This is a genomic window from Clostridium sp. DFI.1.208, assembly GCF_024463855.1.
In the GTDB taxonomy this organism is placed as follows: Bacteria; Bacillota_I; Bacilli_A; order Erysipelotrichales; family Erysipelotrichaceae; genus Clostridium_AQ.
Genome location: NZ_JANGCA010000038.1, coordinates 1 through 47493, shown reverse-complemented (window position 1 = coordinate 47493; position 47493 = coordinate 1). Strand labels below are relative to the sequence as shown.

Annotated in this window: 42 protein-coding genes; 36 read left to right on the top strand and 6 right to left on the bottom strand. The window is 44.5% G+C overall.

Going from position 1 to position 47493, the window contains the following annotated elements; translation table 11 throughout:
• The first annotated feature begins 379 nt into the window (after positions 1 to 379).
• From NE665_RS17095 to nagA, 3 genes are all read left to right on the top strand, one after another.
• The gene (locus NE665_RS17095) at positions 380 to 1051 is read left to right on the top strand and encodes an ankyrin repeat domain-containing protein (protein WP_117442969.1); all 672 of its coding nucleotides are present in this window, start codon (positions 380 to 382) and stop codon (positions 1049 to 1051) included.
• 12 nt (positions 1052 to 1063) lie between these two features.
• A complete protein-coding gene (fusA, locus tag NE665_RS17090; RefSeq protein ID WP_117442970.1) occupies positions 1064 to 3148 on the top strand; it encodes an elongation factor G in 2085 nt (694 codons plus the stop codon).
• 61 nt (positions 3149 to 3209) lie between these two features.
• The gene (gene nagA, locus NE665_RS17085) at positions 3210 to 4334 is read left to right on the top strand and encodes an N-acetylglucosamine-6-phosphate deacetylase (protein WP_117442971.1); all 1125 of its coding nucleotides are present in this window, start codon (positions 3210 to 3212) and stop codon (positions 4332 to 4334) included.
• 297 nt (positions 4335 to 4631) lie between these two features.
• Here nagA and NE665_RS17080 read toward each other — a convergent pair whose 3' ends face one another.
• Positions 4632 to 5600 carry a BadF/BadG/BcrA/BcrD ATPase family protein gene (locus tag NE665_RS17080; RefSeq protein ID WP_117442972.1) on the bottom strand — a complete coding sequence of 323 codons (969 nt, stop codon included), beginning with the start codon at positions 5598 to 5600 and terminating at the stop codon, positions 4632 to 4634.
• On the bottom strand, positions 5597 to 6607 hold the full coding sequence (locus NE665_RS17075; RefSeq protein ID WP_117442973.1) for a LacI family DNA-binding transcriptional regulator: 1011 nt from the start codon (positions 6605 to 6607) through the stop codon (positions 5597 to 5599). Before NE665_RS17075 ends, NE665_RS17080 begins: the two co-directional genes overlap by 4 nt.
• 176 nt (positions 6608 to 6783) lie before the next feature.
• Between NE665_RS17075 and melA the strand changes: the two genes are divergently transcribed.
• The 7 genes from melA (at position 6784) to NE665_RS17040 (ending at position 16057) form a co-directional block, all read left to right on the top strand.
• The gene (melA, locus tag NE665_RS17070) at positions 6784 to 8118 is read left to right on the top strand and encodes an alpha-galactosidase (protein ID WP_117442974.1); all 1335 of its coding nucleotides are present in this window, start codon (positions 6784 to 6786) and stop codon (positions 8116 to 8118) included.
• Between the two features lie 45 nt (positions 8119 to 8163).
• Positions 8164 to 9444: an ABC transporter substrate-binding protein gene (locus NE665_RS17065; protein WP_117442975.1), complete on the top strand. Its 1281-nt coding sequence runs from the start codon at positions 8164 to 8166 to the stop codon at positions 9442 to 9444.
• A 56-nt stretch (positions 9445 to 9500) separates the two neighbouring features.
• Entirely contained in the window at positions 9501 to 10376 is an 876-nt protein-coding gene (locus NE665_RS17060; RefSeq protein ID WP_117442976.1) for a sugar ABC transporter permease, read from the top strand.
• A gap of 1 nt (position 10377) precedes the next feature.
• Positions 10378 to 11214, top strand: coding sequence for a carbohydrate ABC transporter permease (locus tag NE665_RS17055; protein WP_117442977.1), 837 nt, complete (start codon positions 10378 to 10380; stop codon positions 11212 to 11214).
• Positions 11215 to 11226: 12 nt separating this feature from the next.
• Positions 11227 to 12321 carry a sn-glycerol-3-phosphate ABC transporter ATP-binding protein UgpC gene (gene ugpC / locus NE665_RS17050; RefSeq protein WP_117442978.1) on the top strand — a complete coding sequence of 365 codons (1095 nt, stop codon included), beginning with the start codon at positions 11227 to 11229 and terminating at the stop codon, positions 12319 to 12321.
• Positions 12318 to 13388, top strand: coding sequence for an amidohydrolase family protein (locus NE665_RS17045; protein ID WP_117442979.1), 1071 nt, complete (start codon positions 12318 to 12320; stop codon positions 13386 to 13388). Before ugpC ends, NE665_RS17045 begins: the two co-directional genes overlap by 4 nt.
• A gap of 449 nt (positions 13389 to 13837) precedes the next feature.
• Positions 13838 to 16057 (top strand): Ig-like domain-containing protein, encoded by a 2220-nt coding sequence (locus NE665_RS17040; protein WP_233104736.1) that lies wholly within the window; start codon positions 13838 to 13840, stop codon positions 16055 to 16057.
• A gap of 39 nt (positions 16058 to 16096) precedes the next feature.
• Here the strand turns inward: NE665_RS17040 and NE665_RS17035 are convergent, their stop codons facing one another.
• Together NE665_RS17035 and NE665_RS17030 are read right to left on the bottom strand one after the other, a co-directional pair.
• On the bottom strand, positions 16097 to 16546 hold the full coding sequence (locus tag NE665_RS17035; RefSeq protein WP_117442981.1) for a hypothetical protein: 450 nt from the start codon (positions 16544 to 16546) through the stop codon (positions 16097 to 16099).
• Positions 16547 to 16988: 442 nt separating this feature from the next.
• A complete protein-coding gene (locus NE665_RS17030) occupies positions 16989 to 17522 on the bottom strand; it encodes a hypothetical protein (protein ID WP_256302582.1) in 534 nt (177 codons plus the stop codon).
• Between the two features lie 377 nt (positions 17523 to 17899).
• Between NE665_RS17030 and NE665_RS17025 the strand changes: the two genes are divergently transcribed.
• Positions 17900 to 18868, top strand: coding sequence for a P1 family peptidase (locus NE665_RS17025; protein WP_117442983.1), 969 nt, complete (start codon positions 17900 to 17902; stop codon positions 18866 to 18868).
• Positions 18859 to 19608, top strand: coding sequence for a hypothetical protein (locus tag NE665_RS17020; RefSeq protein WP_117442984.1), 750 nt, complete (start codon positions 18859 to 18861; stop codon positions 19606 to 19608). The genes NE665_RS17025 and NE665_RS17020 overlap by 10 nt, the downstream gene beginning before the upstream one ends.
• A 313-nt stretch (positions 19609 to 19921) precedes the next feature.
• On the opposite strand, the gene NE665_RS17015 is transcribed toward NE665_RS17020, so the two are convergent.
• On the bottom strand, positions 19922 to 20389 hold the full coding sequence (locus NE665_RS17015) for a GNAT family N-acetyltransferase (RefSeq protein WP_117442985.1): 468 nt from the start codon (positions 20387 to 20389) through the stop codon (positions 19922 to 19924).
• A 249-nt stretch (positions 20390 to 20638) separates the two neighbouring features.
• Between NE665_RS17015 and NE665_RS17010 the strand changes: the two genes are divergently transcribed.
• From NE665_RS17010 to NE665_RS16935, 16 genes are all read left to right on the top strand, one after another.
• The gene (locus tag NE665_RS17010; protein ID WP_117442986.1) at positions 20639 to 21259 is read left to right on the top strand and encodes an ECF transporter S component; all 621 of its coding nucleotides are present in this window, start codon (positions 20639 to 20641) and stop codon (positions 21257 to 21259) included.
• A gap of 437 nt (positions 21260 to 21696) precedes the next feature.
• Positions 21697 to 23646 carry a sensor domain-containing diguanylate cyclase gene (locus NE665_RS17005; protein ID WP_117442987.1) on the top strand — a complete coding sequence of 650 codons (1950 nt, stop codon included), beginning with the start codon at positions 21697 to 21699 and terminating at the stop codon, positions 23644 to 23646.
• 525 nt (positions 23647 to 24171) lie between these two features.
• On the top strand, positions 24172 to 25104 hold the full coding sequence (locus tag NE665_RS17000; RefSeq protein ID WP_117442988.1) for a beta-propeller fold lactonase family protein: 933 nt from the start codon (positions 24172 to 24174) through the stop codon (positions 25102 to 25104).
• Between the two features lie 12 nt (positions 25105 to 25116).
• Entirely contained in the window at positions 25117 to 26529 is a 1413-nt protein-coding gene (gndA, locus tag NE665_RS16995) for an NADP-dependent phosphogluconate dehydrogenase (protein ID WP_117442989.1), read from the top strand.
• The gene (gene zwf, locus NE665_RS16990; RefSeq protein ID WP_117442990.1) at positions 26526 to 27929 is read left to right on the top strand and encodes a glucose-6-phosphate dehydrogenase; all 1404 of its coding nucleotides are present in this window, start codon (positions 26526 to 26528) and stop codon (positions 27927 to 27929) included. The genes gndA and zwf overlap by 4 nt, the downstream gene beginning before the upstream one ends.
• Entirely contained in the window at positions 27916 to 28587 is a 672-nt protein-coding gene (gene rpiA, locus NE665_RS16985) for a ribose-5-phosphate isomerase RpiA (RefSeq protein WP_233104735.1), read from the top strand. Before zwf ends, rpiA begins: the two co-directional genes overlap by 14 nt.
• A gap of 333 nt (positions 28588 to 28920) precedes the next feature.
• Positions 28921 to 29295: a GntR family transcriptional regulator gene (locus NE665_RS16980; RefSeq protein WP_117442992.1), complete on the top strand. Its 375-nt coding sequence runs from the start codon at positions 28921 to 28923 to the stop codon at positions 29293 to 29295.
• Positions 29296 to 29352: 57 nt separating this feature from the next.
• Positions 29353 to 30102 carry an ABC transporter ATP-binding protein gene (locus tag NE665_RS16975; protein WP_117442993.1) on the top strand — a complete coding sequence of 250 codons (750 nt, stop codon included), beginning with the start codon at positions 29353 to 29355 and terminating at the stop codon, positions 30100 to 30102.
• Positions 30080 to 30895: a sugar ABC transporter permease gene (locus NE665_RS16970; protein ID WP_117442994.1), complete on the top strand. Its 816-nt coding sequence runs from the start codon at positions 30080 to 30082 to the stop codon at positions 30893 to 30895. Before NE665_RS16975 ends, NE665_RS16970 begins: the two co-directional genes overlap by 23 nt.
• A 13-nt stretch (positions 30896 to 30908) precedes the next feature.
• Positions 30909 to 32330: a hypothetical protein gene (locus NE665_RS16965; protein ID WP_233104734.1), complete on the top strand. Its 1422-nt coding sequence runs from the start codon at positions 30909 to 30911 to the stop codon at positions 32328 to 32330.
• Entirely contained in the window at positions 32327 to 33760 is a 1434-nt protein-coding gene (locus tag NE665_RS16960; RefSeq protein ID WP_117442995.1) for a hypothetical protein, read from the top strand. Before NE665_RS16965 ends, NE665_RS16960 begins: the two co-directional genes overlap by 4 nt.
• Entirely contained in the window at positions 33757 to 34839 is a 1083-nt protein-coding gene (locus tag NE665_RS16955) for a hypothetical protein (protein WP_233104733.1), read from the top strand. Before NE665_RS16960 ends, NE665_RS16955 begins: the two co-directional genes overlap by 4 nt.
• Positions 34840 to 34854: 15 nt before the next feature.
• Positions 34855 to 35064 (top strand): hypothetical protein, encoded by a 210-nt coding sequence (locus tag NE665_RS16950; protein ID WP_233104732.1) that lies wholly within the window; start codon positions 34855 to 34857, stop codon positions 35062 to 35064.
• 9 nt (positions 35065 to 35073) lie between these two features.
• Positions 35074 to 35820, top strand: coding sequence for an alpha-mannosyltransferase (locus NE665_RS16945; RefSeq protein ID WP_117442997.1), 747 nt, complete (start codon positions 35074 to 35076; stop codon positions 35818 to 35820).
• Between the two features lies 1 nt (position 35821).
• Positions 35822 to 37102, top strand: coding sequence for a hypothetical protein (locus tag NE665_RS16940; protein WP_117442998.1), 1281 nt, complete (start codon positions 35822 to 35824; stop codon positions 37100 to 37102).
• A 121-nt stretch (positions 37103 to 37223) separates the two neighbouring features.
• Positions 37224 to 37772 carry a DUF1836 domain-containing protein gene (locus NE665_RS16935; protein WP_178760072.1) on the top strand — a complete coding sequence of 183 codons (549 nt, stop codon included), beginning with the start codon at positions 37224 to 37226 and terminating at the stop codon, positions 37770 to 37772.
• A 165-nt stretch (positions 37773 to 37937) separates the two neighbouring features.
• On the opposite strand, the gene NE665_RS16930 is transcribed toward NE665_RS16935, so the two are convergent.
• On the bottom strand, positions 37938 to 38216 hold the full coding sequence (locus tag NE665_RS16930; RefSeq protein ID WP_117443000.1) for a ParB N-terminal domain-containing protein: 279 nt from the start codon (positions 38214 to 38216) through the stop codon (positions 37938 to 37940).
• Positions 38217 to 38321: 105 nt separating this feature from the next.
• On the opposite strand from NE665_RS16930, the gene NE665_RS16925 reads away from it, so the two are divergent.
• The 8 genes from NE665_RS16925 to NE665_RS16890 form a co-directional block, all read left to right on the top strand.
• Positions 38322 to 39083: a YwaF family protein gene (locus NE665_RS16925; RefSeq protein WP_117443001.1), complete on the top strand. Its 762-nt coding sequence runs from the start codon at positions 38322 to 38324 to the stop codon at positions 39081 to 39083.
• Between the two features lie 89 nt (positions 39084 to 39172).
• On the top strand, positions 39173 to 39715 hold the full coding sequence (locus NE665_RS16920; RefSeq protein ID WP_008817908.1) for an NADH peroxidase: 543 nt from the start codon (positions 39173 to 39175) through the stop codon (positions 39713 to 39715).
• Between the two features lie 231 nt (positions 39716 to 39946).
• Positions 39947 to 42388 (top strand): hypothetical protein, encoded by a 2442-nt coding sequence (locus NE665_RS16915; RefSeq protein ID WP_233104731.1) that lies wholly within the window; start codon positions 39947 to 39949, stop codon positions 42386 to 42388.
• 30 nt (positions 42389 to 42418) lie between these two features.
• Positions 42419 to 43747 carry an RsmF rRNA methyltransferase first C-terminal domain-containing protein gene (locus tag NE665_RS16910; RefSeq protein ID WP_117443003.1) on the top strand — a complete coding sequence of 443 codons (1329 nt, stop codon included), beginning with the start codon at positions 42419 to 42421 and terminating at the stop codon, positions 43745 to 43747.
• Positions 43748 to 44196: 449 nt separating this feature from the next.
• Positions 44197 to 45273, top strand: a complete 1077-nt coding sequence (locus tag NE665_RS16905; RefSeq protein WP_256302581.1) for a site-specific integrase — start codon at positions 44197 to 44199, stop codon at positions 45271 to 45273.
• A gap of 155 nt (positions 45274 to 45428) precedes the next feature.
• Positions 45429 to 46289: a thioredoxin family protein gene (locus tag NE665_RS16900; protein WP_256302580.1), complete on the top strand. Its 861-nt coding sequence runs from the start codon at positions 45429 to 45431 to the stop codon at positions 46287 to 46289.
• Positions 46259 to 46555, top strand: coding sequence for a hypothetical protein (locus NE665_RS16895; protein ID WP_238135345.1), 297 nt, complete (start codon positions 46259 to 46261; stop codon positions 46553 to 46555). Before NE665_RS16900 ends, NE665_RS16895 begins: the two co-directional genes overlap by 31 nt.
• 4 nt (positions 46556 to 46559) lie before the next feature.
• Positions 46560 to 47493 (top strand): ZmpA/ZmpB/ZmpC family metallo-endopeptidase-related protein (locus NE665_RS16890; protein ID WP_256302579.1); only part of this gene is annotated, 934 nt, incomplete at its 3' end.

The following is a 47493-nucleotide window of genomic DNA, read 5'->3' as shown; positions in this document are numbered from 1 at the left end:
ATGTGATTTACATATTTTACAACTGCACGTCTCTGCTGTCAATGGGCTTTGCTTTTCGACAGGCGGGAATGGAAAAATCTATGAAAATTTTTCATTTTTCACGAAACGAAAAAAACGGTAAAATATACATGAAATCGCTTGCAAAAATCATAAAATAAGATACAATATAACTATACTAGAAGTGATGAAAGAAAGGGGCGTGTGTTTTGTGACAGCAAACAGAATCATGAAAAAACCTGACACAGACAGAGCATTCCCTGACGTACCTGATGAAGATGTACGTAGTTTCTTCGCGGCCTTAGAATGGATGTAAAGTGCGATTGCTTTGCGTCCGTTTTTTTATTCAGATGATTCAGTATAAACTAAAGGAGGAATTAAAATGGATCAGAAATTCAACAAAGCATTCTGGGATGCATGTGCAAACGGTGATTTTGCAACGGTATGTGCGGAAATCAAGAAGGGTGCTGACATCAACTATCAGAACGGTGATGGAAGAACGGGTCTGATGCGTGCTGCCAAGCGTGATTACAAGGATATCGTACGAGTGCTGCTGGATAATGGTGCAGAGGTAAATCTGGAAGATAATAAAGGAAAGACTGCCATTATGGGGGCAGCGAAAAAAGGAAATAAAACCATCTGCAAGAAGCTGATTGAAGCCGGTGCGGATGTGAATAGGTCAGATGATCGCGGCAGAACAGCGCTGATGCGTGCAGCTTTTCTGGGACATGATCGCTGTGTTGAGGTGCTGCTGGATGCCGGTGCTGAAATCAATGCGCAGGATGAGGTTGGCAGAAGTGCGCTAATGGAGGCCTGTGTAGCATTTAAAAAGGATGTTATCCGTATGCTGATAGAACGCAATGCGGATGTGAATCTCTGTGATAACAATGGCTGTACGGCATTGATGCGTGCAGCGTATGGTGGATATGTGGGACTTGTGGAGGATTTGCTGGCAAACGGTGCAGATAAGGATCTGATCGACAAGGAAGGTCACAAAGCAATCCACTATGTGCGGGAAGACTGTCTGGCTCAGCTGAAGCCGATTCTGAAGTAGGAGGTAGCCTGTATGAGAGACTATCTGAGCCATGAGGTACGAAATGTTGTCGTACTGGGACACAGCGGTGTCGGTAAAACCGCAGTTATGGAAAGCATGCTGTATTTTACCAAAGCGAGTGATCGTTTTGGTGTTACCAGTGAGGGAAGCTCACTGATCGATTATGATCCGGAGGAAATACGACGCGGTATATCCGTGTATGCATCGCTGGTGCCGATCGAGTGGAAAGACTGCAAAATCAACTTTATCGATACACCGGGCTATGCGGATTTTATTCGCGGTGCGGAAGCGGGAATCGCGGTTGGAGACAGTGCCCTGATTGTTGTAGATGCTAAGGATGCTGTTCAGCCGGGGACAATCAAGGCATGGGAGGCAGCACAGAAGCGCGCCATTCCGACAATCTTTTTTGTGAATAAGCTGGATGAAGAAAATGCATCCTTTGATCAGGCATATTCTGTTCTGCGGGAAACCTTCGGTAAGAGCGTTATCCCGTTTGAAGTACCAATCATGGAAAATGGAAAGACCATCGGCTCCGTAAACATTCTGCGTGACAAGGCATGGTATTTTGAAGGACCGCTGGCGGATCCAAACAAGGCGCAGCCGGTTCCGGAGGATATGACGGATATCGTTGCCGAATATAAGAATCAGATTGCAGAGGCCATCGCCATGAGTGATGATGAGCTGATGGAAAAATATTTCAGCGGAGAAGAATTCAGTGAGGCAGAGCTGACAAGAGGCGTACGTCTGGGTGTACGGAATGGAGAAATTCGTCCGGTATACAGCGGAAGTGCTACGCACAGTGTCGGAACAGAGCGTTTGATGGATCTGATTGTGAAATACTTCCCGACATATGGAGAAGCAGGCAGTATCATGGTCAGTGATTCCGAAACCAAGGAACCGGTCATGCTGGAAACAAATGAGAAGGAAACGCTGTGTGCACAGGTTTTCAAGACGGTTGTCGATCCGTTTGTCGGACGTATCTCCTATATCAAGGTGTTGACCGGCGTCATGAGCAGTGATTCCGTTGTATATAATGCGACCAAGGATCAGGTGGAAAAAATTTCAACCATCTTTATCGTTAAGGGAAAACACCAGACGGCAGTTGGAAAGCTGTTCACCGGTGACATTGGTGCTGTTGTCAAGCTGCAGGCTACACAGACCAATGATACCCTGTGTGAAAAGGGGAAGCATTATCTGGTAGATCCTATCCAATTCTCAGAGCCGATGCTCGGTATGGCTGTCTTCCCGAATTCCAAAAATGACGAGGATAAGATGAGTAGTGCCCTTGCACGAATGGTTGAAGAGGATCCTACGCTGCGTTTGGAAAACAACAAGGAAACCAAGCAGACGATTCTATATGGAATCGGTGATCAGCATATTGATGTTGTATTGAATAAGCTGAAGAACAAGTATAAAGTAGAGGTACGTCTGGAGACACCGAAGGTACCATATCACGAGACGATTCGGAAAACGGCGGTAGGTGAAGGTAGACATAAAAAACAGTCCGGTGGTCATGGACAGTTCGGTCATGTATTCGTGGAGTTTGCACCGAATCCGGATGAAGAAGAAATGGTATTTGAGGAAAAGGTGTTCGGAGGCGCAGTGCCGCGTCAGTATTTCCCGGCAGTGGAAACAGGACTTCGTGAATGTATGCAGCATGGTTTATTGGCAGGCTACAAGGTAGTCAATATCAAGGCAACCCTGCTGGATGGAAAATATCATGATGTCGATTCCAGTGAGATGGCATTTAAGCTGGCTGCCCGTCTTTCCTACAAGGCAGGTATTCCGGAAGCGAAGCCGATTCTGCTGGAACCGATCGTAAATGTTACCGTTAAGGTGCCGGATGAATTCACCGGAACGATTATCGGGGATTTCAATAAGCGCCGTGGAGCAATCATGGGCATGGATATGGTTGACGGCTATCAGGAAATCACAGCACAGGTACCGCTGGCTGAGGTTCAGAAATATCCAATCGAGCTTCGTGCAATGACACAGGGACGTGGAGTATATACACAGAGCTTTGATCGTTATGAGCCGGTACCATCCAATATTGCGGACGGCATCATTGCCCAGCATAAAAAGGAAGCGGAAGAATAAACAGAGACGGGGATCTGCATGGCAGATTCCCGTGTTCTTTATGAAAGAAGGTAAAGCATAAATGAAGACAATGATAAGAAATGCCCGGGTGCTTGTGCATGCACAGCGGTGTGTGAAGGAGGAAGCCGTTCTGATCGAAGATGGCACGATTTTGGATATCGCTTCGGAATGTGAGCTTCCGCATGCCGAGCAGGTTATCGATGCAGAGGGATTGTATCTGGCACCGGGGCTGCTGGATACACATACGCATGGAATCGGCGGCTTCGATTTTAATACGTGTCCTGCACAGGCAATGGAGGAAATCATCGCTTTGGAGCATGCGGAGGGAGTTACCGGATTTCTGGCCAGTCTGGTTGTGGAGAATCATGCAACAACGATGGAACGGCTGCGGCTGCTGGATCCATTGGTAAAGGATTCCTTTCTCGGTATTCATCTGGAGGGGCCGTATCTGAATCCGAAACAGAAGGCTGTTATGAAGGAAGAATTCCTGCGATTGCCGGATTGTGAAGAATTCCGACAGTTTCTGAGTGCCTCTGGACATATTTCCTCAATGACAATCGCACCGGAGCTGCCTGATGCGCAAAGAATGATCAAGGAGGGGACAAGGCAGGGCATTGTCATGAATATCGGGCACAGTATGGCGAATGCACAGCAGGTGAAACAGGCCCAAAGTAATGGTGCTAAGGGCATTACGCATCTGTATAATGCGATGAGTCAGCATGAGCACCGTAATCCTGGTGTGGTGACAGGTGCATTGCTTTCCAATTTGATGTGCGAGCTGATTGTGGATGGGTTTCATGTACATCCGGATGTCGTAGAGGCAACCTATCATGCGCTTGGGGATGATCGTATCATACTCATCAGTGATGCCAATCCATATAAGGCGGTAGCGGATGGAGAATATCCGTTTAGCGGCAAGAACATTGTCATTCAGGATGGAAAAGCTACGGTAAAAGAAACCGGTCGAATTGCTGGAAGCACGCTGGCAATGAATACTGCCCTGCGCAATATTTGCAGATATACCGGTTGCAGTGTGGAAAGTGCGGTGCGTATGGCGGCATACAATCCTGCAAAGCTGTATGGCTGGAAAAAAGGATCCATCGAGCCTGGCTATGATGCGGATTTGATATTGCTGGATGATGCATTTCAAATACACAGGGTCTGGCAAAGGACATATTTTATGTAGAAAAAAGCAGGAGAATTTATTTCTTCATCAGCAAAACAGCTTATTTGAGCATATATGCAGACTGCACACTTTCTTAGGATAATGCGTTTTTTATGAATGGTGGCTGCAGGTATACGTCTATTTCCAATAAGTGACACATGAGTATCTTCTATGATAACTGAACAAAAACGCTGATACCGGACTTTAACAGGGGAGGTATCAGCGTTTCTGTATGTGAATATCGCAGCTTGTATACATGTATTGAAGCATAAGGCTTCCAATGTACGTTCTTTTATACGAAGAAACGATGCAAAACAGCTATAAGGTGCGTAAATTTTGAATGATTTTCTCATCAATCAAGTGGTTGTCATGCTGCATTGCGAGTATGATACTGCCTGCATCGGGAGAAAGGATGGGCGCAGTCAGTGTTAATGACGGTTCTATGGACAAATATTCCTTTAACGGCTCCAGAATATAGCTTCCGCTTTTGAAGACACCGCCGCTATAGGAAACAGGGATGCTTTTGGAAGTGAAGGGCAGCTGTCGGTAAATTGCCAGATAAATATCAGCAAGCTCTCTTGCGGCTTCCTGAAAAATTTTCATTGCGACAGGATCATTTTGCTTTGCAAGTGTATACACCGTCTGTGACATCGCGGCAACTCTGGTTCTGTCAAAGTTCCAATTCACAACACAAGTAGTAAGGATATCACTGTCCTCTTGTAGATGATATTGCGTTTTCACAGCTTCATATAATGCAGTTTTTGGTTCTCTGCCATCGCTTTGTTTAGTGAAATGCTGAATCAGCCGACAGGCAATCCAGTAGGCACTGCCTTCATCACCGCCGAAGATATGGTGCCATCCTGCGCTTCTGCACAGCTGCCCCTGTTCATTTTTTCCAAGTCCTATGGAACCGGTACCTGCGATTACATTGATTCCTGCAGCTCCAGCCAGGGATCCTGCCAGCGCGTTTTCCATATCGTTGCCTAGCATATGCGGTATTTGTGGATAAGCTTTTTTGACAGCCTTTTCAATGGCGGGGCTGTCCTTTTCTATATCCCGATATCCTGCACAGGCGATAAACGCAGCGGCGATTTGTTCCACCTTAATCGTACTGCTGCTCAGGCAGTCACACAGGCCGTCCTGCATAACTTTGGTGACACCATCCAATCCACATTGCAGATAATGACAGGTGGGCTGTATGCTTTGCGCCTGTACTCTGCCAAATGCATCACAGATGATGAATTTTGTCTTGGTTCCTCCCCCGTCTATTCCCAGATAATAGTTCATTCTTTCATATCCTTTCGTGCTGTAGAGTTTCGTTCGATGAATTTTGTTGGTAACAGGATATTGAGTATCGTCTCATCATGCTCGTGAATCAGCTGATACAGCCGCTGAACCGAACGTTTTCCGATTTCGTGTGTTGGTACATCCACTGTGGATAACGGTGGAATCATATGTGCAGTGGTGGAAAGATTGTTGAAACCGATGATGGAAATATCTCTTGGACAGCGAATATCCATTTCATACAGCTTTCCAAGGATGACGGATGCGAGTGTATCGCTTCCCGCAAAAATAGCGTCTGGGCGATTCACCTGCAGCATCAGCTGTTCGGTTTCCTGCACACATTTTTCAATATCCCAATCGCAATCAATTACGATTGAGGGATCATAGGGAATTCCTGCTTTACGCAGAGATTCACGATATGCGATCATCCGCTTGCTATCTAAAAAGCTGGTATTTGGCGCTCCGCCACCGATATAGGCAATTCTGCGACATCCGCAGGCTAGAAAATGATCCATCACCTGGAAGGTTGCCTCAATATGATCAAATCCGACGTTGTTATAGTCGCAGCAATATGGATCGATTCCTACGATGTAAGGAATGGATGTTGTTAAAGCTGCGAAGGTATCCTTTGGCAAATCCTCCATTAAAAGCAGTCCATCCAGATTCTGTCTGCACATTTCCGATAAAATAGCGGGATCTTTTAATTCATTGTAATTTTTTATGGAAGAAATTGCCATCCCATATTTCGTGCTTTCCTCCTCCGCGGATGCTAAAATAGAATTGAAAAAGGGATCACCGTATTTCTCTGAAGTAACTGCCATGATACAGCCGATATTGTATTTACTGGTCTTGGCTTTGCTTTTGAAGGTGTAGTTCAGTTCACGGACAGCATCTTCAATTTTTTTTCGTGTAGCCTCTGTCGCTTTGAAGGATTCATCGTTGGATAGGATACGGGATGCAGTGGCAAGGGATACACCAGCCAACTTAGCGACATCGCGAAGTGTTGACATATAACCATCTCCTCTCTGTTTACTAAACATTATAGAACAAATTTAGAAAAAAAGCAAACAATTTAGTAAAAATATAACCTGTAAGCCTTTACAAATAGAAAATGTTGCGGTATACTGGGGTTGTGATCAACTAAACAATAAACAAATGTTTAGTAAACAAAGAAAGGAAACTGATTATGAAAAGGAAATTTGCATTTATTGGAGCCGGTTCTCTTGACTTTACCAGAGGACTGGTAAGGGATATCCTGACATTTGATGCTTTCAGAGACTGTGAAATCATGCTGATGGATATCAACGAAACACGTCTGAAATATGCCAAGGATGGTGTTATGCGCATTGTGGAGGCAGGAAGGTATCCTGCAGTCGTTCATGCGACAACTGATCGCAAAGAGGCTTTAAAGGATGCTGACGGTGTATTAATTACTATTTTGCAGGGAGGTGTTGAAGTCTGGCGGCATGATATCGAAATTCCAAAGAAATATGGAGTCGATATCTGTGTTGGAGATACACGCGGGCCATCTGGCATCTTTCGGTTTTTGCGTACGGCACCGGTTCTGCTGGATATCATTCATGATGTGGAGGTGCTTTGTCCGAATGCCATTGTATTGAATTATACAAACCCTATGGCAATGCTGGTCAGCTATCTGCAAACGCAGACAGATGTTAATGTCACTGGCTTGTGCCACAGTGTACAGGGAACAGCAGAAATGCTGGCAAACTGGATTGGAGCCGATCCAAAGGAGATTTCCTATACCTGTGCCGGTATCAATCATCAGGCCTTCTATCTAAATTACGAATGGAAGGGGAAAGATGCCTATCCGCTGATTCAGAATGCTATTCAGCGAGAAGAGGTTGCCAATGAGGAAATGGTTCGAATCGAAATGTACCGGCATCTGGGGTATTTTCCAACCGAATCCAGTGGGCACAATTCCGAATATAATCCTTGGTTCCGCAAACGCAAGGATCTGATTGAAACCTACTGTATGCATGGAACCGGATGGAATCCGGGAGCATATGCCTATATTTTGGATGAATATCTGGAACGTGAGGATACCTGGGAACAGGAGTACCGTGATTGGGTGAATCAAGGAGACATTGATTTGAAACGGGGAGAGGAATATGCATCCAATATCTTCAATGCCATCTTCGGAGATCATACACCGTATTTCTTCAACGGCAATTTGCGAAACAAAGGCTATATTCGAAACGTTATGGAAAATGCCTGTGTGGAGGTTCCGGTTGTTGCGACCAGCAAGGGGATTCATTCCATTCAGCAGATTACGCTGCCGGATCATCTGGCTCTGATGGTGGATCATTCTGCTCGCATCGAGGAGCTTGCTGTACAAGGAGCGCTAAACGGCGATCCACAGCTGATCTTTGAGGCGATACTCTTTGATCCATTGACGGCAAGTGTACTGAGTATGCAGGAAATTCACGATATGGTACAGGAAATGCTGCATAAAAACAAAGACTATCTGACGTATTTCAAAACACTGGATTTAAAGGATTAAGACGGGAGTAAATCAAAACATTAAAGCAAAGCGAGGAGAAAATCGATGAAAAAATTAGTTTGCTGTGGATTATCAGCGCTGTTAAGTGCAACGATGTTCGGCTGTAGTTCATCTTCCGGGGGATCTGATGGGGATAAGGTGGAATTGACCTTCTGGGGACACCAGAATGAACCATGGGCAGCTTCTTATCAGGAAATTGCCAGAGAATTTGAGGAAAAGAATCCGGATATTCATATCAATTTCGAATTCTTCCCATATGACCAATTTGAATCCAAGGTCCAAACATCCTTGATTTCCAAGGAAGGCGGAGCGGATATCTACGAGCTATGGGGCGGCTGGGGTCTGGATTTCGCCAGTACCGGAGCGCTTGCTGAGATACCGGAAAATCTGTCAAAGACCATTCATGACGATGTGTACCCATCTACGATTGGCGCTTTGGAATATGAAGGCAAGCTGTATGGTCTGCCAATGGAATTCAATATTGAAAATGGTGCTATGCTTGTCAATAAGAAGCTGATGAGTGAAAATAATTTAAAGACTCCTACCACCTGGAAGGAATTAAGAGAAACAGCGAAAAAAGCTACGAAAAAGGATGGGGACACCATTACAATCAAGGGCTTTGATTTTGTGAATTGGGATTCTGTTCCATATATGTTCCTGTCCATGATTCTGTCCACCGGAGGCACCTATCAAAACGAGGACGGTAGTTTCAATTTGCAGACACCACAGGCAAAGGCAGCACTGCAGGAGTTGTATGATATGGTGAAGGTCGATGGTGTAACAACGATGGAAGGTCTTGATGGCGGCGGTGATATGGAAGGATATCAGCAGCTGTATGCAGGAAATGTTGTTATGGTTCCGCGCGGTCCGTGGACAATTGCGGAGGGCATCACCTCCTTCGGCCTGGAATATGGAAAAGATTTTGATTATGTATCTATGCCATGGTTTGGTGATAAGCCGGCATTTGCCGCAGAAACTGGATGGTCTATGGCGGTTAATGGAAACAGCAAGCAACAGGAAGCAGCATTCAAATTTCTTGAATATTTCTTCCAGGATGATGTGCTGATGAAACATAATATCGCATGCTCTCAAATTCCTCCGAAAAAATCTGTCGCATCCAATCCGGAATTTATCAAACAGATGCCGTATGCCGAACCACTTGTAAAAATTCTTGACAAGTCGCAATTCATTGGTCATTTCAATACAGATCAGTTTAAGGAAAAGGTGAATGCAACCTTCCAAAAGCTGGTACGCGGTGATATTAAAAATGTTGATCAGGCACTAATTACTATGGAGAAGGAATTAAACGGTATTATAAAAAAATAATGCCAGTATAGGGAAGAGGACATCGCTCTTCCCTAATCTAAAAGAAGGTGAACCCATTGAAAAACAAAAAATTCGTTCTCATCGTCCTGATTCCAATCTTTCTCCATCTTATGATTTTTATGATTGGTCCCATTATCGGAGGTCTTGCGATATCATTCTTTGATTATAATCCTTTACGATCCAATAACCATTTCGTAGGTTTAGATAACTTTGTCCGTCTTGTACAGGATCCAGTATTCTGGAAAGCAACGAAAAACACATTGTTCTTCGTTGTGATTACCGTTGCACTGAATATCGTGATATCCTTGGGGATCGCACAGCTGATCAGTATGTTTAAATCTAACAAGACCCGAAGTCTCTTCCGTATGATTTTCTTCCTGCCATGTGTTGCCCCCCTGGTCGCCTCCAGTGTAGTTTGGGCAAAGAGTATTTTACCTACCACAAACGGACTGGCCAATATGGCATTGCGTACCCTTGGTTTAGCAGAGGTGAATTGGCTTGGAAACCCTGATGTGCTTATGTGGTCCATCATTGTATTCTCTATATGGGCAGATATCGGCTACAACATCATCCTCTTTACGGCAGGTATCGATGGAATTCCCGGTGAATTCTATGAAGCAGCCGATTTGGATGGTGCCAGCGGCTGGCAGAAATTCCGTCATATCACATTGCCGCTGCTGAAACGAACCTTTACATTTGTGACCATCATGACACTGATTTCTCACTTTCAGGCATTTGCGCAGTTTGCTGTCATGGCAGTACGTAACGGCCCGCAGAATTCAGGACTGGTTTTGACCAGCTATATTTATAAGACAGCCTTTGAAACTAAGGACATGGGATATGCTTCGGCAATTTCTCTGGCGTTGTTCATGATTATTATGGTTGTTTCCCTCATCCAGCAGCGTGCTAATAAGGTAGAATGGGAGTATTGATATGAAAAAACATAAAATGACGAAACAAAAGGCTGTCCGCTATGGTATCTTTATCGGCCTTGCAATCCTTGCAATTTTCTTCATCATGCCGTATTTCTGGATGCTGTCCAATTCTTTCAAAAGCACACAGGAGATTCTGGTTAATCCAAGACATCTTCTGCCGCTGGAGCCAACACTCAGCGGATATGAAAAGGTATTGACACAATCCCCGTTCTTCACCTGGTTTAAAAACAGTGCATTTATTACGGTGACAAATACCGTCATTATTCTGTTCACCAGCGCCCTGGTAGGCTATGTGTTCTCAAAATTTCAATTCAAACGCAAAAAGCTATTGTTTGCCATCCTGCTTGCCAGTATGATGGTTCCCGCACAGACAACTATGATTCCTTCATTCCTTTTGATCAATTCACTTGGATTGTATAACAGTGCAGGCGCTTTGATTCTACCCTCCTTCGTAAACGCCTTCGGTATATATCTATGCAAGCAGTTTTGTGATGAGATTCCAAGAGAGCTTATCGAAAGTGCTAAGCTGGACGGGGCAGGAGACTTCACGATTTTCTGGAAAATCATTATTCCTCAGATACGACCAGCACTTGGTGCATTGGCTATCTTCACCTTCCTGAATTACTGGAATGATTATCTGAATCCACTGATTATGCTGAATGAGGTTAAGAAAATGACGTTACCATTGGCTTTGTCCTTCTTCGCATCGCAGCATATGGCTGACCTTTCCGCAACAATGGCTGCTTCTGCATTGATTATGGTGCCGGTTACCGTCGTTTTCATGATTTTCCAGAAGCATTTCATCAAGGGTATCGCGATGACAGGTATGAAATAAAGGAGAGCAGATATGGCAAATTTAAGGTTAGAGAATATAAATAAGATATATGATAATAAGGTACAGGCTGTTTTTGATTTCAATCTGGAAATCAAGGATAAGGAATTCATTGTTTTTGTAGGTCCGTCTGGCTGCGGCAAATCCACGACGCTTCGCATGATTGCCGGTCTCGAGGAAATATCCAGCGGCAGTCTGTTTATTGATGATGTACTGGAAAATGATGTGCCAAGTAAGGATCGTGATATCGCCATGGTATTTCAATCCTATGCGTTATATCCGCACATGAGTGTCTATGATAATATGGCATTCGGTATGAAAATCAAAAAGGTGCCAAAGGATGAAATAGATAAGCGTATTCACGAAGCAGCGCGAATTTTGGAAATCGAACCATATCTGAAACGCAAGCCAAAAGCACTATCCGGCGGACAGCGGCAAAGGGTTGCTCTGGGGAGGGCAATTGTCCGCAATGCCAAGGTGTTTTTAATGGATGAGCCGTTATCTAATCTGGATGCCAAGCTGCGCGTGCAGATGCGTTCTGAAATCATAAAGCTGCATGAACGCATCGGAGCGACGACAATTTATGTTACTCATGATCAGACAGAAGCTATGACGATGGCGAGCCGCATTGTTGTTATGAAGGATGGATATATCCAGCAAATCGGAGCACCGAAGGAAATTTACGAGCATCCGGCTAATATGTTTGTGGCAGGCTTTTTAGGAAGTCCAGCTATGAATTTCATCGAGGGAACGTATAAGGAAGGTATGTTCTGCTTTGATGCACATTCAATTGAAGTAAATGATCTTGCGAAGGAGAGCCTGAAGACCTATGAGAATAAAAGAATTATCATGGGAATCCGTCCGGAAAACATCTACATGGAGGAAATCGTAGCACAGACCTATCCAAAATCTGTCATAGACTATCAGTTGGATGTAAAGGAACTGCTGGGAAATGAATATATACTGCATGGGACGATTGGTAATACGTCGATGGTTGCCAAAGTAAATGCGCGTATGGAGCTGCAGCCGCATCAGATGCTGAAACTGACAATAGATGCGAACCGTATGAATTTCTTTGATCCGGAAACAGAAGAGGCAATTCATTCATGAACGATCTCTATTTATCACAGTTTGACCCGTATGCAGAATGTATAACACCACAGCATCCGATATGCAAACCGAAATTTCCGGTATTCGATATGCATACACATATGGGCAATCTGGTTCCTGGCCCCGGTTATGCGGCACTGTATAATACTGCGGATTATGTCGAAGCTTTGCAGGATGCTGGCGTTGCACATATCGTGAATCTTGATGGTGTCTGGGGAAATGAGCTTGATGCCATGATTCGTAAGACAGAGGGATTTGAGAATTATATAACTACATTTGTATGGATCGATGTATCCAGAATTGATGATCCGGATTTCAAGCAATGGGTGCGTAATCATTTGATGGAAGCTTATCGGAAGGGAGCACGCGGTATCAAGATGTGGAAGGTCATTTCGCTGGAATACAGGGATACGTACGGCAAGTATATTCGAACAGATGATCCGCGTCTGGATGTTGTGTATCAAACAGCAGCGGAACTGCACATGCCAATTTTAATTCATATTGCGGACCCAGTAGCGTTTTTTAAGCCTGCTGATCGTCATAATGAACGCTTTGAGGAATTGAACTGTCATCCTGACTGGCAGTTTGGCAAATCGGGGCAGTTGTGCTTTGAAGAACTTATGGATATGCAGGATCGTATGGTGGAGAACCACCCGCAAACAACCTTTATAATTGCACATTTCGGCAGCTATGCGGAAAATCTGAAGCATGTTGCATTGCGTCTGGACCGATACGATAATATGTATGTGGATATGGCGGCGCGTGTAGCAGAGCTGGGGAGAGTGCCCTATTCCAGTAAAACATTCTTTGAAAAGTATTCAGAACGTATTGTATTCGGAACGGATTGCTGTCCGCTGGATCTGGGACAGCATTCCATTTATTACCGGTTTCTGGAAACTATGGATGAATATTTTCCATATCAGCCAAATGGCGAGCTTCCAGGACAGGGGAGATGGCGAATCTATGGAATCGGTCTATCGGATGAAATTTTGCGAAAAGTCTATTATCAGAATGCATGTCGTATTATGAATATGGATGAACAGCAGTTTTTGCTACAGAATAAATAAGCCTTGAAAAGCAATGGTTTTCATGCAACTGTTGCTTTTTTTGTACAGGATTATTACTGTCAAGTAAAGCTTTATTAAAATAGAGATTGTCAAAGTAGCTTTTTATGTTGTTTTCTGGTGTACAGACAGAGGATTATCTCGTCTGCATCATATGAGCTTTGTAGAAAATCATATGTGCGTCATATAAATATCCTTTAAAAAGAATGGTTGCAAAGTGACATTTTAAGCGCTATACTATAGTTGTATTCAAACGTATAACATAATAGATAGCGGACAGCAGGTTGAAAAACCTGCTTTTTTAGACTATTTTCATTAAAAAAATACACTTTTTCCTTAATATTTATCTATTTTTCTTCCATTCATATATGTATACGTTTTGAGATGGGAGGGATAGAGTACACGATTTTCTAGTTTTTAAATGTTTGGAAGATGGAAAAAGGAGGGTCTATATGAAAAGGTCTGTAAAGACAAAAGCTTTTGGAATTACAACATGTATAGCAATGATGATGAGTATTATCTCTTTGCCAACAGCACAGATTAACGCAGCAACGCCTAAGCCTACCAAAGAAACCTATGGTAATGTAGAATATGTTTTTGCAAATGGTGTTCCTATTACGATTACGGGAATAGATAATAACAAAAACATGATAACATGGGACGGCGGAGAAATGGAAATTTCGACAAAGGCAAATGTTTTTGGAGGGAGTCATAACTCTGCAGAAGTAATTCAAAATACATCTGTTACTATGGAGAGCGGTACTATTAATGCGTTAATAGGTGGAGGTCTTCATACATCTCATGTTGTGAATAGTAATGTTGTCATAAACGGTGGCAGTATACCAAGTCAAGTTGTTGGTGGAGGTGCATCATCTCTTGTAAAAGACGAGCATACATGGTATAGCGGTGATGCGAAAAATTCACCTTGTATCGTAGAGAATGCAAACGTGTTGATTAATGGTGGTTCAAATTACCTGTTAGTATTTGGCGGCGGAGAAGGAATAAGTAGAACAGATACTGCCACAACCACAATTACAGCAGGAGATTTCAGCAATGCCTATGTATCAGCAGGTGGTTCAAACGGATATACAGGAACTGCAACATTAAATATAAATGGTGGGACGGATTATAAAGTAATACAATCTGTGAATCGTGGCTCCATGAATTCAGCTGAATTAAATGTTACAGATGGAACTGTTCGAAATTTCTATTTAGGCGGTGAAACACCGGATAAGGGTGTAACAGGAACTATCGGAAGTGTAAAAGCTAATATCACAGGTGGAAAAATAACCAATCTTGAAAAAGGTAAATCCGGCAGTATTGAATTCACTAAGAATTCAAGCGCTATCTCTTTAACATATCATCGTTCATTGATTGGAAACGCAGCAAGTATAGTTGAAAAATTTGGAACAAGTGCAACAGATACATTTGATGACAGTATTAAAGGAATTACGTTAAATAAAACTGAGCTAACAGTTAAATTAGGCGATATAAAAGTCATTAAGACAGATGTAGCTCATGGTGCAGATACATCATCCGAGCAAATGAAGATTGCATGGACTTCTAGTGATGAAAAGGTTGCAACTGTTGACTATCAGGGAGCAGTTACCGCATTAGCACCTGGAAAAACAACGATAACTGCAAGTATTGCAGGATACTCAGCTACATGTGTAATTACAGTTGAAAAACCAAAGGTTGAGGATGTAACTGTGCCGACGATTGATCCTGAAACTCCGGTTAAGGAAGTTACGGCGGGAGCTGATAAAACAACTGCTGCTACCGTTAAAGAAGAAGCTAATACAATTATCTCTGATATTATGTCAAACAAGACAACCACAAAAATATCAGAGGATACCGCAAAGAAAGTAAAAGAAGCTATTGCGGCAAATGAGGAAATCAACGTTGAAATTACAGCGAAAACACTGGAAAATGAGGAAGTAAAAGCAGAAGACCAAAAGAAAATAGAAGCGATTTTGGATAAAGATGCAACTGTTACCCAATATCTGGATCTTAGCGTTATGCTAAAAGCAGGAAGTAATGAATTAGGAACAATAAATGAATTTTCAAAAGCTATAACATTTACAATTGCAGTTCCTGAGAATTTGAAGGCTGAGGGTAGAGAATTCTATGTTGTACGTCTTCATGATGGAAAAGCTGAAAAATTAGGTACGATCGAAAATGCAGATGGAACATTATCTTTCTCAACAGATCGTTTATCAACATATGCACTTGTATATCAAGAGAAAAACGAAGATAAAGGTACTACTCCTGATCCAAAACCAGAAAATCCAGATCAAACACCTACACCATCAGAAAAAACAGAATTTACTGTTGTTTTTGTAGATAATAGCGGGGTGGTACTTAAAACTGAAAAGGTTGAAGCAAACAAAGCAGCAACAGCTCCAGAAGCACCGGCAGTTGAAGGATATCGTTTTGTGAAATGGGATACGGATTTTACAAAGGTTACTAAGGATTTGCTGGTAAAACCAGTCTATGAAAAAGTAACAGCTGCAGAAAAACCGGTAACCCCTGAGAAACCATCCAGTGATAAAAAATCACCGAATACCGGAGATTCAACAAATGCAGGTTTATTTACAGCATTTGCATTGCTTGGACTTGTTTCTATGGGAATTGTTGCAATTCAGCGTAAAAAAAAGCAACTGACAAAATAGCGTCTAGTTATAAATAAAAACCGGGACATTTGCCGGTTTTTATTTTGTCTCGTTCTGTTCCTTTAGATATGTGTCAACCTCATCAGACGTTAAATGTCTGATTTCAGCATTTGAATAGCGTTTAAATCTTTTCCTTTGATATATAGGCTTCTTACTGAGGCATACCTTATGTTTGTTTGTATATATTGCTGCTGCAGACGGACTATTGAAAATCTTATAAGAAATTCTTCCCTTCTTATCTTTTATTTCATAAATGCCGCAGTTTGTTTCTGCCGCAACATCTGCACTGCGCAGATACAGCTTGGCGATTTCCACTGTTTTGAAAGGGAAATTCCATCTTTGCAGACCGCTTTTCTCCGTCTTATTTATGCAGATGCATCTGCCACAGGTTCCACATATGTATTGCAGATGATTTTCCAGACAATCTCTGGTATTCAATATAGGTGTTGAGCGGTTATTGATGCCGTAGCATTCTTCACATTCCTTCATGACAGTTCTCCTTTTCAAATCACAAAGCTGATTGCCGTTATTGATTCCAGTAAGGCATTCCGCTGCTGTATATGACAAGTATACACTATGACACGCTGTCAGAGTCAAGGATCGTAATCACATATATAATTAGATATAGAAAAGATAGTGATAGCAATTCCTAGGGAGACAGGGAATGCCCAACAGAATAGAATGTTTAATCCATATGAAAAACTTTATTAAACAGAAAAAGGGGTTATTATCGCACTATAAAATGTTTCCTTTGCACATTTGCATTATGCAACAGCATTCGTATCTGTTTCATAAACAAGTAAAAGCCCTACTTAGGTACATTCGCTGCAATCATTTCCAATATTATTATAAATTTGGGGAACCAGGCAGATGAAAAACTGTTTTATAAGTGTAAGCTTATAGAACAGTTTCTCTACGTATTTATGTATTCTTATTGGCTAATCATAACCTGATTCTTTAGCTCCTGCAATGTATTACATGCCAGTATCAAGTTGGATACATTCTCTATCTGTTCATCGTTCAAAGAAAATAGCCAGACTGAGCAATCCTCATGGTATTTACTATTCAGCAACTGGAGCAGCAGTGATATCTTTCCTTCTATTCTACCTTTGTGTATACCGATTTTCTCTCCTTCAATTTTACCTTCTTTCATCCCCTCTTCAAAGCTGTCTTCCAAGCCATAGCGGTAACGTGCCTCTCCCATCTGAATGGCCATTGCGGTTGACCACAGCTCATCATCCTTCTGCATTTCCTCGTACTTATCCATGAATACCTTCACCAGCCTTTCCTTTGACTTCAGTATATCATTTTTTTCATTATCTTCAAACAGGTATACCAATTGTTCAAAGTCATGCAGCCTCTGCATTTCCTTCTCCTTTACGATGTCATTGATTGCCGGCATATGAATATAGGTACGAAGGATGAGCGGATAGTAGCTTTCATTCTCTCCCTGCTCATTGCGCATTTGATATTGATTGATCAGATTTCTGTTGGTCCATGCTTACTCATCAATGAAAATAATCTGATATTGATATTTATCAAAATTCTAAACTAAAAGACAAATGAGCATGCAAACCATTATACAATCTTCTATAGGATCTTTCCGTATAAATTATCAGAATGTTGTAGGAGACGGCTTTTTTATCCCGTAAATAACTGCAATCAAAAGATTTTAAAGTATTTTCATGCAGAATCATGTTGCTATTTTTACCGCCGTTATTATACGCTGTGGCGTTCGCACATGGTTTAACTGTGTGAATGGTATATTTCATAAGCTCTTTCCCATAAAATCTTTTTAGTAGGAACCGCTTTATGATACAATAATGGCAGAGGTGAGCAAACATGAAGGAAATAAAAATTACAGATATCAAGGGCTTTCAGGTTGGTCAGGCAGACGATCAGGAGGCGGGAACTGGCTGTACCGTTATCCTATGCCAAGAGGGAGCTGTTGCGGGCGTTGATGTAAGAGGCGGCGGGCCGGCTACCAGGGAAACCGATCTGTTGCATCCTATCAACATGGTACAGAAGATTCATGCCGTAATGCTGAGTGGAGGCAGTGCCTACGGTCTTGATGCTGCCAGCGGTGCCATGCAGTATCTGGAAGAACACGATGCAGGCTTTGACATGCAGGTAGCCAAGGTTCCTATAGTCTGCGGTGCGAGCTTGTTTGATTTATCAGTTGGTGATGCACATGTCCGGCCAGATAAGGAAATGGGCTATGCAGCATGTGTGGATGCAGAAAATGATACAGTTTTAGAAGGAAATCACGGAGCTGGGACAGGAGCCAGCGTTGGAAAGCTGCTGGGCTTTGAGCATGCTATGAAAAGCGGTATCGGTACCTGCGGTGTACAGGTTGGCGATCTGCAGGTAGCTGCCATTGTAGCTGTGAATGCCTGTGGGAATGTTGTGGATTATGAAACAAATGAGCTGCTGGCAGGTGTTTATGATTCCCATAGTAAATCTATTTTGAAGGCACAGGATGTTTTGTTTCAGCAAATGGACGCTATGCGAAAACTGCCGGAAGGGAATACGACAATCGGCTGTATTGTGACCAATGCAAAGCTGGACAAGGCACAATGCACCAAGATTGCAGGAATTGCACATAACGGCTATGCCAGAGCGATTCATCCCGTTCATACGATGAGTGATGGAGATTCTATATTCGTACTAAGCAGCGGCGAGGTTGAGGTTATGCCTGATGCTGTAGGCATGCTTGCAACGGAAATGATGGCACAGGCGATCAAACGTGCAGTTTTACATGCGAAAGCAGCTTATGGTCTTCCAGCTCATTGCGATATCGTATGCAAATAACCTTTTATCACTGGGGCTGTCAGTGTCCTATCATTGCGGAAATGCTGGAGCTGTTTCAATGCTCTGCCATGGATGATGTGACCTGCATTGATATAACGGGACAGGAAAAGCTGGCATATGAAAAACAGCTGTATTATCCTTTTTTAACAATATTCAATCAACAGCTGTATTGGTATGGACCTGTTACCGCTGCGGTACTAAAGGGAATACGAAACGGAACCATCACAAGAGAGGAGCCGTTTATAATCGAACAGTCACATGAGGAAAAAAGAGGGAGTCTGCTTCCACTTACCAGCGATATTCTGCCATTGACCAGTCAGGGGTGTACAATGTGTGCAGACTGCGGTCAGATAAAGCGAAAATCAGATTTTCTAGCTTCCTGCGGACTTACCACATTTGGCCTTGTCCATCAGCTGCAGGGGCATATCGTAGGCGGCGCTGAATGGATGCCATCCAATCAGGTTCCTTATCCGATTCCTAAGGATGCACATACCGCTTTTCTTACCTGTGTATATCATTCCAGTGAGGAGGCAGATTATAAAGCCTGGCCTCTGCAGTGTCTGGAGAAAGAGCTGTGTAAAGCCTATCGAAGAATACTTGTAATCTGTGATGAGAAAAGCACGTTTCCCAATGGGCCGAAAAACTGGTTTGAAAAGCATGGATATCGTGATCTTGGCCTGATACAGGTATTGGATGGCTATGCAAGGCTGCACTTACTGGAAAAGAGATTAAGTGAATAAAATAAATGAAGAAGACAGCATCTGGCATATGTACGGATATTGTCTTTTTTGCTTTTTAGCAGCTGAATGTCACATATGTAAACTTTGATAGAAACCGCTTGTCAATCAAATGGATTGAACGTATCCTGTAGATATCCTTAACATACATAGTATCGTATACATTTAAAATTATAGGCTGAAAAGGAACCGGCTTTTACAGCAGACTGAGTTTCTTCTGTCCTTATGCTCCTCCTTAAATTCTATGATATCTCAGGAAGATGAAGAGCCTTCAAAGCTTTATGCAAGTAACAAATTCCTGTAAAGCTTTCTATACCTACAGGGCTTTGGCGGTGTACATCCGTATAGAATTGCCACTGTCCTCTTTGATCATGGATACATATTCCCATCCGCAGGCCTCATAAAATACGGTGTGGTCAGTGATGAGATAAAGCTGCGAAAGCCCTTCCCTGCCTGCCTCCCTGCGAATGTAATCCAGCAGCATCCTTGCATATCCATTCCCCCGCCACGCTTTCTCAACATACAGGGCGCATACATTCGGCGTCAAATCTTTACGCTCATGAAAATCATTGGCGATCAAACCTGCACCGGCGATGATGGTTCCTGATGCATCCAGGATCACATACCATTGCGGAAGGAAGGCAGTACCTGTCCTACACGCCTGCATACTTTCCACATAAGCCTGACAGGGAATCTGCCATTTGCTGTGAAACCACTGGGCTGCCACCTGCAGAAGCTGCGGCTGTTCACGCAGGGGGAGCACCGTAAAAGCTTTCCTTTCCATGATTTTGCCTCCTTTATATATCCCTATGATAGCACACGAAAAATGCAGAAGTCTATGTAATCGGTATCATGTGAAAAGTTACACAAAGTTATTGGCAGAGAATGGGAATTGTATTATAATAGATGCGTCATCCGTATATAGAAGATATTCTGGCAGGATCTGTCTGGACCTGTAAAGAATGGGACAATACGGTAGGACATCTTTCGATAAACATCGCATCCATAAGAGAGCGAGAGTAGGAGGACACATATGAAATCGAAAAAAACGCAGTACATGTCCATCATGGCCATGTTTTTGGCTATCCAGATCATACTGGTAGTCACTCCCCTAGGCTATCTGCCGATTGGGCCGATCAGTGCAACGACCATGCACATTCCTGTCATTATCGCCGGGATTGCACTCGGTAAAAAAGCAGGTGCACAGCTGGGCTTTGTATTCGGACTGACCAGTGTGCTGAATGCGACATTCCGACCGACACTGACCTCATTCTGCTTTTCCCCTTTCATAACGTTCGGAGGTATTCAGGGAAACTGGATGAGTCTGCTCATTGCCTTCATACCGAGAATTCTGCTGGGCTATCTGGCTGGGCTTATTTATGAAAAGCTTCGTAAGAAGGGGGTTAATGAAACCGTTGGAATCATTGCCGGAGCATTAACCGGAGCAATTACAAATACCGTCCTGGTGCTTGGCGGTATCTATCTGTTCTTTGGAAGCGCCTATGCGGATGCCATTCAGGTGGCGTATGAAGCATTGATTGCAGTTCTGCTTGGCGTTGTGGCAACCAATGGAATCGCTGAGGCGATTTTGGGAGCTGTTGCGACCCTGCTGGTATGCAAGGCGATAAAGCCGATAACAAGAAAATTCAGCTAAAGAAAGCTGCCCATATACATTTCAGAAGGATGGCGTACCCGATGGTAGGGATTTCCATCCTTTTTTTGCGGCTGCTTTTGGGAAGTATGCGAGAGCTGAAAGCTATCGTGAAAAATGCTGATGAAAGCTGGATTCAGGGAATATATATCATTATCATGCGGAGAAAGTGACTTTCTATTGTAAAACTTAATTATGAACTGTATACTTAAATCAAAAGATGTCAAAAATTGTAAATATTATCGGGGGAACTTGGAATCAGGCCTAGCTATTCGCTCAGCGCACACTGTGTTTGCGAATCATAGGCATAGAGGCATACCGCTATTGATTGGAATACAGCTGCATCCGTTCACTATCTCCATGGCACAGGTATATGCAGTACAACCGCTGCAGCTTGCATACCTGCTGTACACAGTCCCCAAGAAATGGAGGAGCAATGCATGAAAAGACTATTATCAAATATAAGAATATGGATCATACCGCTGCTTTTATGCATAGCTCTGCTTGTGACCGGAGTGATGTCTGTTCAGTCAAACAGCAGTCTGGAAGGCAATGCGCGTGTAATCAACTACACGGGAATTGTCCGCGGTGCCACGCAGCGACTGATCAAAAAGGAATTGAACCACACGCCGGATGATGCTCTGATTCAGCGTCTGGATGATATTCTGGATGGCTTGTGCAACAGCAGTGAGGAATACGACCTTGTACGGATCGATGATGAACACTATCATACCCTGCTTTTAAGGATGGAGCAGGACTGGAAGCAAATCAAGCAGGAGATATACCGCTATCGCAAGGGAGAGGTCAGCGGAACACGTTTATTTTCGCTGAGTGAGGAATACTTTGCGCTTGCCGATGAATGTGTGCTGGCTGCCGAGGTGTATACTGAGGATACAGTTCAGGAATCCAGAAATATTTTGATTTATACCAACATCATATTTATCGTGCTTGCGGGAATCTGTACTGTATTTGCCTTTTATCAGGAAAGAAGACGGAAACTGCTGCAGCTTGCGGAAGATAAAAACAGGCAGGAAAGCGAAAAGCTCGCCAGGCGTTTTCAGGAGCTGCTGGTACCAATCAATGAAATGTCGGAGCTGATGTACATATCCGATGTCAATACATACGATTTGCTATTTATCAATGAGGCCGGTAAGGAGATTTTTCATATCGATCAGCAGCAGCATTTGAAATGCTATAAAACATTACAGGGCTTCGATCAGCCCTGCGCCTTTTGTCCGAATCATATTCTAAAAGACGATGAGACATATACCTGGGAATATACAAATCCTTTAACAAAGCGGCATTATCTGTTGAAGGATCGCTTGCTTGAATGGGAGGGGCACCCGGCCCGTATGGAAATCGCTTTTGATATCACAGATTCCGTCAATGAGAAGCTGGCATTGAAAAACCGTCTGGAAAGGGATCAGGTGCTTGTTTCCTGTATCCGTGAGCTGTACCGCAATCCGGATTTGTCACAGGCAACGAATCACGTGCTGGAACAGCTGGGGAGATTGTTTCATGCGGAGCGTGCGTATGTTTTCTTATTGCATGACGACAGTATATCCAATACGGCAGAATGGTGTGATGAGGGAGTTCATCCGCAGATTCAGCAGCTTCAAAATCTGAATCAGGAGGATTTCCGTATATGGCTTACACAGTTTGAGCATCAGAGGAATGTTGTTATTCATGATGTGGAAGCATTACAGGCAGATATGAAGAAGGAATATGAGTTTTTGAAGCTTCAGGCAATCAACAGACTGATTATGGTGCCGCTGGAATTTGATAACCGGCTAGCAGGTCTGATTGGTCTGGATAATATGGATGCACAGCGGATTGAAAATGCCGTGACCTTTATGGAAACACTGCGATACTATGTCATGCTGGCGATGCGCCGGGATGAGGATGAAAAAGCGCTGTATCGGTTAAGCTATCTGGATGAGCTGACATCCTTTTACAATCGAAACCGCTATATGCAGGATTTAGCGAATTTCAATGCCTGTCAGGACGCAGTGGGTGTTGTTTATCTGGATTTGAATGGATTGAAGGAAACAAATGATCACCTCGGACATGATGCAGGGGATGAGCTACTGAAGGCGTGCGCTAACGTGATCAGGACTGGCTTTCAGCAAGGGGATTTCTATCGAATCGGCGGTGATGAATTTGTGATTATCTGTTGCGGTGTAGAAGAAGCTGCCTTTTTGGAGCAGCTGGAGCGATTGCGTGACAGCTTTGCGAAAAGCAGCTGCAGTGCTGCCATCGGATACCGGTGGGTGAAGGACTGTGCAGATATTCATGCAGTCATTCGCAAAGCCGATGAGAATATGTATGAGGATAAGAAACGGTTTTATGAGAATAAAAAGGGAAGCGGTGCCTATCGGTATCATGACTGAGGGGATTGCCTTCCGCTTGAAACCGCTGCAGCAGATGATTTCATGTTTAGAAAGAAAGTCCTGGGATCGGACTTTTTTTAGTATTTCATGTATACCAGTGGCAGTACGCCTTATCTGCCTCCATGATTTCATACGATGGTATGCTTAAAATATTGAATGTATTTGTACAGGCTGTGATTCACTGTCGGATAGCGTCCTGTGATCAGATATCGGAGAAAGTCTGGAAGTGGAAAGGAATTTTCTACATGTATTCCTGTCATAAACAGTTCGCTGCATATCATAGAAAGAGACAAAAAGGTCTGTGGAATTACAAAAGGCTGTTACAAGCGGTGCTGGTCTGTGCTTCTGTCCTGCGGTGACTCTGTTGGCGTGCGGTTGGATTTACAATATATATAGAAAAGCATCATCAGCCTTCAGCGTGTTTTATTTCTTTTGTGCATGATGTTTGCATTTATGGAAATACTTTTGTATGATAGGTATAGAAGGTGACTTTAAAAAATAAAGTAAATACTGGAGGTATTCACTATGAATGAAATAAAAGGCTTTGTGGGAACCTATGCGCCCGCAAAAGGAATCTATTCCTTCCTGTATGATGTGCAGAAGGATGCGTTTGTAAAGACAGATTTGTTTTATCCGGTCAAGGATGCAAAGTATCTGTCATATTATAAAAACAGACTGGCATTTCCCACACAGCTTGCGGATGCCAGACTCTGCGTACTTGCGGATGGCAGGGAGCTGCTTGCAGGCTTGGAAAACAGTACCGCCTGCTATGTCGTGCAGGATGATGCGTGTGTATATACCGTGAATTATCATGACGGTACCTTGATACGCTATCGTTTAAGTGCTGACGGGCTGCAGGAGGAACGCATCGTGCATATTCAGCATGAAGCAGGTGCTCATCAGGCGATTCTGACTGGCGCCACCATTCTGGTTCCCTGCCGGCTGCTGGATCGTGTCTATGTGTATGATCGCACAAGCATGGAGCTGATACGAGCTATTTCCTTTCCAAAGGGGACCGGTATCCGTCACGGTGTATTGGATGATCATGGGAAATTCCTGTATATGATCAGTGAAGACAGCTGTGAAGTATTTGAAATGGATATGGAACAGGGTGGTGTCATCACAAGAAAGCTTTCTCTGCTTGAAGAAGGCGAGCAGGGCGGAGGTGCTGCAATCCGTATCAGCAGCAGTGGCGATACGCTGTATGTCTCTGTACGCGGAATCAATCAGCTGTATGTTATTGATATTGCTCAATGGCGCATCTTGCAGCGTATTTCCAGCGGCGGTGATCATCCGCGTGATATCAATCTGTCCCCGCAGGGTGATTATCTGTTTGCCGCAAATCGCAGCAGCAACAATCTGGTTGCCTTCAAAATTGATTGCATAACCGGAATGCTGGAGGAAACGGCACATACGGATACGATACCGGAGGGTGTCAGCATCGTATTTTACGAATAGGAGGAAAAACGTATGAGAACGAACAATATTGGTATGGTAGGTCTGGCTGTCATGGGCAGAAGTCTTGCATTGAACATGGCAGATCATGGATATAAGGTAGGCGGCTATAACCGCAGCTATGCGGTGACAGAGCATATGCTGGAAACTTGGCCGCATGAAAATTTCACAGGGTACTCCACACTGGAGGAGCTGATCACATCACTGGAAAAGCCGCGTAAGGTCATGCTGATGGTAAAGGCGGGAAAAGCAGTGGATGCCATCATAGAACAGTTGATTCCATTGCTGGAGCAGGGGGATATGATTCTGGATGGCGGGAATTCCTTCTTCGAGGATACCATCCGCAGAGAGGCATATCTGAAAGAACAGGGACTGCATTATTTCGGTGTGGGAATCTCCGGTGGTGAGGATGGTGCGCGTTTTGGACCGAGCATTATGCCCGGTGGAGACAAAGCGGCCTATGAGGAAATCCGAGAGATTCTGGAGGCTGTCGCAGCGCGTGCGGAGGATGGTACGCCCTGCTGTACCTACATTGGAGAAAACGGTGCCGGGCACTATGTGAAAATGGTGCATAACGGTATTGAATATGCGGATATGCAGCTGATTGCGGAGGCTTATCTGCTGTTGAAGCACGTCGGACATTTTGACAATGCACAGCTTGCGCAGATATTCAGCGAGTACCAAAAGGGAGAGCTGAACAGCTTTCTGATTCACATCACCTCCGATATCTTCCGGGAGCAGGACGATAAAGGAAGCAAAGCGCTGGTAGACTGTATAAGGGATGCTGCACAGCAGAAGGGGACAGGACGCTGGACAAGCATCGAAGCCCTGAAGCAGGGGGTGGATGTTTCCATGATCACAGCTGCCGGAAATACCCGTGTTATGTCCAATAATGAAAATAGAAAAGAAGCCGGGAATCAGTATCCGCATATTGAAATTGCAGAGATTTCCAATCCGGATGCATTTCAAGAGGAGGTTCGTCAGGGCTTATATGCAGCAAAGATTATCGCCTATGCACAGGGATTTGACCTGTTGAAGCAGGCAAGTGCTGCCTATGGCTGGGAGCTTCCGTTAGGAAAAATCGCGTCCATCTTCCGTGCCGGCTGTATTATACAGGCAAAATTTTTAAATGATATTACCAGAGCATATGAACAGCAAACGGATTTGTCGCATCTGCTGCTGGATTCCTTTTTCAGGGATCGCATTGTTTCCTATGAAAAGAATTTACGACAGATTGGTGCACAGGCGATATTGAGTGGTATTCCGGTTCCTGCGATGGCCAATGCCATCAGCTATCTGGACTTGTTTCGTGCAAAGCATGTCGGAGCTAATCTGATTCAGGCGCAGCGAGATTATTTCGGAGCGCATACCTTTGAGCGCGTGGATGAGGAAGGCAGCTTTCACCATGAATGGAGGCGGTGGGCATGAAGCAGCTGACCTTTACCATATTCGGAGGAACCGGCGATTTGACCTTTCGTAAGCTGTTGCCTGCGCTGTATAATCTACAGGCGCAAAGCAAGCTGGAAGAGGATTTCTCCATCGTGATCATCGGACGCAGAGACTACGATCATGCAGGCTATTGTGAGGAGGTGGCAGGCTGGATCAAGCAGTTTGCACGTCTTCCATACCGCACAGATGAATTTGAACGCTTTGCCAAGCGGATTCATTATGTACAGATGGATTTTACAGAGCTTAAAAACTATGAGAAGCTGAATGCGTTTTACAAAGAACAGCAGCTGCAAAATCATGTCTTCTATTTTGCTGTGGCACCACGCTTTTTTGCAGTGATAGCAAAAGGTCTGGAGCAGGTGGAAAAAGCCTGCAGAGGCAAGGTCATCATCGAAAAGCCGTTTGGAGAAGATCTGGAATCTGCCAGAGTCCTGAATGAGGATTTGGAACGCTTCTTCACAAAAGAGCGCATTTTCCATATCGATCATTACCTGGGAAAAGAAATGGTGCGTAATATGCAGGCAATTCGCTTTATGAATCCGATTTTTCAGGATGTTTGGAATGCTAACTATATCGAGCATGTGCAGATCAGTGCCATGGAGACGGTCGGTGTGGAAAACCGCGGGGGTTATTACGATCAAAGCGGTGCTTTAAAGGATATGGTGCAGAATCATCTGTTTCAGATTTTAAGTATCACAGCCATGGAACAGCCGTCTTCCTTCTTCGGTGAGGATATGCATCAGAAGCAGCTGGATGTTCTGCATGCGCTTCGACCGGTGGAACAGCTGGATCTGAAGGACAGTGTTGTGCTGGGGCAGTATTTTCAATATCAGAAGGAGGATCGTGTGGCGGATGATTCCATGACGGAAACCTATGCGGCTCTACGTTTGTTTGTGGATAATAAGCGCTGGAAGGATGTGCCGTTTTACATCCGAACAGGAAAGAAGCTGAAGGAGCGTGAAATGGAGGTTGTCATCACCTTTAAGAAAACGAATCCGGATGTGGCTGCCAATGTCCTCTTGATCCGTATTCAGCCTACAGAGGGTGTATACTTTCAGTTCAATATCAAGAAGCCGGGGGACAGTGATGAAATTGTAGTGACCAGTATGGACTTTTGTCAGAGCTGCTCCGATATCAATCGCATCAACACGCCGGAGGCCTATGAGCGTTTGCTGGCAGCTGCTGTACAGGGGGATATCTCCTGGTTCTCACAGTGGGATCAGATTGAAAGCAGCTGGAATTATGTAGAACAGCTGCGACAGCGCTATCGAAAAGAGCAGCTGCCCCTTGCCACCTATATGGCTGGCAGTGTCGGACCAAAGGAAGCGGATGAGCTGCTGCAGCGGCATCAGCATACCTGGTCACATGCCGATGTCTGAGCTGGAAGAATTAAAACGACGCAGTGCACAGCAGGCTGCAGCCTATGTGCACGATCATATGGTGCTGGGATTGGGAACGGGAAGTACCGTTCGCTGGCTGATTGAAGAGCTGGGAAGACAAAAGGATAGACAGCAGCTTCAAATTGTTTCCTCCTCCCTTGTCTCCAAAAAGCGGGCGGAACAGGCAGGCTTATGGGTAGTGGAGCCGGATGTCATCGATCACATTGATCTTGTCATTGATGGTGTTGATCAGATCAATCCACGAAAACAGGTGATCAAGGGTGGCGGCGGTGCCCTTGTGCGTGAAAAGATACTTGCCGAGGAGGCAAAGCAGGTAATCTGGATCATGGATACAAGCAAACGTGTGGAAACGATCGAGGACTATGCACTTCCAGTGGAAATCGTACCGTTTTCCCGCTCCTTCGTGCAGCGAAAGCTAGAGCATTTGGGATATGCTGTGAAGCTGCGTATGCGAAGGGATGGGACATTTCTTACAGATAATCAGAATTATATTCTGGATGTGAGCATCCCTGCAGCCCACACAATTCAGGATGCTCATGAAGAGCTTATGCATATTGCAGGTGTTGTGGAAACCGGATATTTTCACCTCGACGCAATGTGTATTACGGCAGGGATGACAGAGGTTGCCCTATGGTAAGCTGTTAGTACCCCCTGCCTGCTGTTTCTTATTTGCTGCATGCAAGAAGAAACAGCTTTTTTATTATGCGTTGTGCAACCCGACATACAGCTGATCGCTGCTGTTTCTGAGGGCTTTTGGTTTAGAAAATACAATTTCGTGTAGTCCCATATGCGGATTCAGCAGGCGCTGTCCACTGCAGCCCTCATCTGTTTGAAAAGATTGCGCCCGGCACGGCTTTTGCCTGTGCTTGTAAGGTCTGCGGAAATATAGGATGTTATATGTATATATAGCTAAAAAGATATTGACAAAAGTGGTGTACTACTTGTATAATACACTTGAAGAGGTGATACGATGAACGTATTCAGCGATCTAAAGCTCAATAATAAAACAAGCGTTTATCTTCAAATCATCCAGCATGTCAAGCGTAAAATTCTGAATAAAAGCATTATAGCCTATACGCCGCTGCCGTCACGAAGAGAGCTGGCCTCCTTACTGTCCATCAATCCCAACACGGTGCAGAAGTCGTATAAGCTGATGGAGGAGGAAGGAATCCTACGGACAATCAGCAATGTAAAAAGCGTTGTATACGTTGATGAGCAGATCATGGAGCGCCTACAGCAGGAAATGATTCAGGAAACCGTGGATGAATTTATCGCCAACTGCCGGGAATGCGGACTACCGTTTCAAAAGGTGATTGCAATTCTGAGCACACGTTGGGACATCTGATTTTTCGTTTATAAAAAGTGTACTACTTGAGTAATACAGAAAGCGAGGGAACTTAGTATGCTGCATATTGAACATCTTACAAAGGATTACGGAAACGGTCAGGGGGTATTCGATATCTGTCTGGATTGTGAAAAGGGGCAGATCATCGGATTGGTGGGAAGCAACGGAAGTGGAAAGACAACGCTGATAAAAACGATTTTGCAGCTTCTGCCCTATCAGGAGGGCACGATACAGTGGAAGGAACAGATGATCAAGGATATCTTTGCAGATATCGCCTATATCACGGATACACTGAGCTTTCTGCCGGATATGAGTCCGAAGGCATATGGCGTATTTCTGAAGGATTTCTACCCGCATTTCAACAGCAACCGCTATGATCGCATCCTGCAGCACTTTGAAATTGACAGCCGTAAAAAGCTGAAAAAAATGTCTGCCGGTCAAAAGCTGAAGGTGGAAATCGCCGCCGGCTTCTCTCAGGGGGCACATCTGCTGTTGCTGGATGAACCATTTTCCAATCTGGATGTTTTCTCAAAGCAGGATTCAATCAAGATGCTGCTGAGTCTGTTGAACGATGAGGAAACCGTGCTGATATCTTCTCACGATATAGATGACATCGATCAGGTCATCGACCGTGCGGTGGTATTGCGTCGTGGCAGAATTGTACAGGATGTGGTCATGGAGGAACTGCACGAGCAGGGAATCACCTTGAAGGAATGCTTAAACGATATCGAAAAATATGATCCAAATCGCGTGAATCTGCTGTTTGAGGAAGGAAGTGAGTCACATGTTGAACTTCCGGACGCATAGAGAGCAAATTTCCAAGCTGATGTACTATCAGCTTCACCGCACCGGGAAAATTTACGCCTTGTTTGCTGTGACTTTGATTGCACTGCCGCTGATCACGATCATGCTGAAAGATATAAGCTATTTCCAGAGAGGCTATTATAATGAATTTCTTTTAAACCCGACGTGTGCACTTACCTTCCCCGTCCTTGTGCTTTTGTGGCTGCTGTATTCTATATTTGACTTGAAACGGCTGCACTGGAAATACAATGTACAGGACAGAGAGCTGATTCTCCCTGTTTCACGCATGGATTTGATCATTTCAAATGTTTTATTCACCCTGCTGAGTCTGTATGCATTGTACGTATTGCAGAGCATCGTCTATTATGCGGGCTATCAGCTGTATGAAATGAAATCTCCGCAGCATTTGTTACACAACGGATTTTTCCTCTCCATGACGCGGACGCAGTATTATACCGGAATGTTTCTTCCTTTGAGCATCAGCGGGTATCTGACGCAGCTGCTGTACAGTGTTCTGATGTCTTTGTTTGTCGTATGTATCGGAAGATTTGGCTTCCGTAAAAATAAAACGGCGCTGTTCATGATTGTGTTGTATGTGCTGTTTCCGTTTGTGATTTATTTTCTCGGTATGAATATGTCAATGTCGTTAGGTGAGGAGCCGACAGGACTCACGCTGCAGATATTAAAATTTTATGATGTGTTCGTTTATAAGGGCTGGTACCGTTTGTATCTGTGTATACTGGGGGCAGTCATGATTGCAGGTCTGTATCGGAAAACACGAAAATGTGCATGGTAGGCAGGTGATGGATATGAAAAAATATATGGGGTATCTGCCGCTCTGTATGCTGAGTATAATCATTGTCTTTTCTCTTCTGGTCTACAGCAAGCGGAATGATTTTGCTATCGGACTAAGCACGGTGGCAGCACAGGAAAATAAAAGCGTTGGTGATCCAGATACTATCAAGGATTTGAAATACTCCTTTTATATCATGGACGATTATCCGTCAATCAGGAACATAAATGCACTGGAAAACATATGGCGCGTAGATGCGGTTGGGGATACGTTTACAACGACCTATGACCCTGCAGGCTATATGGAGTATGAGAAAAAAAACGCAGAGAAGCAAATGCTGTATATGTATGCACAGGCACGCTATGATGCAAAAACAATGAATACCGGGGCTATGACAAAGGAATGCTCCACCTATGACGATGGGATTCCATTCTGCACATATTCCGGAAAGGTAGATCATCTGACCTATGATATTATCTTCGACAACAGCAGTTACGGATATGGAAATATAGTAAATTTTCCGGAGGTAAGGAAACGTGCGATTTTGCGTTCGGAAAGTGGTAAAAAGGATATCGAAGTCAATTATACCCTGCAGGAAGGCCAGGATGAGGATGACATCTCCATCTATTCTACATATGGCGGAGGGAATGCAGATGATATATATGGAAATCTGAAGGGAAGTGCCCTGCAGACGATCTATGATATTAAAATCAAAGATGATTTCTATGTAAGTGTGCGTGCGCTTGATTTTGATGTGAATCTTGGCAATCTGAAATTTGATAACGATCCAACCGGAATTTACAAGGTTGATGCACAGGGTAAGGTTACGCAAATCGTTCAAAAGGATATAAAAAAGGGCACCCTGATTTCTATGTGTGCAATAAATGATCATCTGGCAGTCGTCGAGGAGGAGGGCGGTAAGCTGTACGGCCGTCTGTATTCCACAGAAGGAAAGCTGCTAGATGAAATTCGGTTGGAAATGGATCTTGATCAAATCAGCAAGGTCATGGTGAGTGAGGATCAGGGGACACTGTTATTTCAGCTTCAATCGTTATACGATACCATGAAGTATACGATTGTAGTATACGATGTAAAGGACGATGCCTTCCAGAAGCTGGATCGCATTGTGATGGATATCCACACGGATACATCCATGTACGGATCCTATAGCTTGTATACCAGTATGCATTATGATCGCGGGAAGCAGATTCTGTATAGTATTCAGCTGAATGATGATAACGGACTGTATGTGAGTGCACAGACAAATAAAAAGGTTCTGTATAACAGCTTTCTGTATGGCGATTACAACGATGATACGTATCTGGCACTGTCGGACGCGACATCAAGTAATTCATATGATAATATCATTTTCTCCTTTCTGAATACACAGAGGCGTAGGCTGAGGGATCTTACTTCTCCGTTGGATGGTGGTGCATGATGAAAAAATATATGGGGTATCTGCCGATTGGCTTGCTCTGTCTCATTGTCCTATTTTCTCAGCTGATTTACACAAGGCGCAATGATTTCCATGTCGCGTTGTCTACGATTGCACAGGAGGGGGAACGTATAGGAGACCCTGAGGCGATTCGGGACTTCGCATATTCCTTTTATATCGCGGACACAAATTTCTCCAGCTCTAGCACCATGAGTCAGAATGCATGGCGTGTGGATGCTGTGGGAGATCAGTTCAAGCTGCGCTTTGATCCAGAGGGATATAAGAACGGACCATATCGGGGGAATGAAACCTCTGATTCATATTTATCTGTGGAAGCTGTTATGCCGTATAATGAAAAAACCATGACGATGGATGATGCGCATGGCAATTGCGACAGCTACGATCAGACTGGAGATTTTGGCTGTACCTATGAGACCAGTCTTGAGCGCCTGTCCTATGATGTGACTATTCAACGTCAGCGTATAGAGGGAAACAAGCTTCGTGCGGTAGGTAAGAAATTTACAAAGCATTATATAGTAAAGTCAAAGGACGGTAAGCCGTCAATCCCTGTTTCCTATCATGCAGAGGAAATCAATGGAGAGCAGAGATTCTTTGTGAATACCGGCTTCAGTATGGGAAATGCGGATGACCGCTATGGGGATTTAAAGGAATACAGTGCAGAGAGTGCTCCTATTGTAAATATAGAGCAGACCTCCTTTACTGCAATCGGTGCCCTGCAGTTTCAAGTGAACTTTGATCAGGTGGAATTTGAAAAGGATCCTACCGGTATTTATCGCGTGGATCCTTACGGAACGATAACCCGCATTGTTACCACAGATGTAAAAAAAGAAACGATCATACGTATGAAAGCTTTTAAAGGAAAGCTTGTTACCATAGTTGAAAAGGGTGGAAAGTTGTATGTCAGAGTGTACAGCACACAGGGAAAGCAGCTCGATGAATTTCAGCTGCCAAAGGAGTTAACGCAAACCAGCAGAATCATGCTGCAGACAGAGGGAAATCACATCCTGATCGTGCAGGAGCCCATCTATGACAGCAACCGTCGTGAGGTGCTGATATATGGTTTGAATAAGGAACGTATTGCGTTGATTGACCACTTGGTGCTGCTGTCGCCGTTCCTTGGAGATATTGAAAGCGAATATCCGGATTCACTGATTCATTACGAGGAGAAAACGGGTGTGCTGTATACGCTTGTACAGGATAATTTTGAATTGTATGTTACTGCACAAAAGAAGGATAAAGCATTATACAGCAGCACCGTGCTGGGAGATTATATGGATGACAGCAGGCTTGATCTTCCTGATACAACACCGCTGAGCGGCAACAGTGCATATGAAAATATTGTAGGCTTCTTATTAAATACACAGAAACGAACCCTGCAAAATCTCAGCATTGTACAGGATGGTGCATCATGAAAAAGTATATGTGCTATATACTGCCTGTTGTCCTGCTGCTGCCGATTGCGGGAGCGCTCGGTGTCTGGTCGCAAAAGAACAATATGCAGATAGGTCTGCGGAAAACGGCTGACGGTGAATTTGATGTGATTGGGGATCCGTCCGCCATCAAAAATCTTTCCTATCAGTTTATGGTGACAGATGATTTGAATGTCTGGCAGGTTACGGGAAAGGGGGATACGCTAAAGGCTGCTTATGCTGCAAGCGATGTGCTGAGGGACCAAACCAATACAGTGGATATTCAAATTTCACCGGTGTTCGATGAGCATATCAAACAGAATTCCATCGAGAATCCCAACTTTGATCAACCAAGCGACATGGAGATCACCTATATGATTGCCGGTGTGGAGGATGTATCCTACCGCCTGTCCCTGTTTGATCCGCTAGCCAATGGAGAAAATAAGCAGAAGGATATAGCGTTTGAGGTACGGTGGAAAAAAGACAAGCTGGGCTCTTTGATTCAATGTGATTATTTTGATAACGACCCCAAAGGCTCTCTTTCCTGCTCTCTGCCCTCTCCTTTAGGTGATGACCTCTATCAGAATGCAAGAGAAACGACAGGTCTGACCTGTTGGTCTGTGGATGAGCATGGATATTTCATAGTATCCCCCTTGCAGTTTCTGTATGATTTTTCACAGGTTACCTTTGATCAAAATCCCGGCGGTATCTATCGATCGGAGAATGGCAAAAGCAGACGTATTGTATCACTGCCGCTGGGAAAACAGGATATTTTGGGAATAGTGAGCACCGAAAAAAACGTAACCGCTCTGGTTATGGAAAAGAAGGAATTGTATCTGTATACCTATGACAGCAGTGGAAAGCAGCTGGATCGCTCAGACCTGCATACTGCACTGCCGGATATCGCAGAGCCTGTACTGCAGCTGGATCAACAGGGTCATATCCTGTTTGGATACATGGATGGATTTGATTATGTTGCACAGGTGTATAAGCAGAAAAACGGAAGGCTGAAACAAATAGACAGCGTCAAGGTGTCCGTTGGTGCAAATAGCAGTGCACCTGTACAGCAGCAATACGATTAGGGTGTCTTGTATTGTATGCAGGAGGGAAGCCAGACAATACGCATACTGGCCGCAAATCATAAAGGGATGTTGTACAGCAGTGAGGTGTATGGCGATTATCAGGAGGATGATCTTTTGGGCTATCTGGATTTAAACAAAGGCCTGAGCTATGAGAACATCATACAGCGCTATTTGTTTGACGGTAAACGATACATCGTAAATATGAAGCTTTTGAGTACAAGGTAGGTGGAGAATATGACGAAGGAATTTGAGAATCTGAATCTGCTTCTGTTTTACCGATGGAAGCGAAGCTATAAATTTTACGGAATCGTATTTGCGTTGTATCTGGCATTCTGTTTGTTTTCCCTGCTGATAAAGGGAGAGCAAATCGGCTGGGTCCGCTATGAGGTATATTTCGGCTCACGGCCGTGTCTGCTTCTGTTTCTGGTTGCCCTTTGCGTGGTGATAGCTTATGGCGTGGCAACACTTTTATACATGCAGCTGCGCTCCAATGCCCTGCATCGCTATCTGATCCTTCCCCAGTCCCGTGTACCGTTTATGGTATCGGAGCTGCTCATGAATATCAGTGCCATCGTTGTACTGCTGTTGCTGCAGTATGCGGTGTATTTTATCGGATATCGCTACTATATGACGCTTGCCCCCTTCTATAACCTGAAAAACGGTTTCTATTTATCCATCGTCAGAAGCGGCATGCTGAAATACCTGTTCCCGTTGACAATCACCCAGCTTCTGATTATCGTAAGCAGTATTGTGACGGTATCCGCTATGAGTGTGTATCTGGGCGTATACTATCAGAAGCTGCAGAGCTATATCCTGTGCATTGCCAATATCGCCATCTTTCTGTTTGTGTGGGGGATGCCGAGTGGAATACAATTCGGGGTACAGCGTGGTATGCAGCTGGCTCTTATGCTGGTGCTGGCTGGTCTGATGGCACTGAGATTTCGCAATTCCATGATTCGCAATCAATATGGAGGTCGATAAGATGAAGCGCTATATGATTCTTTTACCTTCTCTGCTTGCTGTTTTATTGATTGTCTGTGCAGCGCTTTATCTGCATAAGCCAACCTTTGCCTTTACACTGGAAAAAGCAAGCGGAGATATGCAGCAGGTAGAGGGGCTGGAATATACGATGACAGTTGCGGATGCTTCCATGCGCTGGGAGCTGAGCGGAACAGGGAAAGACATCACCTACACGACCTCGTTTCTGAAGGAGGGCGAAGAGCTCTTTATGGAATATGAGACCTTCAAAGACGGCTTTTATCTCTATGTTCCGCGTTTATCACAGGGAAAACAGCTGTCTGATTATCCCCTGGAGATCACCAGAGACATTCAGGATGAGCGTTACGAGGAGCCTGTAAAAGCGGATTTTTACAATATAAAGAAGGTGGATGTCGATCTGCTTGTGAAAACAGATAAGGGATATGCCTGCTTTCCTAGCGGCCTGCAGCAGCAATTTCAAAGCCCCCGCAGCAATGTGGTGTATAACCATAAGGACAACCAGCTATATTTCCAAAGCAGTCCTGAAAAAGCAGGTATGCAGAAGGGCAAGGGTCTGCGCCACCCTTATGTAAACGTAAAGGATAAAACACTGGTTACGCTGTATGATGCCGGGAATGGCAGCAGTGGACAATATCGTGTATTTGAGGTGAAGAAAGCATTGCAAAGTGACGACATGCCGGATATCCAGCAGGCGCGGGAAGCGAGTGAGGTTGCAGTGTTTTTGAGCTTTGATGCACGCGTGCAAACTGTTTCGGATATGATCAGCTATCACGACCGGCTGTACGCAGCGGTTTTGCGTGATAATCAGGGCTGGCTGGAGATATACGATGCCTCCGGCAAGCTTCTGAAGGAGGAAAAGCTGCCAAAGAATACGGTGTTTCACCGATTCGATATACAGGATGGAAAGCTATTGATTCTGACCTCAAGACGGAATCAGAGCTATTTGAAGGTATATGATCAGGACAAGCTGGTGATGGATATAACCTCACCGATATCACTGTCTGACTCCAAATTCAAGCTGCAGGATGAGCGCTTGTATGCCTTGAACCTGAGACTTCCGGAAAACAAAACACAGCATTTTCTGGAAATCAGCGTATTTGATCAATCAAAAATGGTGTTTGACGGCTATGTGAAGGGAGATTATGAGGAGGATGAAAAAGCCTCTGCCTTTTACAAAAAGCTGCGTGATAAAACAAAGCAGACAATTCCTGCTATGCCGGATGTGGCGGTACGGGATGTGTATGCGTATGGCTTCAAGGAATAGATCGTGATCGGCATCACGGTCTTTTTTCTCCCGGAAAGACAGATGAAAAAAATTCTGTGGTAGAAAAAACCATCAGAATACCGTATACTAATAGTAGAACGCATAGAAAGAAGGAACACACATGAGCAATCTGCGCAGAGATTTGATTCTGTGGAGCGATACACTTCAGGATTTTCATCTCCCCCGCTGGGAGGAGCTGCCGAACTTTGATTTATATCTGGATCAGGTGATTACGCTGATTGAAGGGTATTTGCAAAATCTGTTCGATGAAGAAAAGGATACGATTCTGACCTCCGCCATGATCAATAATTATGTTAAGCTGAAGCTGATTCCCAAGGCGGAAAAGAAGCGCTATAACCGGATACATATCGCCTATCTGATTGCTATCACCATACTGAAACAGGTGCTGACGATCAGCGAGGTAAAGGCAGGAATTGAATATCAGGCGGGCATCAATGGTCTGAAGGAAGCCTTTAATCTGTTTTGTGAGGAACAGGAAGCGGCGATCAAGGCAGTGGCAAATCACTTGAAGAATCAGGACAGCACCTTTCTTCTAGAGGGAATCACCGTGCAGAATACGGCAATCAAGATGGCAACGATGTCCTTTGCGGGCAAGCTGGTCGCAGAGAAGATTCTGCATCTGCAAAATTCCTATACCACACACAGATAGACAGCTTCCTGTCTGCCTTTCGATAAGTTGTCAGATGAATGGATGATGGTACACATAAGAAAACAACAAAAAAGGGAAAACCAAGCGATTGTGTCAAAACAACGAAGCTGGATTCCCTTTTTCTAAGCCTATGAGAAAAGCTCCCACATATTTTCAGCACACGTATCAATGATGATTGTGCAGATGGTATGGAGGAGCTGTCCTTGCGGTTTCCACGACAAGGATGCGAATGCTTTGAAACTTACCAAAGGCCGGATCCTCATGCAGTATCTGCTGTATGGCACTCAGGCGCTTGGCTCCATCCACACACTGATAGCCCTTCTTTAGCTTTCGTACGTGGATTGGAAAATTGAGTCCGATGCGTTTCAGACTATCCTTCAGCGCTTCCGTATAGGGGCATTTCTCAAATTGTATTTCCGATAGTGCGGCTGCTTCTATTTTCATTTCATCACCAGAGATATTCTATCATACTTTTAAAAGAATCTGAAGAAATCTTAAACGCATACGCAAAACCTGTGAAATATGTTACAATAGGCAAAGGTGATAGGGATGAAGGATTTTTTTACATTTTATACGGATATCAAAGACATGGCTGTGCCGTTTACGGCATTTAGCCTCTACCATATGCTGTTTCTCGCTCTGGCGATTCTTCTGATTGCAATGCTGTTTTCTCATTATCGGCATCTGGATACCGGCAGACAGCGGCGGATGCAGGTGATGATGGCTGTTTATTTTCTGGTGGAGGAGCTGCTGTATACCACCTGGCTGTTTCTGTTTTGCCACGATCAGGTATGGCATCAGATACTGCCGCTGGAGCTTTGCTCATTGTGCGTTTATATGAATGCATTAACTGTATATCTGAAGAAGGATACACTGCGTTTTTTCAGTGGTGTTGTCGGTCTTTGTGCCGGTCTGATCGCAATGGTATATCCAGCCAATATCAGTGAGCTGTATCCGGTGCTGTCATATCGGACAATCAATTTTTACATACTGCATGCCGCCTTTGTTTTGTTTGCGCTCATACAGCTGCAGGATCGTACATTGCTGCAATACCATTATATGAAAAAGAATTTTCTGATTATCTGCGGCATGTTCACAACAGCGTTTATTATCAATCTGAATCTGCATACACAGTATATGTTTGTCGGTATCCCACCGAAGATCAGCTTCATCGCAAATCTGTATCACATTACGGGAATCATGATGTTTCTGCCTGCTGTGCTGCTGGCGCTGTTTCTCATTCAGTGCGCGGTTGTATTTCTATTGCGCAGAGTTTACCGTGTGAAGCAGGATATGCGAAGAACCGTGTGATAATTCTGTGAATTTCGGTCAAATAAGTTCCAAATTTTACCAGATTGTAATACAATAGGATTGTAAAGTTAAAAGGAGGATATTTGATTATGGCTAAATTTGTATGCAGTGTTTGCGGTTATGTACACGAAGGGGATGCAGCTCCGGAGTTCTGTCCGATCTGTAAGGCTCCCGCTGAAAAATTCACAAAGCAGGAGGGTGAAATGAGCTGGGCAGCAGAGCATGTTGTCGGTGTTGCACAGGGTGCACCGGAAGATATCATGAACGATCTGCGCATGAACTTTGAAGGTGAATGCAGTGAGGTTGGTATGTACCTGGCGATGGCACGTGTGGCTCACCGTGAAGGTTACCCGGAAATCGGAATGTATTATGAAAAAGCAGCATATGAGGAAGCAGAGCATGCAGCGAAGTTTGCAGAGCTTCTGGGTGAAGTGATTACAGATTCCACAAAGAAGAATCTGGAAATGCGTGTAGATGCAGAAAACGGTGCAACTGCAGGTAAATTTGATCTTGCAAAACGTGCAAAGGCATTGAATCTGGACGCAATCCACGATACCGTACATGAAATGGCTCGTGATGAGGCAAGACATGGAAAAGCATTCAAGGGTTTGCTGGATCGTTATTTCAAATAAAATAATCATAGGAACCGGACAGCTGAGACAGCTGTCTTTTTTTGCATGGGGAAAAGCAAACGGATAGCTTTGCGTGCAGGAGTACAGCTCTATGATCAGAAGGAAATGACTTGAAGTATATGAACGTATATAAGAGGCTGTCGGAATTTCATGAACATTTTCTTACAATGTAGGAACGTAAATTGACATTTTCCTGCAGATACGGTATACCTAAGGAAAAGGATGGATGACATGCTGAAACTGAACCATATCACATTGGAAAACATAGAGAAAACACATCGTATTGAGGATGTGTCTTTTCACTTTTCCGATACCGGTTTTATCAGTATGCATGGAGATGATGAGTCGCTGATGCTGCAGCTCGCAAGGCTGATTGCCGGTCTGCTTGTGCCCTGTAGCGGCTCCATCACCTATGGAGAAGACGTCATTGCGCAATTCACCCAGGAAGAGCTGTGCCGTTATCGAAGCGTAAGCATGGCGTCGCTATTCTGCGATTTTCAGCTATTGGAACAGCGCTCTGTGCTTGATAATATCCGCATGTCCTATGATGAGGATGAGCAGGAGCTGGATGAGCTGCTGAAGCAGTGGGGATTATATGGAAAAAAAGAGACCTGGATTGAAGATTTGGACTTTGATGACCATATCCGAATGGTGCTTCTGCGCATATTGCTGCGCCATCCCGGTGTACTCGTTGTTTATCCACCCAGCACTCCGTTTTCCGCAAGGGAATGGGGGAGAATGTATCCGCTGCTGAAAAAGCTGAGCACAAGACTTCTGGTAATTGTCATACAGGATGAAAACAGCTATACATGGAGTGATCGCATCATTGAATTTGAAGATGGCTATGTCATATCCGATTCCTGTGGGCAGGGGAATGCATACCGGCTGCAGCCGGTCCTTGAAGCACCGTTTCAGCTGCAGCCGGTAATGAGAAAACGTATACAGAATCGTCTGCATCATCGGTTTCGTCTGAAATATCTGTTACTGATGCTGCTGATACTGACATCCCTGATTCTTGTATCCACTGCTGTTTTTTCAACGACGCTGGATGTTACAGAAATTGAGATGCTGTATCTGAAGCAAAATGATCTGACCAGCATCGCAGTAGAAAAGCATGCCATTGGAAGCAGTGGAGAAATTTATGAAAAAAAATATGTTCCAATGCAGGATACGGATGTTCAAACACTGAAAGAGGAGCTAAAAGGAGATGTATTTGCCGGCTATGTTCCTGTTGACAGCAATATTGCCATAAAGTCCTCCTATCTGACCTCAGCAGACAGCTATGCAATCATCGAAATGGATACGTCCGAAAGGGCAGGCTTGCATAAAATTTATGGTCACTATCCAGTTAATATCTATGAAACAGCAATTACATATCAGACAGCGCTGGATTTGTTTTCTTCTCAATACGGAGTACAGCCACCGGAATTTTACCTGTATCAGGCCGTAAGCTGGTATGGGTTCCCGTTGACAGTGACCGGCATCATAGCAGACGATCAGCCCAATAGCAATCTTTCCTTGAATATGAGCGGCTACGCCGGAAGCACAACAGGCTCCTCCAGTTTGAACAGCAGTTCCTTATACGTATATCCCGGCTTCCATAAACAGCACAGCAATCAGAAGCAGCAGACCTTTGTTCCTTCCTCCAAGCGGTTTATCGACACGCTGACGCTGCGCTCCTATGAGGTGGGAAATCTGTATCCGATTCCCAGTGCCAATGCATATTATTTCTATGACGGAGAACAGCTGCATCTGGATAACGATGGAAAGAATCAGTCCATGGTTAAGGAGGATGAGGTCCTGCTGGACTTTTCCATGGCGCTGCGTCTGGGATATCGCTCCCGCTATCTGGAGGGGTATCGTGATAATGCAATGCCTTCCTGGGATATGCGGGAGGCTGATTACACCAGCTTTATAAAAAACTGGATTGGTAAAACAATAGAGGTACAGGCATATACCATCGATACGGCACCGGATGACAGTACGCTGATGAAGAAAACTGTGAAAATCAAGGGCTTTCTGTTTCCGATTACCTGGGAGTATAGAGAGGATTATCTGAAGAATGAAGGAAGCATTCTGATGAATAAGGAGGCGATTGCAGACTGCATGCAGCCCAATACCATGATACAAAGTGTTTATTTTCATTCAGAAAAGGAAGCGGATATGCGAAAAGCATTGCAGTATCTGCGACAGCATCCAACCTATTCTGCATTCTTCAGCCGTTCCCGACTGCTGCAGTTTTTCGTAGTCGATTTGAAAAAAATGAGCTTTCTGCTGTTTATCAGCGGTGGTATTGCCATGCTGCTTTCCATCGCTCTGCTGATGCATCTGCTGCAATCGATCATGGAGGATGGCCGAAAGGAAATGAGCATCTATTATATGTTTGGCGAGCGTATGCAGACACTGAAGGAATTTTATGTGCAGCATATTCTTGCACTTGTTCGCAAGCATACGGTCGCAGGCTGTCTGATGGCAACGCTGGTGGTGTCCGTGTTTGTCCTGATGATTTATATGAAGCTGTCGGCAGCAGTTACGATTTTGCTGTCACTGTTTCTGCCACTGCTTGTGTCCGCAGGCTATCTGCTTCTGCTCACCCTTCTTACCCAGCAGCTAGTGAAAAGAACATGCATTGTCGAAGAGCTGTTTTGTGATGAGAAAAACAGAAATATATGATAGAATAATCTGGTATAAGTGAGGAAGATTATGAACGAACAATTTTTAAAACGTATGCGGGAATATCTGCAGGAGGAATATGAGGAATATCTCAAAACGCTGGATGAGGACGCCTATCGCGGACTCCGTGTGAATACGGCAAAGCTGTCTGTCGAGCAATTTCACGAATTACAGGTATGTGCATGCCGCCCATCCTCTATCTGTCCGCAGTCCTTCTACATACCAAAGGATATAAAGGGGCTGGGGAATCATCCTGCTCATCTGGCAGGGCTGTTCTATATGCAGGAGCCAAGTGCAGCCAGTGCGGTTGAGGTTTTGGATGTACAGCGTGATGATTGGGTGCTGGATCTGTGCGCTGCACCCGGTGGAAAAAGCACGCAGATTGCTGCTAAACTGCAGGATACCGGTTTTCTTGTCAGTAATGAAATTGAAAGCAAGCGTGCACAGATTCTGTTATCCAATATGGAGCGCCTCGGATTTTCGCGAGGTATGATTACGAACACCCATCCACAGCAAATCGCAAAGGAAATGAGCGGCTGGTTTGACCGGGTGCTGGTGGATGCACCATGCAGTGGGGAGGGGATGTTTAAAAAGCATTCCAAGGCAATGGATGACTGGAGTGAGGAGCATGTGCAAGCCTGCGCGCAGCGGCAGCTGCATATTCTGGATAGCGCATATACGGCTCTAAAGGAAAATGGAACGCTTGTGTATTCAACCTGTACGTATTCTATGGAGGAAAATGAACAGGTGGTATATACATTTCTGAAGAATTATCCGGATATGGAGCTTGTGAATTGCGATGTTGCTTTTGGACGAAGTGGTCTGTCCTATCTGGATTTGGATAAGGAAAAGCTACGAAGAATTTTTCCTATGGATCAGGGAGAAGGTCATTTTGTGGCGAAATTCAAAAAGCACGGTGTGCAGGCGGAGAGTCGCAAACGAGAAGAAAAGCCGGCTGTGGTTCCGGTGTTTGCTGCACAGTTTTTAAAGCAGTCACTGCAGGAGCAGCCTGCCTTCCTATATGAGCAAAATGGTCGTATATACGCTATGCAGCAGCCTTTTTTGAAACTGAAGGATATCCGTATACTACGACAGGGCTGTCAGGTTGGCGAAATTGTTAAAAATCGTCTGGAGCCACATCAGCATTTCTATGTTTCTAATGCTTACGGCGCTGGCATAACACAGCGTTATACTATGGATGATACGCAATGTCTCAGTTTTCTACAGGGGCAACTGCTGCCGGTAGCGGGGTATAAGGGCTACACACAGATGCTGTGGAGGGGATATGCGCTCGGATTTGCCAAGGGAGATGGCATGGTGCTGAAAAATAAGTATCCTAAGGGACTGCGGGTTCACTAGCATTACTCTTTATTCGATATGGAGAAGGCGCGCATAGCGTCTTTTTTTGCGTCTGAAAGTTGATCAAACCTCTTTTTTAGGGGTATTTTTTGTATCTCTATCATTCTTTAAATGTGATAATATGTAGAAACAAAGGGAAGAACAGTGACAAACAGGTACAAAAAAACGACCATCCTCAGTCGCTGACGTGTTGTCCTACAGTAGCTTACTGTAAGCTCATGTAATAATTTCTACACTCATATTTATAACACCTGCATCACAGTTTGTAAATGCTTTTGTAGAAATTTATGGTGAATTCCGCAATTTTTTGTAGGATTTCCCTTTTTATGGTTTTCAACGTTGATTCCAATACTTTTTGCTTCACACTCTTTTTCAGTGGATTTTCTTTTCCTCTGTCCTTTTGTGTGCGCATGCGGTACTGGAATTTTTTTGTGAAAGGAGTTTTATCTATGTCGAACAAGAAACGTGTTCTCGCATCTCAGGATATCCTGCGCTATGGCCGCAGTGAGGATCCCTTTGATCATATGCCCTCCCTTGAGGAGTGGCTGCTCTATTTCCTCGAGCATTTTGTGAGGCTGAACGCAAAGCCGAACACCTATGCCAGCTTCCGCAGCTATATCTGTAGTCATATCTGTCCTCTGCTCGGCGATTATCCGCTGAACGATATCACAGAATCCATCCTGCAGGCCTATGTGAATATCAAATATGAGAGGGGCAGGCTGGATGGAAGAGGCGGACTGGGTGTCAAAACGCTGAAGGAGCACATCATGGTCCTGAAGCTCTCCTTCAAACGGGCGATCCAGCTGGGCATCGTCTCCTATGATCCCTGCCGCTGTGTGGAATATCCAAGAGAGGTGAAGAAGGAGGTCCGCGTATTGAACGTGCAGGAACAGAAACGACTGACAACGGCCATCACACCGGTATATAAGGAGAATTCTATGGTGCCTGTGCTGGTCGCTATCCATGCGGGACTGCGAATCGGGGAAGTCAGTGCTTTACGTATCGAGGATATCTGCCTGTCCAAACGACAGATTCAGGTGGATGAATCCCTGAATCGCGTGATGATCTATAAGGAAGACGGATCGGTCTGCTGTCCGCTCATCTATCAGAGCACAAAATCCAGCAGAGTGCGTAAGGTGCCGATGAATGAGGAGCTCTATAAGGCTTTGAAGACATATCTGGATACGATGCCGCGGGAGCGTAGAGAGGATCCGAAAGCACCGTTGTTTCATACCCGAAATGGCAACGTCATGGAGCCCAGAAGGATCTCCTACCATATGCACAGGCTGTTGAAAAAGCTGGAAATCCACGACATCCACTTCCACAGTCTGCGGCATACCTTTGCGACGAGAGCACTGGAGGCCGGTATCCCCATCAAATACTGTTCCACTATGCTGGGACATGCTTCCACCGGGATCACCGAAAATCTCTATGCTCATGCGAGTGAGGAACAACTGAGGAAGGAAATAAAAAAACTGGATATCTCATATATTCCAGTCAGTGCAGCGTGCAGGATCGTACAGTAAGCTACTGTAGGCGTAGAGATAGTACCATGAAACGCTAGATTTGACAATATATAAAAAGACAGGATTTGTGGAAATTACTGGGAAGTGCAAAACCTGTCAGGAAGCTGATCTGTGAGCTTAACGGTTCAAGCATTGAAAAAGGAAGAGGGATATGGATGTTTAAAAAATTATTGGCAGTATTGAGTCTGTGTCTGGTGATGAGTGGCTGCGGCGATTCGGATATGCTGTTGACGAAAGAGGATGTTCAGCTGGATCAGATCAGGCTGAAGGAGTTGGAGCGAAAGATCGGGGAGAAGAGCACCTTCATCCTCATGGTCTCCCAGAATTCCTGCAGCGACTGTTCGCTGATGGAACGAACCATCCTCCCTTTTTCCCGTACCCATGAGGACATCGATATCGTAGAGATGAAGCTGGATGAACAGGGAGAGAAGATTTCCGATACCGATCAGGCCTTCCGGGATATCCAGAAGCTCATCCCTGCCTTCAGCGGAAGCACGCCGCAGTTCTTCTATTTCAAGGATGGAGAGATGAAGAAAACAGAGCAGGGTGTGATGAGTGAGCTCGCATGGCAGAATTACATGATCGATTGCGGACTCCTGGAAGGAAAGAAGATCAAAGAGGAAGCGGATACCTATCCACTGACACTGGGAGAGTATCTGCAGGATACGAGCATCACCGTATTGGGGAAGAAGCTGAAAGATGGGGAGAGCTTCTATCTGTATCATGCCAGAGAGGACCGCTACAATGCATCCTTTTCCAAGAAGCTGCGAGCATATAGCGACAAAGAAAAGACGAAGGTGTTCGTATTGAATACCTCCCGGATCGTACAGCCGGAGGGGGACAAAGAGAAGAAGGCGATGGATGAGGGGATGAGCATCATCAATGAAACGATGAGCCTCAGCCTTTCCCCAAGCGTTTACTATATCAGGGATGGTGAAGTCAGAGCAGTATTGAAGGACAATGCAACAGAGAAGGAGATAGCCGCATGGTTTGCGAAGAATCCACAAGGGAATTGAGGAAGAAGCAGGAACAGCTGAAAAGCAGGACGCTCTGGCTACAGGAGATGAAGCAGGCGATCATCAAAAAGACGAGACTGTGCATGCTCATCATGGCAGGGATCTTCTTCCTGCTCATCCTGATCCAAAGCGGACTGTATGTGTGTGTACCGCAGCGATATCAGGGAAGTATCCTGCATATGGTCCAGTGGGGGAAATGGGGACTGCTCGCAGGAGAGGTCATCATCTATGCAGTATTGAAGGACAGTGAGATGGAAGGAGTGTAAGGGAATGAAGAAGAAGATACCGATGGGAAGGCTGGAGAAGCTCGTGATCCTGGTCATGGTGGTCACCCTGGCAGTGAGCATCCTTCCACAGCTGGATATTCAGCAGCTGTTTGCGGAGGATCCTGCGACAGTGACACTGGAATTGAAGGAAGGCAGTACGACACGTCCGTTATCTGTGAGCACCACGGATACAAAAGCAGTGGAAGCCATACTGTTGAAGGATGGTGCGGAGGTGGAACGCAAGATATTGCATACGAATACACCGGCACAGTTCGATATCCTTCAAAACGGGACGTATGTGATCCGAAGCATCGATGTACAGGGAAGCGTGCTGGAGGAGCATGAACAGGTGGTGGAAGGACTGGCAGACCTGTATGTAGAAAAGACAGCGCAGGGAGGACTAACCTTGTATGGTCGAATGGAAAACACAAATCATATATCAGTTACTTTCAAAGAAAAGAAGGAGGCTGTAAAGGTCGAGAAGCAGGAGAACGGCTTGTATCAGGGAAGCTATACGCCGAAGGAGAACGGAAGCTATGTGTTCCAGAGCGAAGCGGCAGATAATGCACCTCTTGGTATGACCGCAACCTATGAAGTGACCGATATAACGGAACAGCCGAAGGAAGAACCGAAGAAAGAAGAACAGCCGCAAGAAGTGAAGGAGATCCACATCACGAATGAACAGGGCCTTAAGGATATCGCCAAAGCACCTGATAAGACGTATATCCTGGACAGTGATATCGCGGTGACCTCTGATTCTATACTGATAGAAAAAGAATTTACAGGAACTCTGGAAGGAAACGGCCATGTAATCAAAGGTTTGAAGCAGCCGTTGTTCACTTCTCTGAAGAAAGCAAATATAAATGATGTAAATCTGAGCAGTATTATCGATACGGATGCAGACACAGCAGCGTTGGCATTGCGTGCAGCTGATACAA

What these genes read in the sequence shown, in the direction of transcription:
- NE665_RS17000 (WP_117442988.1), top strand. Translation starts at nt 24,172, where the DNA reads ATGAATGAAATAAAAGGCTTTGTGGGAACCTATGCGCCCGCAAAAGGA.
- NE665_RS16920 (WP_008817908.1), top strand. Translation starts at nt 39,173, where the DNA reads ATGGCTAAATTTGTATGCAGTGTTTGCGGTTATGTACACGAAGGGGAT.
- NE665_RS17005 (WP_117442987.1), top strand. Translation starts at nt 21,697, where the DNA reads ATGAAAAGACTATTATCAAATATAAGAATATGGATCATACCGCTGCTT.
- NE665_RS16900 (WP_256302580.1), top strand. Translation starts at nt 45,429, where the DNA reads ATGTTTAAAAAATTATTGGCAGTATTGAGTCTGTGTCTGGTGATGAGT.
- NE665_RS16905 (WP_256302581.1), top strand. Translation starts at nt 44,197, where the DNA reads ATGTCGAACAAGAAACGTGTTCTCGCATCTCAGGATATCCTGCGCTAT.
- NE665_RS17025 (WP_117442983.1), top strand. Translation starts at nt 17,900, where the DNA reads ATGAAGGAAATAAAAATTACAGATATCAAGGGCTTTCAGGTTGGTCAG.
- NE665_RS16950 (WP_233104732.1), top strand. Translation starts at nt 34,855, where the DNA reads ATGCAGGAGGGAAGCCAGACAATACGCATACTGGCCGCAAATCATAAA.
- NE665_RS16915 (WP_233104731.1), top strand. Translation starts at nt 39,947, where the DNA reads ATGCTGAAACTGAACCATATCACATTGGAAAACATAGAGAAAACACAT.
- NE665_RS17010 (WP_117442986.1), top strand. Translation starts at nt 20,639, where the DNA reads ATGAAATCGAAAAAAACGCAGTACATGTCCATCATGGCCATGTTTTTG.
- NE665_RS16935 (WP_178760072.1), top strand. Translation starts at nt 37,224, where the DNA reads ATGAGCAATCTGCGCAGAGATTTGATTCTGTGGAGCGATACACTTCAG.
- NE665_RS16980 (WP_117442992.1), top strand. Translation starts at nt 28,921, where the DNA reads ATGAACGTATTCAGCGATCTAAAGCTCAATAATAAAACAAGCGTTTAT.
- NE665_RS17045 (WP_117442979.1), top strand. Translation starts at nt 12,318, where the DNA reads ATGAACGATCTCTATTTATCACAGTTTGACCCGTATGCAGAATGTATA.
- NE665_RS16925 (WP_117443001.1), top strand. Translation starts at nt 38,322, where the DNA reads ATGAAGGATTTTTTTACATTTTATACGGATATCAAAGACATGGCTGTG.
- NE665_RS17080 (WP_117442972.1), bottom strand. Translation starts at nt 5,600, where the DNA reads ATGAACTATTATCTGGGAATAGACGGGGGAGGAACCAAGACAAAATTC.
- NE665_RS16955 (WP_233104733.1), top strand. Translation starts at nt 33,757, where the DNA reads ATGAAAAAGTATATGTGCTATATACTGCCTGTTGTCCTGCTGCTGCCG.
- fusA (WP_117442970.1), top strand. Translation starts at nt 1,064, where the DNA reads ATGAGAGACTATCTGAGCCATGAGGTACGAAATGTTGTCGTACTGGGA.
- NE665_RS16895 (WP_238135345.1), top strand. Translation starts at nt 46,259, where the DNA reads ATGGTTTGCGAAGAATCCACAAGGGAATTGAGGAAGAAGCAGGAACAG.
- gndA (WP_117442989.1), top strand. Translation starts at nt 25,117, where the DNA reads ATGAGAACGAACAATATTGGTATGGTAGGTCTGGCTGTCATGGGCAGA.
- NE665_RS17065 (WP_117442975.1), top strand. Translation starts at nt 8,164, where the DNA reads ATGAAAAAATTAGTTTGCTGTGGATTATCAGCGCTGTTAAGTGCAACG.
- NE665_RS16940 (WP_117442998.1), top strand. Translation starts at nt 35,822, where the DNA reads ATGAAGCGCTATATGATTCTTTTACCTTCTCTGCTTGCTGTTTTATTG.
- NE665_RS17040 (WP_233104736.1), top strand. Translation starts at nt 13,838, where the DNA reads ATGAAAAGGTCTGTAAAGACAAAAGCTTTTGGAATTACAACATGTATA.
- zwf (WP_117442990.1), top strand. Translation starts at nt 26,526, where the DNA reads ATGAAGCAGCTGACCTTTACCATATTCGGAGGAACCGGCGATTTGACC.
- NE665_RS16965 (WP_233104734.1), top strand. Translation starts at nt 30,909, where the DNA reads ATGAAAAAATATATGGGGTATCTGCCGCTCTGTATGCTGAGTATAATC.
- ugpC (WP_117442978.1), top strand. Translation starts at nt 11,227, where the DNA reads ATGGCAAATTTAAGGTTAGAGAATATAAATAAGATATATGATAATAAG.
- rpiA (WP_233104735.1), top strand. Translation starts at nt 27,916, where the DNA reads ATGCCGATGTCTGAGCTGGAAGAATTAAAACGACGCAGTGCACAGCAG.
- NE665_RS17020 (WP_117442984.1), top strand. Translation starts at nt 18,859, where the DNA reads ATGCAAATAACCTTTTATCACTGGGGCTGTCAGTGTCCTATCATTGCG.
- NE665_RS16975 (WP_117442993.1), top strand. Translation starts at nt 29,353, where the DNA reads ATGCTGCATATTGAACATCTTACAAAGGATTACGGAAACGGTCAGGGG.
- NE665_RS16960 (WP_117442995.1), top strand. Translation starts at nt 32,327, where the DNA reads ATGATGAAAAAATATATGGGGTATCTGCCGATTGGCTTGCTCTGTCTC.
- NE665_RS17095 (WP_117442969.1), top strand. Translation starts at nt 380, where the DNA reads ATGGATCAGAAATTCAACAAAGCATTCTGGGATGCATGTGCAAACGGT.
- nagA (WP_117442971.1), top strand. Translation starts at nt 3,210, where the DNA reads ATGAAGACAATGATAAGAAATGCCCGGGTGCTTGTGCATGCACAGCGG.
- NE665_RS17075 (WP_117442973.1), bottom strand. Translation starts at nt 6,607, where the DNA reads ATGTCAACACTTCGCGATGTCGCTAAGTTGGCTGGTGTATCCCTTGCC.
- NE665_RS16910 (WP_117443003.1), top strand. Translation starts at nt 42,419, where the DNA reads ATGAACGAACAATTTTTAAAACGTATGCGGGAATATCTGCAGGAGGAA.
- NE665_RS17030 (WP_256302582.1), bottom strand. Translation starts at nt 17,522, where the DNA reads ATGCGCAATGAGCAGGGAGAGAATGAAAGCTACTATCCGCTCATCCTT.
- melA (WP_117442974.1), top strand. Translation starts at nt 6,784, where the DNA reads ATGAAAAGGAAATTTGCATTTATTGGAGCCGGTTCTCTTGACTTTACC.
- NE665_RS16930 (WP_117443000.1), bottom strand. Translation starts at nt 38,216, where the DNA reads ATGAAAATAGAAGCAGCCGCACTATCGGAAATACAATTTGAGAAATGC.
- NE665_RS17055 (WP_117442977.1), top strand. Translation starts at nt 10,378, where the DNA reads ATGAAAAAACATAAAATGACGAAACAAAAGGCTGTCCGCTATGGTATC.
- NE665_RS16945 (WP_117442997.1), top strand. Translation starts at nt 35,074, where the DNA reads ATGACGAAGGAATTTGAGAATCTGAATCTGCTTCTGTTTTACCGATGG.
- NE665_RS16970 (WP_117442994.1), top strand. Translation starts at nt 30,080, where the DNA reads ATGTTGAACTTCCGGACGCATAGAGAGCAAATTTCCAAGCTGATGTAC.
- NE665_RS17035 (WP_117442981.1), bottom strand. Translation starts at nt 16,546, where the DNA reads ATGAAGGAATGTGAAGAATGCTACGGCATCAATAACCGCTCAACACCT.
- NE665_RS17015 (WP_117442985.1), bottom strand. Translation starts at nt 20,389, where the DNA reads ATGGAAAGGAAAGCTTTTACGGTGCTCCCCCTGCGTGAACAGCCGCAG.